Genomic DNA, 55378 nt, shown 5'->3' with positions numbered 1-55378 from the left:
AGGTCACGTGACCATCTCCAGCACTGACCAGCAGATAGTGGTCGGTATAGACCCAGGTGATCCCTCGGTCCCCACCCTGGCGTGGGCGGCGAACGAGGCCGACCGCAGAAACCTGACGCTGCGGCTGGTACTTGCGATCCCACCAGTGCATGACACCCAGCACGTGGACTCGACACCCCACCACCTCTCGCTGCAGGCACGAGGCCGAGACGCTCTGACCGCGGCCACGGAGACAGTCCTCCGCCTCACTCCACACGCGCATGTGGTGACGGAACTCGTCGACGGGCTGCCCGCAGTTGTGCTCTGCCGGCGAGCGACGGGCCCCACCCGCATGATCGTGGTCGGCTCGCGGCGGCTCGGTCACGCGGCGGAATTCCTCAGCACCCGGTCGGTGGCCGCGCCTCTCAGTGCGCAAGCACACTGCCCCGTGGTCGTGGTGAGAGCACCCGAGCACACAACGGAATGGCCGGCTCAGCTGATCGTCGGAGTAGACGGCAGTGCCTCGTCACGCGAGGCGGTGCAGTTCGCCTTTGAGGAGGCGGAACTGCGAGGAGCTGCCCTCCACGCGGTGTCGGTCTGGCTGCGGCCACCCGTCGCGTTCAGGGGAGGCGAGGCCGGACTCGAAGAGCGCAGTCGACTCCTTACCGAGGCGATTGCCGAGTGTTCCGCCGGACATCCGGGTGTGGAAGCGACCCAGGAGGTGCGTCGGGGGCATCCCGTGGAGGAACTTGCCCGCGCCTCCTCGACCGCGCTCGCAGTGGTCGTCGGAAGGCGTGGCCGTGGTGGCTACACAGGCATGCGCCTCGGGTCGGTGGTCCACGGGCTCCTGCACCGAGCCGAGTGCCCAGTGATCACCGTTCCCGGTGAAGCGTGACCGAGGGGTCCCGCGCCTCCGGCACCTGGGTGGGCGCAGCCATCTGAGGACGGGCAACTGAAGCACAAGTGCGCGCCCCGCCCGTCGCGGGCTTCGGCAGGCCTCACCGGTTGCCGAAGTCGAGGCGGATATCAACCACACCTTCCACGGCCCGAACGGCCCGGGCGAGGAGCGGGACCAGCGCCCGGTCCGCGAGAGCCCCGCCGAGGGTGACCACCCCGTCGGAGACCCGCACGTCGACGTCTGCCGCAGCCGGAAGTTCGGACAGTACGCCGCGCGCCTCGGCTGCGATGTCATCGTCGGAGCGCAGGAAGACTTTCAGCAGGTCGCCTCTGCTGATTACGCCTTGAAGCAGTCCACCACTGTCCACCACCGGCAGACGTTTCACGTGGCGCCGTGCCATGATCCGTGCCGCTTCAGCCACTGTCGCGTCCGCGTGCACGGTGACGGCAGGGGTCGACATCAGCTCCTCCGCGTATACAGCGTCCGCCTTGGCAGAATCCGCGAACGGGCGATCACTCGGCGCGGAGCCGCCGGTGGGACGGTTCCCCTCCTTGAGGAGAAGGTCCGCCTCCGAGACCACCCCGATGACACGCCCTTCGCCGGCGAGCACCGGTAGAGCGCTCACCTTCCACTGGTTCATGAGCTTGACGATGTCCTTGTACGTGGCTCTGCTGCCCACGGCAACCGCCGTGTGCGTCATCAAATCGCTCACGGTGTGAGGCGAGGTCGTCATCACAAACTCCCCTGGTAGGCCGGTCCGCACATCGTCCGGTCGAAGGTCAGGCACGGCGACTCCATTCCGGTTCCACTCTGCTCCACTCGGACTCCCACATGCTCGCGCGACGCCGGTTGCACACCACCCGTACGCCGATCCCGGCCAGTGCGCCTGCACCGAAGGTCACGGCGGCGCTGCTTCCGCCCACCAGCAGCGCTTCGGCCCATACATCGCGGTACTCGAGTGGGGCGGAGGTGACATTGCCTCGGCTGTCCAGCCAGAGCTTGGTTCGTTCGCCGCGCTCGGTCCCTGGTGCGACCGGCGCCTCTCCCGTGGCTTCACCGCCGGTGGCCGTCACCCAGCGGACCGGCACCGGGACGCGTTGGGAACGCCCAGACTCGTCCGCCCACGGCGACGACGTGGCGGCGTCGCGCAGGACCGTGGCGCGTACGAGATGCCGGTCTGCCCGCTGCTCCGCGACCACTGGCTGTTCACGGTCGAAGGCTGCCCATCCATGCGCGATGCCGATCGACGAAGCACACACGAGGGTCAGCGCCGCAACAAGAAGCCACAACCGGGCTTCCAGGATGTCGACCTTCCGGCGCAGAGGATGCGTACGCCACCGGCGGCTTCCTATTGCTGCGTGCATGGGGTCACAGCCCTTCAGGCCATGCTCTGATGGCGGTGAAACGGCCTCTGCGCGGCTTCCCGCGCGGGAAACTGGACAACGGGCTCCTCGACTCCGAGTCTCCGCACACTCTCGGAGACGTTGAAGGGCCGTCCGACGCACTCGGCAGGGCCGACTGGTCCTTGGCTGCTGCCCCAGACAAACATCCGGATCGCATCGCCATGGTCAGGCAGGGGCCGAATGTCCCCGAGGGCTACCCCTTTCGTCTCTCGGAAGCGGCCCACCGCGAACCGAGACTGGAATGGAGGTCGCAAGGGCAAGGCAGGTCAACCGGACAGCGGTCCTTTGCCCTTGCGTGGGGTGTGCGAACAGACGGACTGCAGCGGGATTGCGTTGCGTGGCCGTGCTCGGTGAAGGCCTGGGCTGTGGCTGCCAGCCGTTAGGCCGGCTGCCGTGGGATAGGGAGTGAGTAGTGTGCGTGCATTCGTTTATCACGGCCCCGGCACAGGACATTGGGACAGTGTCCAGGACCCGGTGATCGAGGAGCCTGCTGACGCACTCGTGCGGGTCGACGCGGCTACGGTCTGCGTAGGCGACCTGCACATGCTGCGAGGGGAGGACAGTGAAGTGCGGCCAGGTACGGTTCTGGGGCACGAAGCCGTCGGCGAGATCATGGAAGTCGGCCCGGAGGTGCACGAACTCGTTCCGGGAGATGAAGTGATCGTCTCCTCCATCTCCGCCTGCGGGCACTGTCGGCAATGCGGGGAAGGCGCCTACGGCCAGTGCACGCGGGGAGGTGGCTGGCTACTGGGCCACGAAATAAATGGTACGCAGGCAGATTATGTCCGTGTTCCGTTCGCGGACCACTCGACGCACAAACTGCCGTATGGCCTGGACGTGAATACAGCCGTCCTGTTCTCCGAAGTGCTACCTGCGGCTTTCGAACTCGGTTTGCGTAACGGTAAGGTGCGGCCCGGAGTTGTGGTTGCCGTGGTGGGTGCAGGGCCCGTCGGCTTGGCCGCTGTGAGTATTGCTGATATTTTCAGCCCTTCCCGTGTAATTTCGGTTGACCTGCTGCCTCGTCGCTTGGAGATGGCCACCGACTTGGGGGCTGACGCCGCTGAACTTCCGGGACGGCTGATAGCGGAGCTGTCGGAGGGTCCCGGAGCGGATGTGGTCATCGAAGCGGCGGGAACTCCGGAAAGTTTCACGCTGTGTACGAGATCGGTGCGATCAGGTGGCCACATCGCGAACGTCGGTATGCACAATTCGGCAGTCACCCTGCACCTTGAACAGCTGTGGCGCAAGAATGTCACCATCAGCACTGGTCAGGTCGACGCATCATCCACGCGTTGGCTTCTCGATACGCTAACTGCTCAGCATGTGCAGCGCCTCTCGCGGCTCATCACTCGGGAGCTGGGCTTCGCGCAGACGGAAGAAGCCTACAAGATTCTCGCTACCGCGGCCGAAACGGGAGAGTTGAGAACGGCTCTGCGGCGGCCTGGCTGATCGGCGCTCCCATGACCGTCGGCCCCGGCGGCGCTGGCCGGTGGCGAGCCCTTGGTTCGTTACGGTGCGTTACTTCCTGTCGTGGGTGGCGAATGATCGTCAAGGGAAGCTCTGTCGTGTCTGCGGGAGCGGGCTGCCGGTATTCAGTCACGAGGATCCGCTCTTCCCGCCCGACACGGGGAAGCTTCAGCTGTGGGGCGAACGTGGTGCAGCGAACGCTGCACCAGCACCCGGGCGAGCGGGATTGAGGGGGACGCAGCCGGATGGAAACGGGGGGCTATGTCCGTTGTTTCGGGATCGTCGCAGGTGAGAGGCGTCACTCTTATGGGTTCGAGTCCCACCCGCCCTATCGAGCATCCCCAGGCAGAATCGTTCTGACCTGGGGATACGTGTTTTCCGGGGGCGTTTCGCGTGTGGCGGTCGCCTCACGGGGGTGTGGCGAACGTGGGTCCTCGCGCATCGAAGATGAGCTCTGAAAGGCTTTGACCTGGGGTTTTGTAGCGACACCCCAGTGGGAGCGTCGTGGAGCGCTCCCACGGCTGCGGAAGTGCAGACTGCCGCGCTCCAGGTGGCGGGGTGCATGTGGATGCGGCGAGGCTCCTGCTGGGCAGGGAGTGGAACCCGCCGTCATCGACATCTTCTGACTTTCACTCGGGGTCCGTCCGGATCATGGGCGGCAACGCGAAAGTGCCTTCTGCGCTGGGGCGATGAACCTTGTCGAGGGGTTCTGTCGGTCCAGGTGGAAGGCACTATCTACGTGCAGGCTGTCGGGTCTCGCCAGGCTTCATGTCTCCGCCGACGGTGCGGGGGTGGTCGGGCATGCCGGGGCACGGCTACTGGCTGATCTCACCGATGCCACCGGACTGACCAGCGCGTACTCCACCGCGTTGAGACCTCTCCGGCCACGCGGTACTGGTCACGACCCGGGCAAGGATCGCTACCGACCTCGCGGTCATGCTCGCTGACGGCGGCGGAACGCTCGCGGATCTGGCCGTGCTGCGCGACCAGGGCGAGGTGTTCGGCCCGGTCGCCTCGACACCGACTACCTGGGGGCTGCTGGCCGCTGTCGACGAACGCGTACTGGACCGCCTGCGCCCAGCCCGCGCCCAGGCCCGGGAAGTGGCCTGGCTGCAAGCGTCTGAGACCCGCTGCGGCACACCGGCGGCGAAAGCCGGCGGACGGGAACTGCCGGCCTGGTCCTAGTGACCTGAGTCGGAGATTCGTCGGCAGTAGGCGGCGACTTTGTCGAGGATCTCGTCGGCGGTCTTCGTCCGGACGAACGGCCGTGGGTTGTCGTTCCAGTCGGCGAGCCATGCTCGGATGTCGCGTTCGAGGGCCTGGACGGAGCGGTGGACACCGCGCTTGAGCTTCTTCTGCGTGAGCTCGGCGAACCACCGCTCCACCAGGTTCAGCCAGGACGCACTCGTCGGTGTGAAGTGCAGGTGGAAGCGCGGATGCGCCAGCAGCCACTGCTTGACGGCGGGTGTCTTGTGGGTGACGTAGTTGTCCAGGATCAGGTGCACCTCGAGCTCGGCGGGCACCTCCCTGTCCAGTTTGGCCAGAAACTTCTTGAACTCCACGGCACGGTGCCTACGGTGCAGGGAGCCGATCACTTTGCCGGTGGCGACCTCCAGGGCGGCGAACAGGGTGGTGGTGCCGGCCCGGACGTAGTCGTGGCTGCGACGCTCGGGAACCCCGGGCATCATCGGCAGCACCGGCTGGTACCGGTCCAGAGCCTGGATCTGCGACTTCTCGTCCACGCAGAGCACCAGGGCCTTCTCCGGCGGATCGAGGTAGAGACCGACGACGTCGCGGGCCTTGTCGATGAACAACGGGTCGGTGGACAGCTTGAACGTCTGCGAGCGGTGCGGCGCGAGGGCGAAGGCCCGCCAGATCCGAGAGATCGCCGACTGCGACATGCCGGTGGCCGCCGCCATCGACCGGGTCGACCAGTGGGTGGCGTTCTTCGGCTTCTCCTCGAGTGTCTTGACGATGACACGCTCGACGTCCGCATCGGTGATCTTCCGGGGAACACTGGGCCGCGGCTCGTCGGACAGCCCGTCCAGACCGCGTTCGAGGAAGCGCCGCCGCCAGGTGCGGACCGTGTCCGGAGTGACCCGCAGTCGGCGGGACACCTCCATGATCGAGTGCCCCTCGGCGCACTCCAGCACAATCCGCGACCGCAAGGCCAGAGCCTGAGCCGTCGTGCGACGACGTACCCAGCCCTCCAGCGCGGCCCGTTGGGCATCGGTCAACGACAACGGCGGGATCTTCGGACCAGGACGACTCATGCCCAACCAACCACGAATCTCCGACTCAGGTCACTAGACACCCGTGTCCTTCATCTCAGGAGGAGCGTCTGTCACGGCTTGCTCAGCGCCCGAACGAGGGCTGCGGCATAGGCCGTGGTGCCGACGGTGCTTGGGTGGTAGCTCTCGCGGCTGATGCACCAACTGGAACCCAGGCACGGGAAGTCTCCCTCACCTTGCTGTCCGGTTACGAGCTTGTGGATTCCTTCAGGGGCGTCGCAAGCACGCCGCCCTTCAAAGTCCGGGTCAGGCGACTCGAAGACCACCCGCACGCCAGTCTGCCGCAGATCGGCCACCATCGCGGCCTGCTTGTCCGTCATGTAGCGGGCCATGGAGTTCAGGCGCATCATGCCTGCGCCGGCGGCTCGAGGTCTTGCTTCCGCACCTGAACGAACGGCAGCGGCGTCTCGCGCTGGCCACCGAGGCCCGACTCCATCCGATCGAGTCAGAAATCGACGACCCGGCCCTGCCCACCGAACTCACCGCATAGCCTCAGGCCGAGATCACCGAGCGGCCGTCGACACACCACTCCAGCGGACGTGACCCGGCCCGCCGGTCAGCGCCTTCCCATGGGGGCTGGCAAGGTGGCAGTTGAGCCAAGACAACGCAGGTCTACCGCACGGTCCTGGCATAGCCACCTGCGCTCATGCCGAACTCCCGCCGAAAGTGCCGGTTGAGCTGGCTCTGGTCACAGTAACCAAGCTCGGCGGCGGTCTCTGCCACGGATCGTCCCGCTGCCAGCATGGACTTGGCGCGTGCCAAGCGCAACAGGGTCCGGTAATGGTGCGGTGGAGCCCCGTACGCCTGCCGGAAACTCCTGATCAGGTGGCTTTTGCTGCAACCGGCGACTGCCGCGAGGTCGTCGAGCTTGATGTTGGAGTGCAGTTGGCTGTGGAGCATCTCCCGTACGTGACGAAGCGCTTGAGGACGAAGTGTCGGACTCGCTGCGCCGGGAGCATCCGCATGCCTGGCGAGCAGGACGGTGAGCAAGCGGATCAGCGACGATTCGAGATCCAACTCGTCCTCGCCGTGCGCCAAACCCTTGTGCAGCGCAGCAATGCCGTTGAAGAGGCTGCGGTCTGGATAGGTCACCTCATGAAAGCGCGGCCGGCCTGTGCCGACTGTCATGAGATCGGCGTCAATGAACATCAGTTGCACAATGGCCTGGCCGTCAGCGGCGGCTTTGTCCTGATCGAGGCAGCTCACGACCTCATGGGGCTCGATCACCGTCACCGCGCCAGGAACAGGGGGGGCCTGGGTTCGCCCGAGGTACTGAAAAGAGGGTGCAGAGCCGCCATGCGTGATCTTGACAGTGTACCCACCGTTCACAACGGTGGGGAAGTCACCATCGGCAGCGCGCACAACCAGGCTCTCGACTCCGAACCGTGCTCTTCTGTGACGCCCATCGATTGCGGACTCAGTCATGTCACTTTCGCCCTAGTTCAGTTTGTCCTGTTGATCTTACAGTTCCCGGCAAGACAAGTGCATCCGTCGAGCTAGGGAGGCATGACAGTCGATGGTTGAGCCAGTCGTCCTCCCCCTGCCGTCAGACCGCGGGACGAACACCTGACGAGATCTGTGCACCGCTGCGGAGATCACCGCCCACACCGACCCAGGTGCCGGGCGGCCGTTCCTGGCCCATCAGGCTCGCGGCCACGACCGCCAGTTCCATGCCTACCGCCAGTTACGACAGGCGCTATGTCAACACCGATCTCGAAAGGGCTCCGATGAGCAAGCCGTACAGCGACGCCGCCAACATCCCGGTCAACGCGTCGCAACCCGTCCTCACCTACCACCCGGTCACCCTCGACGTTCCCGGCCGGCCCGTGCCGCTGGAGGTCAAGGTGTCGATCCCCGCGACCGGCACCGACCTGCCGCTCATCCTCCTGTCCCACGGGCACGGGCTGGCGAACTTCCTGTCCTCCTACAACGGTTACGGGCCGCTGGCGAACTTCTTCGCCGCCCACGGGTTCGCGGTCATCCAGCCGACCCACCTGGACTCGACGGCCCTCGGTCTGCGTGACACCGATCTCAAGGACGCGCCCCTGTTCTGGCGTGACCGCGCCACCGACATGCACAACATCCTCAACCGCCTCGACGACATCGAGGCCGCCGTCCCTGGTCTTGCCGAACGGCGGATCGACAGGGACCGTGTCGGTGCCGTAGGACACTCCCTGGGCGGCAACACCGTCTCCCTCCTCCTCGGAGCCCAGATGTTGGACCCGGACGACGACCGGCCGAAGGACCTCTCCGACTCTCGTGTCAAGGCGGGAGTGCTCATCGGAGCTCCAGGCATCGGCAACGACGAGCACTTCGCCGAGTGGGCCAAGACGAACTACCCGGTGCTGTATTACACCGACTTCGAGCAGATGACAGGCACCGGCCTGATCATCGTGGGCGATCAGGACCTCAACCCCAATTTCTCCAATCGGCTCAGCTACCGTGCTGACGCTTACTCGGCCAGCCCCGGCGGCAACAAAACCATGGTGACCATGTACGGCGCTGGTCACATCTTCGGTGGCATATCCGGATACGACGCGGCAGAGACGGGCGACGAAAATCCCGAGCGCGTGGCGACTCTGCGGGCTCTCGTGTGGGCCTACTTGCGCAGCCAGCTCTACTCGGCCGACCCGTCCTGGAAGAACGCGGTGAACGCCCTGGAGAACGGTGAAGACCCGATGGCCAAGGTCGAAACGAGGTAGTTCCGCGAGGTGGGCGGCGGCGCGACGGCCGCCGCCCACCGCACTTCATCGCACCGAGACCTTCCACCCCGGCACGGATCGCGCAGGAGCAACCGCCATGTGGACCACGTCCGCTGCAACCGTCGGCGGAAGCGCCGCCGGTCTCACCGGCCTCACCTTCATCGTTGTCGCCTTCCGCTTCGACGTCGTCGCCACCTCCCAGGAATACCGCAACCGCGCCGCGCAAACCGTCTCCCTGTTCCTGACAACCACAGTCACCGCATCGCTGGTCACCCTGCCGTAACCGACCTGGGCGCTCGGGGTCGAACTGTTGGTCGCCGCAGCAGCAAGCGCAAGTCTGCTCTCGGTGCTCGGCCACGCAGCCCGCCGTGGCACGTCCCGGATCTGTCAAACGAGCGGCTCTGTCTCACATTCGGTGGTAACGGATTGTGCACGTTGAGCATGTCCATCTTGCGGAGAGTGCGGCCAGCGTCCTGACCTCGATGTTTCGAGGCGGACGGCATCATGCCGGGGCACCGGGCTTACCACGGCGAACCCTCACTACCGGAGACCAAGTGATCGGCCGAATTCTTGGGGGAGACCGGCCATGAGGCGCCGATCTGCGGTTTCGTGGCGGATACCCTGCCAGTCGCCGTCATGACTCACCGTCACCACCGAATGTGAGACAGAGCCGAACGTTTCAGTCCCCCCTGCGGCAGCACGCTCAGGTCATGTCCGCACCGGATCAGGCCGGTGAGGCCGGCATCGAAGCGTTTGAAGCCCTCAGAAGAGCTGCAGCCGCATACGGTGAGTGTGTTCGTGAACAGACTCACTGGGACAGCCCCTTCGCCGAGCTTGAGGAAGACAGCTCGGAGGAACTCGACGCCACATCGGAAGCAGAACAGGACAGGGATCTTCTCGTGGTGTCAGGCACTTGGACATTCGAGGTGACCGACCGGGACGCATGGAGCAGATTCGCGGCCGACCAATTGGAGTCCGCCACCCCCGCGCTGCGGCAGCTCAGCGGCGACCCTGCCGAGGCCGCCTCCGCGCTGTTGTCGTACGACGGCCTCTCGGCATGGCTCGGTGCTCACGGCGTCGCGCTGCTGGCCGACGACTGGACCGTCCGCGATACGGAGGAGGAGCTGCCTGAGGACGACCCGGAAGAATGATCGCCCTGCCCATACGTGACTGGCGGGCCTGACCCACCGGGACATCAAGCCGTCCAACATCATCGTCAGGTTCAACGGCAAAGCGACGGTCGTCGACTTCGGCATCACCAAGATCGGCGACGCCCGGCGGATACATCACCACCACCGGCGTCCTGATCGGCACCCCCGGCCTACATGGCGCCCGAGTGCTTCAGCGGCGCCTTCGACCACCGCTCCGAGTCGGCGATGCGCCGCACCGCGCCCGTCCGCGCCGCGGGCTCCTTGCGGGCCTCGACGGCCAGGCGGGTCGCGCGCTCGCGCAACTCGTCAGGGTACTTACGGGGAGCAGCCATGATCGGCATCCTTCCGGGTCTTCGATGTCTCCATCAAACCCGGGGCGATTCAAACACCTTGTCCGTCTGAACCGCGCAATGTGCATGTGGAGAGGGGCAGGGCGTCGATGTCCACCACGGCCTCCGCCGCCGACACCCTGTCCGGTCCTCACGGCCAAGGCACCGCCTGCCAGTAGATCGTGCACGGCACGACTACTCGACCTGCCCAACGACGCCCCGGACATGAACGTCCACCGCAGCGGCCTCGCCCGGTACGGCCTTCTCACCCATGGACCGACACCTACCGGAAACGGACTTGGCGACCGCTGAGACGTACGCTTCTCGCCGGCATCAGACGCGAACTGCCGCACGCGGATGGCCGCACACCAGACGAACCCGCCCCGGGTCCACCCGGACCACGTCAGCCAGGATTCCGGACCTTCGGAACAGAAGGCCCGGCCCCCCGCACCCCGGGGGTCCGCGAGGCGACAGGCGCCCTGGCCACGCTCGTGCCCGGTCCGGGCGCCACGGTGGTCCCGTCGCCGGACGTCGCAGGCTGTGCTGCTCGCAGCTTGTCCAGCCGGGTGATCAGCTCGGCCGTGCTCCTCGCGAGGGCCGCGGCCAGTTCCGTCGCCTCGTCGGCCTGGCCATGGGTCTGCTCGCCGGCGCAGAGCAACCGGGACTGCGTGAAGCCTGCGCGCAGCGCGTCGGTGAGAATCCGGTCGAACGCCTGGCCGTTCGTGGCCGCCGCCTTTTCGAGGGTGCCGAGGCTCACCATGCCCGGCATGTCGTGCCCCTCGTGGGGGCGGGTATCGGGGACGCCTGAGAGACGCAGCACCGCGCGAAGCCGGCGGAGGTCTTCGCGCAGTGTCGATCCGGTCTTCGCCGCCAGCTCGGCCAGGCCCGGGTCCGCCGTGCGGGAGGGAGCCAGATCGGTCAGGATGTGTGCGCGCTCGGCCATGGGGATCATCAACAGGATCCAAGCGGTGTCGGTAGCGTTGAAGGCCCGCTCCGGCGACGCGCCGGCCGTCGGCTGCGAGGTGCACCCGGCGGCCAGCAGCGCCACCACCATGGCGCATGCCGACCACAGGGTCAGAATGTGCCGGCGGAGTTGCACTTGGCCTTCTGGGTGATGCAGTCCTTCACGCGGTGCCCGAGAGCGGCGTTGTCCCAGGCGTTGAAGAAGTCGCCGTGGATGGACGATGCCATGCCCGAGGCCAGCCGGAAGCCCGCGGTGCTGCCGCTGGTCGGGTAGCTGACGACGAAGGAGAGGTTGGGGATGGCGACAGGGTAGGCGCCGCTGCACCTGCCGTCGTAGGTGGTCGCCACGTGCGACTTGTGGTCGGGACTGTCGAGGTTCTTGCCGTCCCAGCAGTCGGGGAAGACGAGTTGGTGGGTGAGATGCGCCTGCGGGGCGCAGCGCGGCCAGTTGCCGTCGGCGCTGCGGCCGATCTCACCGCCCTCGCCGGCGCACCAGTACTGGCCCGGCGAGCCCGCCGGGGTGGGCGTCTGGGTCTTGGCGTTGCCCGCGATCATGCGGAAACCCTGCGGGAAGGGCACGGTCGCCGAGGGGTCGGCGAGCCGGGAACCGTAGTACACGATCATGCTCTCGGCTTCGACGGCCTTGTCGCCTTCGTACAGGGTCGGGATCCAGTACGCCGAGAGGTCGTTGGCGGGGGTGCAACTGGTGGGTGTGTTGGTCAGCAGCGACTGGGTCGTGGAGAAAGCGTCGGTGCTCTTGTTGCCGAAGAAGCTGTGCATGTGGGACGCACCCGGCAGGCCCGGCAGGAGGATGGGGTCGTCCGGCTTGGAGTGGCTGTAGGAGCAGGTGGCGTTGAACTCCGGGACCCGGACGATTCCGGCGGGCACGGCGGCGGGTGCCATCGCACGGAACTGCGCCAACTGGGCGTTCCACTCGGCCTGGTCGACGGGGACCCATCCGGCCGCCGGGCTGTCGCCCGCGCCGACGAAGGAGAACCAGTTGATGTTGACGAAGTCACCGGCCGCCGTGCTGCGCAGCACGGCGAACACCGTCTGTGAACCGGTGGGATGGGTGGTGACATCGGTGGCCCGGGTCGCCCAGGTCTGCCAACCGCCGGTCGGGGAGACCGGTATGACGGCGAGCAGTGGTCCGGTCAGGCTGCCGGTCCGGAATTCCACCGTGCCCGAGCCGACGGCGGACGCGATCCGGGCCGAGACGGTCAGCCGGCCGGCCGCGCCGAGGTCCACGTCGTCGAAGCGCATCCAGTCGCCGTTGGCGAGGAACGCGGCGTTCTGCCCGCCCCCGATGTCCCCGGTCGCCTCCGACGCGACACCCGACTGGGCTGCGTAGGACTCGGCCTGGACCGTGACCGTCGCGGCCTGGGCCTGCTGGGCCGACACGGTCAAGCTCAGGGCGGCGGCCAGTACGACCGCCAAAGTGCTCACTAACAGTGTGTACAGATGGGCGGGATATCTGCGCATTTCACTTCCTTACGGGCGTCAGGGGTGACGGGTCTGCTCGCCGAAGTGCAGCGATGGGAGAGCGGGGGGCGGACAGCGGCGTTTGCCCGCAAGGGGATCCGGGTGTCTCGGACCACCGCCCACAGGGGGCGGGCGGAGCCGCCCGGGACCTTCGCGGTCACCGGGCGGCCAGGGGTTACTGGTAGACCCGCACGTGGTCGACGAGCATTCTGGCGGGGAAGGGGGTGCCGGCGTCTGTCGGGCCCGGCCAGTCACCTCCGACCGCCAGGTTGAGGATCAGGTAGTGAGGGTGGTCGAAGATCCACGGTCCGCGTGTCTGCTCCACCTGCTCCTTGTCGAGAGTCAGAACGGTCCGGCCGTCCAGGCTGTAGGTGATGCCCTTGCTGTTCCAGTCGGCGACCCAGGTGTGGAAGTCGTCGGAGAAGTCAGCGTTCCCGGGCAGTGTGTACGGTGCGCCGATTCCACCCCCGCCGTTGTAGGCGGGCGCGTGGACGGTCGAGTAAGCGGTCTTCACGTCCTTGCCGAGGATCTCCATGATGTCGATCTCGCCGTTGTACGGCCACGGCCGGCCCGTCAGGAAGTCGCCGCCCATCATCCAGAAGGCGGGCCACAGACCGTTGCCCTTGGGCACCTTGATGCGTGCTTCGACGCGACCGTAGGTGAACTGGAACGTCGCGCCGGTGTTCATCCGCGCCGAGGTGTACTGACACGTGGTGCTGCCGCTCAGCGGGTCACGGGGGCACGACGACCCGGCGGTGACCTCCTTGCGTGCTTCCATCACCAGGTGTCCCGCCCCGTCCAGTGCGGCGTTGCGGTGGTCGGTGTAGTTCTCCAGCTCGTTGTTCGGCCCGGTGCCCGGGTCGGCCCTCCATTTGGAGGAGTCGGGTCTGCTGCCCGCGGCGCCGTCGAAGTCGTCGCTCCACACGAGCCGCGGCGGGTTCGCGGGGTCACTCGGCAGCGGCGGAGCCTGTATCGGATCGCCGCCGGTGCCGTACACCTGGAACTCCCACAGCGAGTACCCGTAAGGGGTGGCGCGCTGCGTCCCGTACATGCGCACATAGCGGCCGGTGCCGGAGACGGCCAGCGTCTGCTTGAAGCCCGTGCCGGACGTCGTCGAATAGATCGCTGTCCAGTCGGTCCCATTCGACGAGACCTGGATCTGGAAGGACTTGGCGTAGGCGGGATCCCACTGCAGGACGACCTTGTCGATCTGCGCCGTCGCACCGAGATCGACGGAGATCCAGCCTGGATCGGTCCATCCCGTGGTGGAGCTCGTGGACCAGCGAGAGGCCGGATCCCGGTCGAAAGCCCTGGCCGGCGTGCAGTCCCAGCAGTTCTGGTCACTCTGGGAGGAGGAAGCCGCGCCCGGCCTGCCGTACGAGAGCAGCCTGGCGGCGTCACCGCCGGGACCGTCGGCGGTGCCGTACACCTGGAACTCCCACAGCGAGTACCCGTAAGGGGTGGCGCGCTGCGTCCCGTACATGCGCACATAGCGGCCGGTGCCGGAGACGGCCAGATTCTGGGTGCCGCCTGTTCCTGCGGCTGTCTGGTGGACGACGGTCCACTTCTGCGCGTCGCTCGATACCTCGATCCTGAACGCCGTGCCGTACGCGGCTTCCCAGTTGAGGACGATCCGGCTGATCCCTGCACTCGCCCCGAGGTCGATCTGAATCCACTGCGGGTCGGCGAAGCTGCTGGACCAGCGCGTCCCGGGGTCGCCGTCGACGGCGCTACGAGCGCTGAAGTTTCCCTCGGTACTCGAGGAGGCGGCGGGCTTGCCCTGGGAGAGCAGCACCTCCGCCGCCTGCGCGTGAGGGGTAGGGAGAGTGATGAAAGCGAGCAGTGCGGCCGCGAGGGCCAAAAATAAGCTGAAGCGACGCAGCGGCCCTTGCATGGGCGACTCCTCAAGTGGGGGAGGCCAGGGAGCGCTCCCTGAAAGGGAGGATGGAGGGGCTGGTAAAGGCTGTCAAGGCCTCTTTCACCTCGAAAAAACAGCGGCGTAACACCTACGACGCATGGGGGAGCGGTCTCTCATGGCCTACGCGTCGGGCCGGCAGCCACGGGGGTGGCGCTGAGTGAGAAGCCTTTCCGGGCACGCTCATGTCGCCCCGGCCTGCGGATACGCTGCTCGTATCGCCATGACGCAGAGCCGGAGGTCGCCCTGATGAGAAAACCCGCCCCGCGCACGAAACCGGGCGGCGGTACAGGGGACGGACAGGTATGAAACGCCCCACTCTCGATGTGGTGGCCGCCCGAGCGGGCGTGTCCAAATCGAGCGTCTCCCGGGTCATCAACGGCGAGACGACGGTCGCCCCGCAGATCCGAGACGTCGTCATGCGGGCCGTGAACGAATTGGGCTACGTGCCCAACGGAGCGGCACGCAATCTCGTCACCCGTCGCACAGACACCCTCGCCGTGGTGGTGTCCGACCCACCTCAAGGCGTCGTCTCCGACGATCCTCTCTTCTCCACCGTGGTCCGCGCCGTCAGCAGAGAGCTCGAGACGGCGCGCAAACGGCTCGTGCTCATGCTCGCGGAATCGGACCGGAGCCGGACCAGAGTGGTGCAGTACATCGCCGGTGGGCATGTGGACGGCGTGCTCCTGGTCGCCCTGCACGGCACGGATCCGCTGCCGGCCGCACTGGCCCGGCAGGGCCTGCCTGTCGTGTCCTTCAACCGCACCTCCGCACAGGACGTCCCGTACGTGGCGCTGGACAACGCCGGCGGAGCGGCGCTTGCCGTGCGTCATCTCCTGGAGCGCGGTCGGCGCCGGATCGCCACCATCACCGGGCCGCTCGAACTGTACGAGGCACGTGAGCGTCTCGACGGCTACCGTCAGGCGCTGCGTGACACCGGCCGTCGCTCCATCGTGGCCCTGGGCGACTTCACCAGAGCCTCCGGCGCCGAAGCCATGCGACAGCTCCTGGAGGACGATCCCGACCTCGATGCGGTGTTCGCAGCCAACGACCTGATGGCGATAGGAGCCCTGCGCACCCTCCATCAAGCGGGCCGACGTGTCCCCGAAGACGTGGCGGTCATCGGCTTCGACGACATAGAAGCCGCGTCCTACACCAGTCCCGCGCTCACCTCGGTGCGCAGCCCGATGGCCGACCAGGCGACCGCCGCGGTCCACCTGCTCCTCGGCCTGATCGACGGCGGCCCCACAGGGCCGGTGATCATGCCGAACGAACTCGTCGTGCGTGAGTCGACCTGATCTCCCGTCAGTACGCGTCACCCCGTGTGCGGAGCGCCGGCACCGCCGGTGTTCCGCTCCCGCCCGGGCTACTCAGCCGCCTCGGCGGGTTTTTGCCGAGGTGTCGGGAGCCGGGAGTGGCGGCCCCGACACGTCGCCCTCGCGGAACTCCTTCGGATACGGCTCGGGCACCGCAACATCCTTCCAGGCCGCCTCCCGGCAAGCCAGGCCGGGTGTCACTTATCCCTGCAGTGGTCCCGACCGTCACGAAGGATCGAGGCTAAGGGCTGTCCGGTTATGGATGGTCCTTTACTCAAGGCAGGGTGGATAGTATTTTCGCCGGCCACGCAAGTTGCCCGTGGGGCGGCCTGAAGATGACGCAGCCTTCTCCGCCGGTAAGTGACGAAGGTCCAGCGGGGCGAACTGTGATCGATTAGTGTAATTTTGTACTGTTGCGAATGATGTGGGTGCGTATCCCACGAAGCCGCTACGCGGTCCGTGAATCGGAGACTTCGCTCTCGCCGGCAATGTGGATAACGTAAAGTGAGGACCGCGTTTCCTGAAAAAAATTCAGGGAGGGCTCCTGGGGAGGGGGACTGCACAGATGCGCAGTGGAGCGAAGGTCGCCGTAGCCGGCGGGGTGTTCGTGCTGGCGGCCGGAGGGCTCGGCTACGGCGTGTACGAGGTGGTGTTGGGAGGGGGCGAGGCCGGGGGTACGGCAAACGCCGCCGCGGCTTCGGAAGTGAGGACCGGGCCGCCCGACGAGGGGGAGGTCCGGGAGACCGCCGAGGGCTTCCTGGAAGCGTGGGCGTCGGGTGACGCGCCGGGCGCCGCCCTGTTCACGAACAACGAGACCGCCGCCGAACCCCTGCTGGCCGGTTACGCGGCCGAGGCCCACGTCACGAAGGCGGTGATCACGCCGGGGGCCGCCGTCGGCGCGAAGGTGCCGTACACCGTGAAGGCGACCGTCTCCTACGACGGGAAGTCCAAGCCCTGGTCGTACTCCTCCGAGCTGACCGTGGTGCGCGGCCTGACGACCGGCAAGGCGCTCGTCGACTGGCATCCCGCGGTGATCCATCCGCAGCTGACCGAGGGCGCGGTACTGAGGACCGGCGAGTCCTCGACGGCGGCGATCGAGGCCGTCGACCACGACGGCAAGGTGCTCGACAAGGAGACGTACCCCTCGCTCGGGCCGATCCTGGACAGCCTGCGCGAGAAGTACGGCGACAGGGCGGGCGGTTCCCCGGGCATCGAGACCTGGATCGAACCGGCGGACGAACAGCTCCCGGACACCACGCTGCTGACGCTCGCCAAGGGGAAGCCCGGCAGGCTGGAGACCACACTCGACGCGCATGCCCAGGCGGCGGCGGAGAAGGCGGTCACGCAGTTCAGCGGGGCGTCGGTGGTCGCCGTGAAGCCGTCCACGGGGGCGATCCGCGCGGTGGCCAACAACCCGGCGACCGGCTTCAACGCGGCGATGCAGGGCACCCAGGCGCCCGGCTCCACACTGAAGATCATGACCGCGGCGATGCTCCTGGAGAAGGGCCTGGTCACGGCGGACAGCCCGGTCGAGTGCCCGAAGGAGGTCCGGTACTACGAGAGCACGTTCCACAACCTGGACTACTTCGAGCTCCCGCCCACCGACACGTTCACCACCAGCTTCGCCCGCTCCTGCAACACCGCTCTCATCAAGAAGATCGACGAGGTGGACGACGACTCCGCGCTCGCCGAGGAGGCCCGGGACGTCTTCGGGATCGGCCTGGACTGGAAGACGGGTGTCGTCTCGTACGACGGCAGTGTGCCGGAGGAGACCGGCGGAGTGGCTGCGGCCCAGTACATAGGCCAGGGAACCGTCCAGATGAACGTGCTCAACATCGCGTCCGTCACGGCGACCGCCCGCACCGGAACGTTCCGTCAGCCCGTGATCGTCCCGAAGTCCCTGGACGACCGTCAGCTCGCCACCGCCTCCCGCTCGCTGCCGCAGAACGTCACCCGGCAGCTGAACGACATGATGCGGGCCACCGCCTCCTGGGGCACCGGCAAGGCGGCCATGGCCTCGGTCGGCGGCGACAAGGGTGCCAAGACGGGCTCGGCCGAGGTCGACGGACAGGCCACGTCCAACAGCTGGTTCACCGGCTTCAGCGACGACCTCGCGGCAGCGGCGGTCGTCCAGTCCGGCGGCCACGGCGGCGACGCGGCCGGCCCGGTGGTGGCAGCGGTCCTGCGCGCCGGGGCGTAGGGGAGGCGGATCCGGTCGGGCCGGAGGCGGATCACGTCTCCCGCCCCGCCTGCCGCAGTGCCCTTTGACTGCTGCCGGTTGAACGTCGTTGGACGAGGTGTGAAAGCTCGTCATTCTTACCGCAGTGATGACGTCCGGAACGGCAGCTCGAGTCCATGGCCTGCGGAAGATCGTCAGCGTGATCCTCCACATCACTCGCACCGGCTTTCTGTGGGGCTCTGCTGCACGACTTCCCGCCGTGCACCAAAATGTCGCGCGAGCTGACGGGAGAATCTCACCATTCCGGCGAATCGAAACGGACATGCTCGTCACACGGGTATGAACATTGATCAGCTGCCCCTCTTGGACGGCTCCTTTCGGGAGATTTTTCCTCCCGTCTTCCCTGGGAAATGAACTGGATGCGCGGATTGGCTTCTTTGTTGCCCCTCCCTGGATTTCGGCTGTGCGGCGCACCGAGTCCTTTCGTCCCAGCCGTCCCGGGTGCATGCTTCGACCTGTGAGACACATTCAGGGCGGAATTCATTCCTCCGGATTGAACGTGGAGTGCGGTTTAAAAATGTATATTGAAATGCCGAAGATGTGATGCTAATTTGAACGTGCCGAGAGATTGACTCGATGAATGGACATCACATGCGAAGAGCTTTGGTCACCCTTGCTGCCCTCGTCGTGGGAACAGCCGGAATGGGGTTGGTCACGGCCCCTGCAGCGAGCGCGGCTGGATACGGGTGCGGTGGGTCACTGGTCGGTCAGTACAACATCAAGGACGGGGCCGGCAGCACCTGGGGGACCATCAACGTCTACTACTCCAGCGCGAACGGCGGAACCAACTGTGCTGTCAACGTGGCCAAGAGGTATGCGGGAACGCCTCACCTCCTTGAGGTGAACCTCTTCCAAGGGAACCGAAAGGCAGAGGACGAGGGGAAGTTCTCCCAGTACGCCGGCCCGGTCTCCCTGACCAGCACCAACGGAGACTGCATTACCGTTTCCGGATGGGTGACCAGCCCGTTGGGATCGACGGCCGTCGGCGACAAGTGGCAGGACATCCACTGTGGCTGACGGCACCCACTGAAAGCGTAGGGAGCCTTTCCGACCTGACGGCGCTGGTTGCGTGCTGGACGGAACGGCGGAACGGCGAAGCTCCTGGTAGACGGGTTCACGACCAAGATCCACCGTCCGCCAGGAGCTTCGTGCGCTTGTCCCCCCGTCGTCGATCGACCTGTCCGGTCCACTCTGCGGTACCTGACCGGACGACTCGCTGCACGGCGGGGGAGATCGGGACCCGGTGGCGGCGTCTGACCGTCGGCCGTCAGGCTCTCCTCGCCCTCGCCCATCTGCGGTGCATGGATGGCGGATGGCGATCAGTCATGGTCTGTGGACCCCACCGCCGCGCGGAGGTGGGCGACTGTGCTGGAAGGTGAAAACCTTCCTGTGCTCCTCGGGCGCAGTGCTTGCGCGAGACGGAAATGGAGCGGTGTGGCGAGCGCCTGACCGACCCCCCATGCGGGCGGGGGCGAGGGGGATGCAGCCGGATGGAGACGGATGACTATGTCCGTTGTCTCGGTATCGACTGTTTCGGTATCGACGCAGGTGAGAGGCATCACGCTTATGGGTTCGAGTCCCACCCGCCCTACCGGGCGTCCCCAGACAGAATCGTTCTGACCTGGGGAGACGCGTTCTCCAGGGGCGTTTTTGCGTGTGGTGTTCGCCGCACGGGGTGCGGTGAACGCCGGTCCCCGCACATCGAAGGCGAGCCCTGCATGGCTTTGACCTGGCCTTTTGTGGCAATGCCTCCCTGGGGGCGCCGTTGAGCGGTCCCACGGCCGTCGAGCATGATCCTCCGCCCCGCCCCCGCCCATCGGGAGCCACCGATCGCCAGCGACGGCGGCACACATGGTCAGAGCGGCGGAAGGGAAGCTGTCGGTGGCGGTCTGCCATGCCTGGGCGGCGCCGAAGCGGGCGAGTGCGCCCGGCGTTCCGGTGCGGCTGCTGGGGGTGGCGATCGCCGCGCAGCTCATGTCCGGGCGGCTTCGGCATTCACGCCATGCCCCGTCGACCAGGTCCAGGGCGGGCTCGGGTCATGTAGTTCGGCGGTGACATCGCAGAGTTACTTCTGGCCGTCGCCCTGGTGGCGACCTGGCTCCCGCCACCCGCCGGACCCGCAGCGCCGGCCGGGGCGCGGCCCGCGGTGCCGTAAGCCGCGCATCCCCTGTTGCTGCCGTCGATGAGTGGCAGCTCTACGCACAGGCCGACTGCCGCGCGGGCGCTGAGGCCCACCCGAGCCCGGGCACGGCAGGCCCACCGTGCGGCCGACGGGCCGGTTGCCGAGCAGGCTGATGCCTTCCGATGCACGGTGGCGCCTCTGTGCTACTCCTTGCCCCCGTCGAGCGCCGACAGGGCGGCGTCCAGTCGGCGGGTCGCTTCCTCGGCGACGGGCTTGAGGGCGTCCTGCCCGGTCAGGGTGACCATGGTGTCGGGGTCGAGGGCCTGGACTGCGATGCGCTCGCCCTCGGACCGGACGACGACGTTGCAGGGCAGCAGCAGGCCGATGGAGCGGTCCGCTTCGATCGCCCGGTGTGCCAGGGGCGGGTTGCACGCGCCGAGGATCAGGTAGTCCTCCATCTCGTGGCCCAGCTTCTCCTTCAAGGTGGCGCGCACGTCGATCTCGGTCAGGATCCCGAAGCCCTGTGCGGCCAGTGCCTCGCGCACGGCGGTCACAGTCGGTGCGAAGTCGCCGTCCACGTGCACGGTGCGGCTGTAGGTCATGGCCGTTTCTCCTTTTTCTCGTCTGACGCGCTGATCCGTCCGGTGTCCGGCGGGTGCTGGCCCGGGCAGGGCGGATCCCTCCTGCGAAATATACCCCCGGGGGTACTGATGCTACGGTGGAAACAGATACCCCCCGGGGTAATTTTCAGGCGAAAGGAGTATCCGCGTGTTCTTCGTTGACGCCATCGAGCTGGAAGGTCTCGGTAACCGCAGCTACCTGGCCGGTGGTGGGAGCGCCGCGGTCGCGGTGGACCCGCCGCGCGACGTCGACCAGGTCCTGGCGGCAGCCGCCCGGCGCGGTGTGCGGATCTCGCATGTGGTGGAGACCCACATTCACAACGACTACGTGACCGGCGGTCTCGAACTCGCCCGGATCGCCGGCGCCCGCTACCTCGTGCCGGCCGGTGCCGATGTCGCCTTCGCACGCGTCCCTGTGGCCGACGGAGACACCGTGGACATCGACCCCGGCAGCCAGGTGACGCTGGAGGCGCTCGCGACCCCTGGGCACACTCCGCACCACACCTCCTACGCCCTGTATGAGGCGGGGCGGCCGGTGGTCGTCTTCACCGGCGGGTCGTTGCTGATCGGCACGGTGGGACGGCCGGACCTGGTCGAGCCGCGGCTGACCGAGCAGCTGGCCCGCGCCCAGCACGCCTCCGCCCACCGACTGGCCTCCGACCTTCCCGACGAGACGGCGGTGCTCCCCACCCACGGCTTCGGCAGCTTCTGCTCCTCGGCCCGGTCGGAGGGGGAGGAGACCACGATCGGCAAGGAGAAGAGCGCGAACACCGCGCTCACCGTCGACGTGGACACCTTCGTCGCCGATCTGCTGGCCGGCCTGGAGGACGTGCCCGCCTACTACGCGCACATGGGCCCGGCCAACGCCGAGGGCCCCGCACCGCTCGACCTGACCCCGCCCGCACGCGCGGACGCCGACGAGATCGCCGCCCGCCTCGCGGCCGGCGAATGGGTCGTCGACCTGCGCAACCGGGTGGCTTTCGCCGAAGGGCACGTGGCCGGGTCGTTCAACTTCGAGGCCGACGGCAAGATCGCCACCTATCTCGCCTGGATGATCCCCTGGGGCAAGCCGGTCACCCTGCTCGCCGAATCCGCCGAGCAGCTCGCCGGCGCCCAGCGCGAACTGGTGCGGGTCGGCATCGACCGCCCGGCCGCCGCCGCCACCGGCACCCCCGCCGCCTGGCTGCCCGCCGGACAGATTCCGGCCTCCTTCCCTCGTTCGACCTTCGCCGAGCTCGCCGCCCATGGCAGCGGTGAGGTGGTGGTCCTGGACGTGCGCCGTGACTCCGAGCGCGCGAACGGCTGGATCGAGGGTTCGGTGCACATACCCATCCACGAGCTCCACGGCCGCCTCGATGAGGTACCGCCCGGGACGGTGTGGGTGCACTGCGCCGGCGGCATGCGGGCCGCGATCGCCGCGTCCCTGCTGGACGCCGCCGGCCGCGACGTCGTCGCCATAGACGACGGCTTCGACGCCGCCACCGACGCCGGCCTGCCGCTGACCACCGACTGACAGACCTCCCGCCCACCGCACGAGAAGGAGAGAGGAGAACTCGATGTTCCTCTTCCGCCGCAGCCGACCCCGCGTCAGCGTGGACCAGGCCCGCGACCGCACCACCGGCGACACCCCGGACGCGATCCTGCTCGACGTCCGCGAAAAGCCCGAATGGAACGCGGGCCACGCCCCCAGCGCCGTCCACATCCCCCTGTCGAGCCTCGTCGCTGGCGCCCACCTGCCCGCCGAAGCCTCCGACCGGCCGCTGGTGGTGATCTGCCGCAGCGGACACCGCTCCCAGCAGGCCGCGAAACTCCTCACCCAGCGCGGCCGACAGGCCGTCGACGTCAAGGGCGGCATGAACGCGTGGGCCGCCGCCGGCCACCCCGTCCTCGACGAACGCGGGAACAACGGCCGGATAGCGTGACCGCGATCGTTCTCGCCCTCATCGCCGGAGCCGTCGTCGGCCTCGCCCTCGGAGCCCTGGGCGGCGGCGGCAGCGTCCTGGCCGTACCCGCCCTGATCTACCTGCTCGGCTTCAGCCCATCCGCGGCCACCACCGCCAGCCTGATCATCGTGGCCGCCACCTCGGCCACCGCCCTGTACGCCCACGCACGCGACGGCCACGTCGCCTGGAGAGTCGGATCACTGTTCGCCGCCGCCGGCATCATCCCCGCCTACCTCGCGGGGGCAGCCGCCGGACGTGTGCCGGAAGTGGTGCTGACCGTCGCCTTCGCGGTGATCGCGGCCCTGGCGGCCGTACGGATGTTCCGCCCCTCCTCGCCGAAGCCGCCGGAGCGGATACGGCCCGGCAAGGCGGCCGGAGCAGGCGCCGGACTCGGCATGGTGACCGGATTCCTCGGCGTCGGCGGCGGCTTCCTCGCCGTCCCGGCCCTGGTGGGCGTCCTCGGCCTGACCATGCGCAGGGCGGTCGGCACCAGCCTGCTCGTCATCACCGTCAACTCACTCGCCGCCCTGGCCGCCCGCACCGGGACCGGTGGCGGTCTGGACTGGGCGCTGATCGGGCCGTTCACCGGAGCGGCGATCCTCGGCGCCTGGGACGGCAAACGCCTCAGCACCAAGGTCTCCGGCAACAGCCTCCAAAAGGCCTTCGCCGGGGTGCTCCTCACGGTGGCCGTGTTCATGCTGATCGACGTGCTCGCATGAGCGCCCCGGCCACCGCGACCGTCAGGCCAGGGACAGGAACAGCTTCTCCAGCCGGGCCCGCATCTGATCGCGGTCACCTGCCGCCTGCCCGCCCTCGGCCATGCAGTGCTGCAGGCCGGTGGCGATGATCGCGAACCCGGCCCGGTCCAGCGCACGGGAGACCGCGGCGAGCTGCGTGATCACATCCTCGCAGTCCCGGCCCTCCTCGATCATCTTGATGATCCCCGCGATCTGGCCCTGAGCCCGCCGCAGCCGATTGAGGACCGACTTCAGCTCGTCGGCCGCCATCTCCAGCTCCACCATCCACCTCCATAAATACCCCTAGGGGTATCATACCGGGTTCGGCAACCGCTCCCGGAACACCATCGGAAGGACCACCTGCACATGGCCGCCCCCACCACCCTCATCCCCGCCCAGGCCGCCGCCCGCCTCGACGACCACACCGTCATCGACGTGCGCACCCCTGGCGAATACGCCTCCGGCCACCTTCCCGGCGCCCACAACATCCCCCTGGGCCACCTCCACACCGCCCTGCCCGCCCTCAAAACAGCAGCGGCCCGCGGCACCCTCCTCATGGTCTGCGCCTCCGGCAACCGCTCCACCACCGCCTGTACCCGCCTCGCCGCAGCCGGCATCCCCGCCACCACCCTCACCGGCGGCACGACCGCCTGGGCCGGTGAAGGCCGCCCTCTCCGCCGCTCCGACAACGCCGGAGCGGTCTGGCCCATGGAACGCCAGGTCCGCCTCGCCGCCGGATCCCTCGTCGTCCTCGGCCTCGCCGCCGGCACCCGCTGGCGCCCCGCCCGCTGGCTGTCCGCGGCCATCGGCACCGGCCTGGTCCTCTCCGCCGCCACCAACACCTGCGGTATGGCTGCCGCCCTCGCCGAACTCCCCCACAACCGGCCCCGCACCACCGACCTCCACGCCACCCTGCAAGCCCTGCAGGACTGACAGGACTCCCGGCGGCGAAGGCCCACGAGCTCGTTACGCTGCCGGACCGGGGCCGACCGGGCGGGACTGACGCGCAGGCGGCGCGGACGCGCGCCTGCTCGCCGGGGTGGCCTCCGGCCCCGGTGGGTGGCCTTCTCTTCCGGCGTCCGGCGGCATGGGAGCCGTCGGCCTCTTCCGGGTAAGGGGGAACAGCCCTCGGGGTAAGAAGCGATCGGGTGGTCCGGGACGGCCGAAGGGGCCCTCCCGCGGCCTGCGCGCCCCGCCCGCGTCCGCCCCACCTGCCTCACCGCGCACACCGCCGGCGCCCTTCCCGCCGACCCGCTCCGCCCGGGCGCCGGCCTGACCGAAGCGGCGGAGTCGGTCACCGGACAGTTCGGCGTCCAGCCGACGCCACGGTGGTCAGGTCCGGCGGGTGGGCGCCGCGGCAGTGGGTGACACGGGGGCCCCGCCGGCTTCCGCCCGCCAGGCGTCGGCCAGTTCGGCGGGAAAGCGTCGGCCACTGCGGGTAAGTACGACGCCGGACGAGAGTTCGACCTCGTCGCCCGGGCGGAAGGGACGGTCGGTCTGCGGGGGCAGCTTCTCCCAGGGGCCGAAGGCACCCTGCTTGCCGGCGCGGCGCATGCGGGTCCCGTAGGTGCTGATGTCACGGACCAGGACTGCGCCGCTCCGGGCGGAGACAGCCACATGCCTGCGGCTGACCTGCTGGGCGATCTGCGGGGGCAGCAGGCTGTGCAGGGCGATTCCCACCTGTCCCGGCAGCCGGCCGACGTAGGCCTCGGAGCCCTCGTCGAGGGTGTACCGGGCCACGCAGGTGCCGTCGATGACGGCCTTGAGCTGGGTGGTGCCCAGACGCGGTCCCTCATCCACCAGAGGCGTGCCGTGAAGCTCGCAGGTGGGAACACCGCGCCGCATGCGGGGCAGCAGGATCCGTTCGCCCTTGCGGATGTCGTAGATGGTGCACCGGAGTTCCGGGCAGCGCCACGTCCGCATGATCACCTCCGCAAGCGGTGTCCGGGAGGGGCCGAGGAGACCCTGCTTCTTCAGCGCGGACAGTTCCATCCTGCGCGAGATCTCCGCCGCCGAGCGCACGCCCATATCCATCGCCACGAGGGCGACGGACCCGTCGGGGCGGGCTTCCGGTCTGAGGAACTGCCAGGTGTTGCCCTGGATCCACGGGTGCTCGAGGCGGTGGTCGACATACTGGTCGCCGGTGATGACCGGCAACGAGGTCATGCGGGCCAGTTCGAGGACGCGTTCATCGGCGTCGTCGACCTCCTCGGCCAGCCCGTCGGCCACCCAGCCGCGCAGCCGCCGGACCTCGGCCCGATCACCGAACTCGCGGTGGCCGCCCAGCAGGCTGGTGTCGGCGACCAGGTAGACGGAGACGTCAGGATCCCCTGTGAGCTCCATCAGGGCCCTCAGGACCAGACCTAGGCGGCGCAGGGACCGCGGGCCGCGCCCGCCGGCGGATGAGGTGTCGCGTACGACGTTGGAGAGTTCCACGAGATAGTCGGCCCGCTCCGCCGAAGCGGCCAGATGATGTTCCACGGACACCTCGCTGTCTGACGGCAGGGGTGTCACTTTAAGGGCGCCCGGCGGCATCCGCCATCAGGACGAACTCTCGCGACTCCACGGAACTCCCCGGACTCCGCCTCTTTTCCCGACTTCCCCGGATGCCTACCAGGGGTGCGGGCTCGTCGGTACGATCACCACAGTGACGGAGAGGGTCGAAAACCTTGAACAGCGCTGAGAACGTTGGCCAGTTGAGACCGCTGGGCCCCGAGGACCCGCGCGAGGTGGCCGGTTACCGCCTGCTCGCCGGGATCGGCGAGGGCGGCATGGGACGCGTCTACCTCTCCCGTACGCGCGGCAACCAGCCGGTCGCCCTGAAGGTGATCCGCCGTGAGTACGCTCAGGACGAGGAGTTCCGCCGCCGCTTCGAGCAGGAGGCGACCTCCGCCCGCAGGGTGCGGGGCTACTCCATCGTCCCCGTCGTCGACCACGACACCACCGGCCCGCAGCCGTGGCTGGCCACCACCTACGTCCCCGGCCTCGCCCTGGACCAGCTCCTCGCCGGGCACGGGACGCTCCCGCCGGCCACGGTGCTGCAGCTGACCGGCTGCGCGGCGGAGGCGCTGCACGCCGTGCACAGGGCCGGAGTGATCCACCGTGACATGAAGCCGAGCAACATCCTCATCGGCTCCGAAGGTCCCTGGATCATCGACTTCGGCATCGCCCGGGCCGCCGCCGCCACCCAGCTCACCCGCAGCGGAGGGCTCATCGGCACCCCTCAGTTCATGTCGCCGGAACACGCCGGCGGCCAAGACCTCACACCGGCGACCGACGTCTTCTCGCTCGGCCTGATTGCCGCCGTCGCCGCGACCGGCCGCCACCCTTACGGCGATGCCGGAGCCATCACCCTGGCCACCAAGATCGCCAACAGCGAGTCCCGGCCGCCGGACCTGACGGCATATCCAGAACCGCTGCGCGCCGTCCTGGAACGCACGCTGGCCGCCGACGCGACCGTCCGCCCCACACCCTCCGAACTGGCGGAACTGTGCCAGGAGCTGAGCGGGCGGCCGTTGCGTGACTTCACCGGCTGGCTGCCCGCGCCCGTCGCGGCGGACATCGCCCGCCGGGAGCAACTCGCCCGGCAGCAGACCGAGACCGGATCCGGACCGCATCCCGGGACCGTGGCGGGTGCCGAGACCGTGCCCCCACCGCCCGTGGCGGGAGCCGCGGCTGTGCCTCCCGGTGCCGCGGCGGCAGCCGACACCGCACCGTCGGCCGGCGTGGCACCGGGCGAATACACACCCGCCCATGCCTCCCGCCCCGGTGAGCAGCCGCACCACGGCCGGGCACAGCCGCCGCCCGGATCCCCTGCCCCGTACCCGCGGGGAACACCACCCCCCGCCGGCCCCCCGGCAGCCCCGTCGGCGACCCGGAGCCGTACCCCGCTGACGGCCGGCGCGGCCGTGCTGGCCCTGGCGGTGGCGGCGACGGCCGTCTGGGTCTTCACCCAGGGCGACGACACGGACAACGCCCGGGGCGGCGGACAACCTGCCTCGTCGCCGACCGCCGGTGCCCAGGCCCCCGGGGGCACCACGCCGGGCACCGGCGCGTCGCCCACCGGGAACGCGACGCCGAACGGCTACACGGAGATCTTCAAGGACAAGCCGCTCACCTTGCGCGCCCAGTTCACCTCCAACCGCATCTCCTACACCAACGTCGACCTGGACAAGCCGAAGACCGACCCGAACGCCCTCAGCGAGGGGAAGGGGAACGAGCTGCAGTACGAGGAGTTCGGCGGCACCTACACCCTGCGCTTTCTGACGGCCATGGGAAAGAGTGCGGGCACCACCCCCCAGGAGTGCGCCGAGGGCGCGGCGGCCGACGCGGTGCCCTCCGAGCTCGACGGCGACGCACAGGGCGAACAGCTGACCCCGGGCACGGTGCTGTGCACCGTCACCGACGAGGACAACCTCGCGATGCTCACCATCGAGGACGTCGTCGTCCGGAAGGACAACGCGGGTTTCGCGGCACGCGACTACGTCACCGAACTGACTCTCTGGAAGGCGCCCTGACCCGTCCGTCGCCGAAGGACTCCTTGTCGCGTCGTACCAACTCGTCCTCGGTGGTGAGGGGTGGCTGGTACGGCTGTGACCCAGGTCGATCTCGATGACGAGGCGCCGGCCGGGGCGATGCGGCTCATGGGCGTCCCGGCGGAGAAGGGGACGGCCGAGGTGGCTCTGCGGGACCACGTGGCGGGCGTCAAGCGGCCGGAGGCCGCGGAGGGGCCGCCCGCGCGGGCGGTGGACAAGCATGACCGACGCCCGCGCGGATGCCGTTTCCGGCAGCCGGCTCGGCACACTGCTCGAGCCGGCGGCGTGGAGGGCCGCCACGCATGTGAAGTCTCCCCCTGCCGCTGGAAGTCCGAGCGGACGTGCCGGGGGAGGGCGCCACGCAAGCGAGCGGAGGAGGCCACCCGCACCGACCGACTGGACGGTATGCAGCGGTGCCGTTCTCCACTATGCTCCTGGCCACCTCTCCGGCGCACGTCTCCGGGGATGACCGGTGTCCGATGACCACGGAGAACACATGGCTGTCGATCCCCAAGGTGCCGATCTCGCACAGTTCATGAACGAGGGCCCCGGGGGCCCCTTCGTCATGCTCAATCTGCTGCGCTTCGCCCCCGGCGGTCGCGCGCTGTACGACGAGTACTCGCGGCGGGCCGGTGTCTTCCTGGCGCGGTACGGAGGGGAACTGCTCTACGCCGGTGACGGCAGCACCCCTCTTGTCGCCGGGCAAGGGCAGTCCTGGGATGCGGTACTGCTCGTCCGCTACCCGGGGCGTGAGGCGTTCAGCCGGATGGTGGCCGATCCTGAGTATCAGGAGATCACGGGGCTGCGATCCCGCGCTCTGGCCGAGGCAGTGCTTCAGCCGACCGAGCCCTGGGGCACGGGCGGCACGCCTCGAACGGCTCGGTGAATGACAGGAGTTGCCGGATCGGCGTCTCCGGTGGGCGTGACGGGTGCAGTGGTGGCACTTCAGGCAGCGGCTCGACGGGGACACGGAGTGTGTCGGTGCCGACCGGCTTGCCGGCACGGCCGGAGCCGGGTCCCTCAGGCGTTTCGGACCGCCGTAGCGCGAGGGCGGCGAACGGGCCCGCGCCCGGTGCGCACGAACACGCAAGGGGGCACGGGCCCGTAGGGGCCTGGCGCTGTCAGCCGGTCAGACTGCGGTCTTCACCTGCTCCGGGTCTTCCCCGCCTTCGGGGGAGCCGCCCGCCTTCCGGTCTCGCACGTACTCCAGGAAGGTGTCGAGTTCGCGCTTGACGACCGGGGCGAGGAGGTAGAGGCCGATGATGTTGATGACGGCGAGTGTGAAGAGGACCGCGTCGGCCAGGTCGATCAGGGTCTGCAGGGTCAGCAGCGATCCCGCGACGGCGAACACGGTGTAGAGGATCTTGAAGGTCAGCTCGCTCGCCCGGCTGCGGCCGAACAGGTACGTCCATGACTTGAGACCGTAGTAGCCCCAGGTCAGCACCGTGGAGATGGCGAAGAGCAGCACCGCGACGGTGAGGATGTACGGGAACCAGGGCAGGACCGTCTCGAAGGCGTCGGAGGTGATGGTGACGCCGCCGATGTCCTCGCCGGCGCGCGCTTCCGCCCAGCTGGCCGGGTTGGCGATGACGATGGTCAGGGCGGTCATCGTGCAGATGACGACGGTGTCGATGAACGGTTCCAGCAGCGCGACCAGACCCTCGCTGGCGGGGTGCTTGGTCTTCACCGCGGAGTGGGCGATCGGGGAGGAGCCGAGACCGGCCTCGTTGGAGAAGGCGGCCCGCTTGAAGCCGATGATCAGCGCACCGAGCACACCGCCGGCGACACCCTCCGGGTTGAACGCGCCTTCGATGATGGTGGTCACGGCGTCCGGGACGGCGGTGACGTTGACCAGGATGACGATCAGGCACGCGACGATGTAGATGCCGGCCATGGCAGGGACCAGCCTGCTGGTGACGTTGGCGATGGAGCGGATGCCGCCGAGAAGCACGATGCCGACGAGCGCGGCGATCAGGATGCCGAAGAACAGGGCGCCGGCGGAGGAGCCCAGCGCGCCGTCCTCGCCGCCGGTGACCGAGACCAACTGCGCGTAGGACTGGTTGACCTGGAAGAGGTTGCCGCCGAAGAGGCCGAAGAACAGGATCATGAAGGACGCGAGGACGGCGAGGACCTTGCCGAGAGTCTTGCCGTTCTTGCCGAAGCGTTCGGCGAGGCCCTTGGGGAGGTAGTGCATCGGGCCGCCGGAGACGGTGCCGTCGGCGTGCACCTCGCGGTACTTCACGCCGAGAGTGACCTCGACGAACTTGGTGGCCATGCCCAGAAGGCCGCACAGGACCATCCAGAAGGTGGCACCCGGCCCGCCGATGGAGACGGCGACGGCCACACCGGCGATGTTGCCGAGGCCGACCGTGCCGGAGACGGCGGCGGTCAGCGCCTGGAAGTGGTTGACCTCACCGGCCGAGCCCTTGGCGTCGTACTTGCCCCTGACCACGTCCACGGCGAGTCTGAACTTGCGGAACTGGATGAACCCGAACCAGCCGGTGAAGACCAGACCGGCGACGACGAGCCAGGCGACGATGAGGGGCAGGTCGGTCCCACCCACGGGAACGGCGTAGAAGACCACCTCCCCCAGCCACTTGGCTATGGGCTCGAAGAAGCCGCTGACGGCTTCATCGACGGACTGGGTGACGGAGTCGAGTGACAAGGTGACTACCTCGGTGGCACGGGGACGGCAAGCAGGAGTTGTCGCCGGATGAGTGATCTCTGAGCGAACGTCGTTGTCCGATATGCAGCCCTTGGTGTGCGGCGCCGCGTGGCGCCGTCATCACTTCGGGGCCCGGTGCGGGTAGGGGCCGGTCCTCCGCGGCGCGGTTGTCGGTGGACTCACCTGCGGAGTTGCGATTTTGTACCACGTCTTTACCGAGCCTGGAGTGACGTATCTCACGTCACTGCCGGTGATCGCGGAAAGTCCCAGCCAGCGAGACAGGACCGTTATGTGACCGCAGGGATGTGTGTCGTACGCACGTACCTACCGGGCCGACGCGGGGCGAACGGTCCCACGGCCGTCGAGGGGGATTCCGCACCCCACCTGACCGCCACCGCATCGACCCGGCACGGCCCCTTCGCACGTGGTCCGCCCGAGTGGCGGGCGCCGGCCATGGAGACCCCGAACCCCTTCGCCGGCCGATCACCGGCCGGCGAACCACCGGCAGGAAAGCCGGAACGGTTCGAACAGCCATGCTGAACCACAGGGGCAGGAGCGGGTCCTGGCTGCTGAGGACGAGCACCTGCGTCTGATTTCCGTCCGATGGTCCATGTGCCGGGCGAGAGCCGGGGCATCACGGCAGTGACGGTACCGAGGAGACGCAGGGCAGGAGCGCCCTGCCGGCAACGTGGCAGATGTGCAGTGTTTGAAAAGGCCCGGACGGTAAAGACGGTGCTTTGACACAGGCTTTATACGACGAGGCAGGAGACGCATCATGGGCATAATCGCCTGGATCATCATCGGGTTGCTCGCCGGCGTCATCGCCAAGGCACTCCTTCCGGGCAAGGACCCCGGCGGCATCATCATCACGATGCTCATCGGCATCGCGGGAGGCCTTCTCGGTGGCTGGCTCGGCAAGGTCATCTTCAAAGTCGACTCCATCGACGGCTTCTTCGACCTCTCCACCTGGATCGCCGCCATCGCCGGCTCCGTCATCCTCCTCGTCCTGTACCGGGTCATCACCGGCAATCGACACTCCCGTCGGGCCTGACACCCGGTTCCACGCGGACCGCACTCGCTGAAACGGCTCCCCCTCCGCTCGAGGGGGAGCCGTTTCGCCGTCACCGTGGAAGACGCCGGCAGAACGGGATCCTGCTCCGTCATGCGGCCCGGGAGGGAGCGGCCGGCTCCTCATGTCCGGCGCGCGGCAGAGCCGGCTCCGAAGGGCGGTTGCCGGTGCCGCGGGGTGGGAGGGCGGATGTCTTTGCCTGCCGGCCGTGTGTCTTCGCGCAGCGGCAGTCCGCGGCACCCCGGTCACGTGCCCGTCGCTGTTCTCGCGGGCCCGTCGCGTCCCGGCACCGCCACCCCTGCCGAGGGTGACAAGCCTCCTGTTCCGCGCGGGTGGCCGTGAGCGTGATGCGCGCGCAGGTGCCCGAACCAGGAATCGGGCGGCACCTACGGCGTCCCCAGGAGCACCACCGGACCCCGCGGGGAGGGCGAGCGTGTCCACCACAAGCGGGTGGCGCGGAGCATCGATCCGGCAGGAGTGCGGCTGCTTCGCAGGCACCGCACCGTCATCCCGGGCCCGGCCGTGGTGAAGGCCCCGGACCTGATCGGCCGCGAGGCCACCGCGGCCGAACCGGAGACGAAGCACGCCGGCGGCATCACCGCTACGGCATCGGCGAACTCCCCATGGTGCCGGCCGACGGGCGCACCTCCACCCTCGGCCTGAACGAGCCGCCCCGGCCCGGATCGGAGGCAGGTGCGGGCCGACGAGCAGGTTGCCGCCGGCGGGGAACAAGCGAGGAGGCCGACGCGGAACGGGTGGTGATCGGTCTGGCCATCGGCGTACCCGGCAGGTCGATCCACGCGGTGACGGCGTGGCGCGCCGCCGCGCGCCCTGGGTGTGTGCGGGCTCAGACCTGCTGGTCGCCGCTGTGACGGCCGAGGCCGAGGCCGAAGCGGTCGGGGACGGCCGGCATCAGGCTCCTGCCGTCGGCCGGCCGGTCCGGGCCGAAGACGTAGCCGGGGAAGTCCAGGTCCTTCTGCACCGCCCGGGTCCCGTCGTGGTCCTCCGGCGGAAGGACGCGCACCGGGTCGCCGACGGCGATCCGGCCGAACGGCACCACCGAGCCGGCGGGCAGCACGGTGCGCAGATGCACGATGCCGTCGATCCGCACCTCGGAGCGGGTGCCGATCCGCGCTCCGTTGAAGACACGGCTGCCGGTGGCCAGGAAGACCTCGTCCTCGGCCCGGGACGGGTTCGCGCCGGGGCGGAGCGTGTCGGGACGACGTGGGTGGCGGACGAGAAGGCGTCGGCGACGTCCTCCAGGGGCAGTTCGCCGAGCCGGCCACCGAGGTGCCCGAGGGCGGCAAGGTGGTGGAGGAGGCCGGCGGTGAAGGGATCCCGGCGCCGGCCGTGTCGGCGAGGGCGACGGGCGGGTCCGGGACGGTGACGCGCAAGCCGCCGAGGGGAGTGAGGGCGCCGCGTCCTTCTGCCGTGGCGACGCGACGTCACCACCGGACGCGGAGCAGAGCCGGACGCCTCGCGGTCCCGGTCACGCCCATGACCCTCTGGAAGATGAGCAACGCGGTCGAGTGACTACCCCGACGGACCGGCGGCACAGGCGGTGCAGGCCGGCCCGGCGCTGCCGTCCTGTACGTGAAGGGGCGCCCCAGCAGCGGCCGGGGCGCCCGCCGACGGCCGTGGAGTGCCCGGCCGCCGAAGACGGTGGTGTCAGACTCCGACGCCGTAGTCGGCGGCGATTCCGGAGAGTCCCGAGGCATAGCCCTGGCCGACGGCGCGGAACTTCCACTCCTCGCCGTGCCGGTAGAGCTCGCCGAAGACCATGGCGGTCTCGGTCGCGGCGTCCTCGGACAGGTCGTAGCGGGCCAGTTCGGCGCCGCCGGCCTGGTTGACGACGCGGATGAAGGCGTTGCGTACCTGGCCGAAGCTGTGGCCGCGGTTCTCGGCCTCGTGGATGGACACGGGGAAGACGATCTTCGCCACGTCTGCGGGCACAGCGGTGAGGTCGACCTTGAGGGACTCGTCGTCGCCCTCGCCCTCTCCGGTGAGGTTGTCCCCGGTGTGCTCGACCGACCCTTCGGGGCTCTTGAGATTGTTGTAGAAGATGAAGTGCTGATCGGACAGCACCTTTCCGTTGCCGTCCACCATCAGCGCGCTGGCGTCGAGGTCGTAATCGGTTCCGGTGGTGCTGCGCGCGTCCCAGCCGAGACCGACGAGGACGGCGGTCAGGCCGGGGGCCTCCTTGCTGAGCGAGACGTTGCCGCCCTTGGCCAGACTGACACCCATGCTGCTGTTCCCTTCGCGCGTTTTCGCGCCGGCCCACGGCTGAGGGCCGGGCGTGCGTTCCAGTCCTGAAATCTACATCACTGTAGAAATTGGAGCGGGTTCCCGGGCAGGGCGTACCGGGCGGGTCGAGGCGGTCACGGCAGTGGCCGGAAGCCTCGTGTGCGGTGCTAAGGGTGATCAGCCGTACAGGCCCTCATGGGTCCGGTCCGATGGTCGAGGTGGTCAGCCCTGGTGGGGTGTCCGGCCTCCTCCCGGGGGTCCCTGGCGCCGGCCGGTCCACCGACGTCGCGGCCTGCTGCCCGAACCCGCCGGGATGTGAGACGGCGGAGGCTGCGGCACGGGGCAGGGGCCGGTGCCGTGCCGAGTCGCCGCCTTGCCGGGCCCTGCCTCTGCCGTTACGGGCCTGGCCGTCCGTCTTCACGGCCGCCTGGACGGCCGCAGCCGGTGCGCCGGGCCTCGGCACCGCCCTCGGCGGAATCCGCGGCCGCGTCGCCCCTCCTCCTGGAGGCAGCCAGTCCGCTGCGGCGGCAGACAGGCACCCGCGGCACGGGCCCGGGCCGTTCCGGGGGTGCGAAGACGCCCCGCCGGTGCCGGTCCGGAGTGTGACGCGCGCTTCCGTGAGGCAACTGAGGGCTCCGAAGGGGAAGGAGCGGTCCGGACCGTGAGAAGTGCGGTCCGGACACCTGATTCACCTACAACGACGCAGCAGCCGCCGGACGAGGTGAGGGGACCTCAGCCCTCCTCCCCCTCTTCATCGTCTCCTTCGAAGAAGTCGCCGACCTCGTCGACGACTTCGGCCGCCACCATTCCGCCGACGACTCCGACCGCCAGGCCCGCCGCGCCGGCGGCGATGACGGTGCCCGTCCCGGGCCCGGACCGGTGGCCGCCGTCGTGGTGATGCTCGCCGTGGCCATGGAGGTCCTCCTTGTGCGCGCTTCCCCCGTACGCGCCGCCGTGGCCGTGCGAACCGTGCGAAGCGCGGTCGTCGACGAGTTGGCGAACCCAGCCGTCGACCTCGAGGTTCCAGTCGTGCTGCTCGACGCCGTGGTGGCTGACGGTGAAGCGTGTGAGCACGTCATGGCCGCCCGGGAAGAAGCCGCCTCGCTTGTCCGCTTCCAGCACGACTTCCATCCCTTCGGAACGGGCCAGAAAGCTCACCTCGATCTCGCTCATGACGTGCGCGTACCGCGCAGGCGGAGAAAGCTCGATCTCTTGGTAGAAGGGCAGTTGCTGGCCGGTGCCGCCGATCCTGCCGTACTCCAGATCCGCGCTCCTGAAACCGAATCCGAGCTGCCCCAGGGACTCCAGGATCGCCTCCTGGACCGGCAGCGGACGCACCGCGAGCGGGTCGAGGTCGCCCTTGTCCCTGGCCCCGGCCACCGCCAGCTCGGTGCGCAACCCCAGCACGATGCCCAGCGGCTGGCCGTGCAGCTCGGTGACCGGGGTCTCCCACGGCAGCGTCACCGAGAACGGGACGCTGTGCTGCTCACCCTCGGCGAGACGGAAACCCCCGCCCACGGAGAACCGGCCGAAGGTGAGGGTGCCTTCGCTCTCGCCGTCGTCGTGCTCCGCCTCCACCCTGGCCACCAGCTCCAGGGAGATCTGCTCGATGTCGAAGTCGGCACCGCCTCCCGAGAGGTGGACCCGCCCCGTGAGATCCCCACCCGGCAGTACCGCACCGGGGTCCAGCACCGTGTCCACCGTAGGACCGCCCACGCCGAGCGAACCGAGCAGCCGTTTGAACACCATCGTGGCGCTCACTCCTTCATGTACATGTGGTTCGTGAGATGACGGACCGCTGCGGACCGGAGGCGCCCGGCCCGCAGCGGTCCGTGGATCGTGCCTACGCGGCCGACGTGTCCAGCGCCGCCAGGGCCTGCGCCCAGCGGACGTACTTCAGTTCGGCGAGATCGGCGACGGTCCTGACGCCGAACGCCTCGTTCAACAGCTCGCCGTCCCGGTCGGAGACCCCCTTCAGGGCCCCGACCGGGGCTGCGAGAATCTCCGGCAGGCTCTTGTCGGCCCAGGCCTTGTCCAGGACCTTGTCCAGGTCGATCGAAGCCATGTGAGTCCTCCTGTGATCTCTGTGAGGTGAGGTGAGAGGCGGTCGCGGCGCGTCCCGCGAGGCGCGGGCGGGGGGCGCCGCCCCGGCCGGCCCGAGGTGGCCGGACGGTGCGCGTGGTGAAGGAGTACGTCGTCCGGTGGCACGCGAACCGGCGGCCCAGGGCCACGCGACCCTCGGCGTGCGGACTGCCCGCAGGATGCGGACCGGCCGCCGTCGAGGGGATCCGGCCTCGCCCACCGCCCATCGTGCCGCGCCCCCTCCTCGCGCTTGTGCAGCCCACCGCGGACGGACCGGGAACATCCGGGCCGCCCCTCGCGTTTTCTACACGCTTGTAGAAGCATAGGGGTGAAGCGGCCCCTCCGGGCGGCAATCCGCCGGCCTGGAGGGGATCGGCCGAAAAGAGCCCCAGACGGCCCGGCGGGTCGCCCGGCAGGCGGACTTTACCGATCCTTTACCATTGGTCTGTGGATACTGTTCCACCCGAACCGCACTGGACCCGCCCGGTCCACCGAGCCAAGAAGGAGAAGCAGACCCGCAATGGGTGAACCTCCCAGTACGTGCCGTGCCGCAGCCCACCCGCTGTCTTCCAGCCAGGGACGGGAGGAGGCACGGTGACCGAAGTACTCCTGCTCCTCCTGGCCCTCGCGCTCACTCTGGCCTGTGCTGTGTTCGTCGCGGCCGAATTCTCCCTGACCACCATCGAACGCGGCGAGCTCGAACAAGCCGCAGAAGCCGGTGAGCGCGGTGCGGCGAGCGCGCTGAAAGCCGCCAAGCGGCTGACCTTCCAGCTCTCCGGCGCACAGCTGGGCATCACGGTCACCTCGCTGGTCATCGGCATGCTCGCCGAACCTTCCCTGGCCGCACTCCTGCGCGGACCACTCGAAGCTGTCGGTCTGCCCGGCGGAGCGGTGTCCACCGTCGCGACCCTCCTGGGCGTCACGGTGGCCACGGTGGTGCTGATGGTCATCGGTGAGCTCGTCCCGAAGAACTGGGCGATCTCCAGCCCGCTCGCCGTGGCGAAGGTCGTGGCCGGCCCGCAGCGAGGCTTCACGGCCGTCTTCGCACCGCTGATCCGCCACCTGAACAACACCGCGAACCGTGCTGTCCGGCGCTTCGGACTGGAACCGCAGGAAGAACTGGCCTCGGCCCGCAGCCCGGAGGAGCTGGTGGCTCTCGCCCGGCATTCCGCGCGGGAAGGAGCGATGGAGCAGGACTCGGTCGAACTGTTCGTCCGGACCCTGCACCTCGGTGAACTGACAGCGGAGAACGTCATGACGCCGCGCGTGGACGTCCAGGCCCTCGAGGCCCACGCCACCGCCACCGACGCCGCGAACCTCACGCTGGCCACCGGCCTGTCCAGGTTCCCGGTCTACCGCGACAGCCTGGACGAGGTCATCGGCACCGTCCACGTCCGCGATGTCCTCGCCCTTGACGAGGACGAGCGGGACCACACATCCGTGACCGCTCTGGCCACCGACCCGCTGCTGGTCCCCGACTCGCTGCCCGTGGACCGTCTTCTCCAGCGGCTGCGGGAGAGCCGGACCATGGCCGTGGTGATCGACGAGTACGGAGGCACCGCGGGAGTCGCCACGGTGGAAGACATCGTCGAGGAGGTCATCGGCGAGGTCCGCGACGAGCACGACCCCCACGAACAGCCCGACCTGATCCGCTTGGAGCCGTCGCCCGACGGCCGCCCGGTGTGGGAGGCCGACGGCAGCATCCGTCTCGACCAGCTCGAATCGATCGGCCTCAGCGCCACGGAGGGGCCGTACGAGACGCTGGCAGGGCTGATCGCGACCCGGCTGGAGCGCATCCCGCTCCTGACGGACCGCGTCGAGGCCGACGGCTGGCAGTTCGCCGTCCTTCGTGTCGAGCACCACCGCGCAGACCGTGTCCGTCTCACCGCCCCCGTCCCGCAGAGCACGGAGGAAACCCGATGACCACGGTCCAACTGCTGATCGGCGCGCTGACACTGCTCACCAACGCGTTCTTCGTCGGAGCCGAATTCGCCCTCATCTCCGTGCGGCGCAGCCAGATCGAACCGGCGGCGCTCAAGGGCAACCTGCGGGCGAAGTCCACCCTGTGGGGCTTGCAGCACCTCTCGGCCGTCATGGCCACCGCGCAGCTCGGCATCACGATCTCCTCGCTGGTGCTCGGCGCGGTCGCCGAACCGGCCATCGCCCACCTGCTGGAGCCTCCGTTCGAAGCGATCGGTGTGCCCGAGGGGCTGGTCCATCCGATCGCCTTCGTGATCGCCCTGACGGCGGCGACGTATCTGCACATGCTGATCGGCGAGATGATCCCCAAGAACATCGCGCTCGCGGCCCCGGCTCCGACGGCGTTGCTGCTGGGCCCGCCGCTGGTGGCACTCACGCGCGCACTGCGTCCGGTCATCTTCGGCATCAACGCGTTCGCCAACACCGTCCTTCGCCTGCTGAAGGTGGAGCCCAAGGGCGAAGTCGCCTCCGTTTTCACCGACGACGAACTCGTCCGCCTGGTCAAGGACTCCAGTGAGGCCGGGCTCCTCGCACCCGCGGACGGTGAGCGCCTCCAGGACGCGCTGGAACTGGGCACCCGCCCCGTCGGCGAGGTGATGGTGCCGCTGAAGGACGCCGTCACCGTGGGCCACGACATCACCCCACGGCAATTGGAACGGGCTGCCGCAGCCAGCGGCTTCTCCCGGCTGCCGGTGACCGGCCCCGCCGACGAGGTGCTGGGTTATCTGCACATCAAGGACGCTCTCGGCGTCGCGGAACGCTCCCGGCCCTTCCGGCGCAGCTCACTGCACCCGATCATCCGGGTCGAGATCGACACCCCGCTGGACGACACCATGACGGCGATGCGAGCTGCCGGGACCCATCTGGCCGCCGTCGCCGGTGACAAGGGCACCGTCATCGGGTTCGTCACCATGGAGGACGTCCTGGAAGAGCTGGTCGGCCCCGCCCCCGCCTGACCCCGCAGGGGCGGCGCGCCGGGCCCGGCCCGATGGCTCGGGGCCGGGCCCGGCGCTCACGGCAGTCGGCAGGTGGACAGCCATGCGCTGCCTCCTGCGCCCGGCCTCCTTCGAGGCGCCGACCTCGGCCTGTTGTTCGTGGCGGCGGACGTCGGACCCGGCGCGGTCAGGACCGCGTGGCCCGGACCGGGCGCCGTGTTCGCCCGGACAGGCGGGCCCGCCTGTCCGGCCTGGAGGGGACCGGTGGCCGGCCCCTTCCGGGGGCGCCTGATTCCACGACGTGACGCCCTGTGCCATGGCTCCGCCCGCACCTGGCCTCCGCTCCCCGGGCACGAGTCCGCGCGACAGGTGCCCGCCGCACCACGGCGGAATCGGTGGGAACTGTCCTCGGAGCGCGAGCGCGTCGGCAAGGCCGTGGTGCCCACCAGGCGAACACGGCTGCGCGGCCACGCGATCCCTCCCACGGCTTCCGCGAGGAACGGGCACCGGCCCCTCCGGCGGTGCCGGTGCCCGGAGATCCGGCCGCCGGGTGCCACCGGACCGCCATGGATCACGTTCCTCGTCGAGCGGCTCGTCGGCGGGCTCAGTCGCCGACGGCGCAGGCGTCCCCGTCGAGCATGAACCGCGGCGGTGACGACACGTCACCGGTGTGATCGACGAGATAGCCGAGGGTGATGCTCGCCCCCGGGGCGATCGTGGCGTTGTGCGCGGCGTTGACCGCCTCGATCGTGTTGCCCAACTGGGTCAGGTCCGTGTTCCAGTCGGAGACGACGGTCTGTCCGGGAGCCAGCGGGAATTCGAGCGTCCAGCCGTCCACCGGCGTACTGCCCGTGTTGGTGACGGTGAGGTCGACCGTCGCGCCCGTACCCCAGGCCCTCACCTCGCGGTCCACGCGGCAGGTGGGCTCCTCCCGCGCGAACGACACCCGGTGCAAGCCGCCGGGCAGGTCGTTGACCACGTAGAACTCCCCGTCGGCGGTCGCGCCGACGGACGTCACCTGGGTGGGCATCTCACCGATCTCGGCCTGCTCGTAGCCGCCCTCGCCGTCGGCCCGCAGCGCCCAGACCGTGGACGAGCAGTAGTCGGTGGCGATGTACGTTCCGCCGACCAGGTCCGCGTACTTCTGGCCCCGGTAGACGTGACCGCCGATGACCGAGCAGCCGCCTGTGTACGGGGAGTACGTGAAGACCGGTGCGGTGTACGCCTCACCGGGCACGCAGTCGCCGCCGTCGAACTTCTCCGGGCCCTCGTAACAGGACCAGCCGAGGTTCAGCCCTCCCCGCCCCGGCTCGAGATGGTTGATCTCCTCCCACCGGCCCTGGCCGACGTCGCCGATCCACATCGAGCCGTCGGCACGGTCGAAGGAGAAGCGCCACGGATTGCGCAGCCCGTACAGCCATATCTCCTCACGGGCGCCGGGGGTGCCCACGAAGGGGTTGTCACCCGGAACGCAGTAGGCGAGCGGGGCGCAGCTGCGGCTCACGTCGATGCGCATGATCTTGCCGAGCAGGGTGTCCAGCCGCTGCGCGGAGCGGAAGGGGTCCGCGGAGCCGCCGCCGTCGCCGATGCTCCAGTACAGCTTGCCGTCCGGACCGAACGCGAGCTGGCCGCCGTTGTGGTTGCTGTACTCGGCGTGCTCCTGCGAGAGCAGGACCTCCAGACGGGACTCGTCGAGCCGGTAGCGGGCGAGGGTGACGGAGCCGGCGGGCAGGGCCGTGTACGCCAGATAGAGGTCCTGGCTGGTGGCGAAGTCGGGCGGGACGGCGATGCCGAGCAGGCCACGCTCGTTACCCGACTCGTCCACGGAGGACCTGATGTCTACGACAGGGGTGGAGGCCAGGCCGGTGTCCGGCTGGTAGACGCGGACGGTGCCGGACTTCTCGGTGATGAACAACCGGCCCGTGCCGTCGTCGGGGGCGACGAGCGCGGTGGGCCGCTTCAGACCGGATGCCACCTGGGTGGTGGTCGCGCTGAGCGAGGGAAGGGGGACGAGCGGGGTGGCTTCCGCCGCTCCCGTCCGGGACGGCACGGCATCAGCGGCGGTGGCGGGGAGGGAGAGGGGGGCGGTCAGCAGGAGGGCCAGCAGAAGTGGCCCTGCCCAGCGGCGTCTCGACATGTATCGGCTCCAGGAAAGGGGGCGCATTGCACAGGTCCTTGCACAGCGGTGGTGCTTGTACGTGGCGGTTCCATGGAGAACGAACGAGGCCAGGCTGCGGCATCAGCAGCAACATGGGAGCGCTCCCGCACCAGGCTGCGCGTCGTGGAACGGGGCGGCAACGCGTGATTGCGCCACCTTCTCGCCGTATGGCGCAAAAGCGATGCGCGCACGGCGCGGAGCGGCTCGTGGCACCGGCGGCGGTCCCCGGTGCGGGTGTCAGCTGAAGGCGCGCCTGTAGCTGTGCGGGCTGACACCGGTCGTCTTCCTGAAGCGGTCACGGAAGGCGGTCGGTGAGCCGAACCCGACCTGGGCGCCGATGCGTTCCACCGTGTGGTGGGTGGTCTCCAGGAGGTGCTGGGCCTGGCGGATGCGGGCGCGGTGCAGCCACTGGAGGGGCGTCGTGCCCGTCTGTTCGCGGAACCGGCGGATCAGCGTCCGGGTGCTGGTCCCGGCGTGGGCCGCGATGTCGGCGAGGGTGAGGTCGCCGGCGAGATTGTCCTGGAGCCAGGCGAGGAGAGGTTCCAGGCTGCTGCCCCGAGGGGTGGGCGCGTAGTCGTGAACGATGAACTGCGCCTGGCCGCCCTCGCGTTCCAGCGGCATCACCGACAGCCGGGCCGCGTCGGCGGCGACGGCGGAGCCGTAGTCCTTGCGGATCATGTGCAGGCAGAGGTCCAGGCCGGCGGCCGCCCCCGCCGACGTGAGGATGTGGCCGTTGTCGACGTACAGGACGGCGGGATCGACCTCGACGGCCGGGTAGGCGGCGGCCAGCAGGTCGGCCGCGACCCAGTGCGTGGTGGCCCGCAACCCGTCCAGCAACCCCGTGGCGGCCAGGGGGAAGGTGCCCGAGCAGATGGAGGCGATGCGCGTGCCGTCCTCGGCGGCGGCCCGCAGCGCGTCACGGACGGCGGGATCGAGCGGGGCGGCGGGGTCGGCCGTGCCGGGCACGATGACCGTGTCCGCGCCTCCGAGCCCGTCGAGCCCCCAGGGCGTGCGCAGGGTGAAGGAACCCGCGTCGGTCTCCTGGCGCGCGGCGCACACACGGACCTGATACCCGGGACGGCCGTCCGGCAGGCGGGCACGGGTGAAGACCTCGATCGGGGTGGAGAGATCGAACGGGATCACCTGGTCGAGCGCCAGGACCGCGACGGTATGCATGGCATAAACGTACCCCTCCACCGAACGGCGGTCATGGGTCCAGGGGCGGACGGAGCTCTCTTTCTCCAGATCGGACGGGTACGCCGAGGCTTGTCACTTTTCCGTCGGTACCTGGCACTCGTGCCTATGGGAGGCGGCTGCGCGGCCGGTTAGCGTCGGAAGTGAACCCGGCGCGGACCGGGCCGTCCGGATCCTGAGGACCTTCCCCATGCACGCCCAGATCGTCTTGTTCGACGGGTTCGACCCCCTCGACGTCATCGCTCCGTACGAAGTGCTCCACGCCGGCGGTGCCGCCTCCGGTGGACTGGTGAGCGTGGAGCTCGTCTCCGCCGAGGGGCCGCGCGAGGTGGTCAGCGGCACCGGGGCCCTGGCGCTTCGCGCCACAGCCGGTCTGGACCCCGCACGGGCCGGTCTGGTCCTCGTCCCCGGGGCCTCGGGGCGCGTCGGTGAACCCGGTGAGGTCCCGGACCACGACTTCGGCGCCGGGCAGAGGCGGCAGGACGAGTACATCCCGGTGCTGCTGGGCCGCACCCTGACCACCGAGCTGCCCACGCTGCTGAAGGCGGCGACGGACAACCCCGACGTGACCGTCGGCGCGGTGTGCGGCGGTTCGCTGGTCCTGGCCATGGCCGGTCTTCTGGAGGGCCGGCACGCCACCACCCACCACATGGGCATGGACATGCTCGACGCCACCGGTGTCCACGCGGTGCGTGCGCGTGTCGTGGACGACGGTGACGTCGTCACCGGAGCCGGCGTCACCTCCGGACTCGACCTGGCCCTTCATCTCCTGGAGCGCGAGGTGGGCCCGCGGATCGCCCACGCCGTCGAGGAATTCTTCGCCCACGAGCGGCGCGGCATCGTCTGGCGTGACCGGGGGCCGGCGGCCACCACCTTCTGACACACGTCCACGCCCCGCTCCGTACGCCCGACCCCCACCATCGAAGGAAGAGCGCACATGCACGTCGAAGGCACCTGGGACCTGTCCGTGTCCACACCCGTCGGCACGATCAAGGCCGTCGTCGAACTCCGCCGCGAGGGCGGCCTGCTGTCCGGGGCCGCCCACGGGGCGGGGGAGGAGGTGCCGCTCCGCGACGTCGCCCTCGACGGTGACCGTCTCAGCTGGAAGCAGGCCGTCACCAGGCCCCTGCGCCTGAACCTGGCCTTCGCCGTGACGGTCGCCGGCGACACCCTGGCCGGCACGTCGAGGGCCGGGCGTCTGCCCGCCTCCGAGGTCACCGGCCGGCGTCGCGCCGTCCCGGCGGCCGTGGAGCACTGACCATGACGAAGTTCTTCCTCTCCCTGCACGTCCTGGCCGTGGTCCTGGCCATCGGTCCGGTCACCGTCGCCGCCAGCATGTTCCCCCGGACCCTCCGCGCGGCCCCCGGCGAACCCGGGGGGGGCGAGGGCGGGGGTGAGGCGCTGACGACGCTGAGGATGCTGCACCGCATCTGCCGCGTCTACGGGACCGTCGGCATCGCTGTGCCCGTGTTCGGGCTCGCCACTGGAAGCAGCCTGGGAGTCCTCGGCAGCCCCTGGCTGATCACCTCGGTCGCTCTGACCGCCGCGGCCGCCGGTCTGCTGGTCCTGCGGATCCTCCCCGCCCAGGGCGCAGCCCTCGTCGCCGTACAGACGCCCGGCGCCGGCGCCGGACCCCGGGCCTCCGCCCGCCTGGCCATGTCGACCGGTGTGTTCAACCTGCTCTGGGCCACGGTCACCGTCCTGATGATCATCCGTCCCGGTTCCACGACAGGAGCGTGACCGTGCCCCCGCGCCCCCTGCGTATCGCCGCACACGCCGAACTCGTCTCGCTCGCCGTCCTGCTGGCCAACATGGCCACCGCCCACCTCGGCCCCGTCTCGTCCCTGATGGGCCCCGCCCACGGTTGCGCCTACCTGTTCGTCGTCATCGCGACCTGGCGTCTCGAACAGGCCACGACCGCCATGAGGGCCGTCGCGGTCGTGCCCGGCATCGGCGGCCTCCTGGCCCTTCGCGTGCTCAGCCGGCGGCCGGGGCCGAAGACCGCTGCCGCACCCGCCCCCTGAGGGGCCGTCACCCTCCCCTGCGACCGAAACGGCCAAACAAGGTGTATCCCACACCCGCCATCGAGTCGGCGTACGTCCAGCCCGGGAGTTCACCGTGGAAGCGCTTCACCCCTTCGAGGCCGCCGGACGTGCCGTCGGCCCGGCAGGAGCCCTCGGTTTCCGCGGCCATGCCGGGCCCATCCCGGCCGGCGTGCGGTTCCTGCCCGGTGTGCCCCGGGTGCGAGGAGGGCGGCAGTTCACGGCGGAGCCCCCCGACGGGTCACATCCCCCTCGGAGCCGGACGGGGTGCTCCCGTACGGCCCCGGCCTCCGGATCCCGCAGTTCGTCGAAGACCGCGGCGGCTCTCGGCGGTTCCCTGATCATCTCGGCGACGCCGGCCGCCGCGGCGACCACGGCCCCGTCCCGCATCGGCCGCATGGTCACGCAGACGACCGACGGCTTCGACGTCCTTCTCACGAACAAGTGCAACGGCACCCGTTCGGTGAAGGCCGTCGTCTCACTCGCCCCGGACAGTTCGTGTCACGTGATGTCCAAGGGCACCAATGTGCTGTACATCTACCACGGGGTCCTCGGGAACTACGACCGTACGGTCAACTGCTGACGCACCGTCGCCGGCCGCTCGCGCGGGGCCCGTCCCGATCCCGGAGGGGCCCCGCGCCGTGCCGCGGGTCAGCCGCCCGGCCGGGCGGGGCCGACCACCGAGCGGGCGACCCCGAGCTCCACCAGGTCCTGGGGGCGCAGCCGGAGCTGGTCGGCCGTGGACCGCACCTCGCCCGGGCCGCGCTTCAGAATGGCCGCCGCCGCCTCCGGGGCGATCACCGAGAAGTAGCTGTCCGCGGTGACATGGGTGTGGTCCGGTGATGCGAGGGCCAGCGCGCCGCCGGAGCCGCCCTCGCCGATCACGAGCGTCGTCACGGGCACGCGGGCACCGGCGACCGCCGCGAAGGCGTCCGCGACGGCGGCACCCGCACCCGCGCGCTCCGCCTCCGCGTCGTTGGCCGCACCGGGCGTGTCGATCAGGGTCAGCACGGGCAGGCCGAGCCGGTCCGCGAGCCGGATCACCCGGGCCGCCGTGCGGTAGCCCGCCGGCCGGGTCGCGGTGCCGCACTGGGCGGCGTACGCCACGGGGCGCCCGGCGTGCAGCCCCACCCCGCAGAGCAGCCCCGGGTCCCGGCCGCCGCACCGGTCGCCGCTCAACGGCAGCCGGTCCTCGAAGTACGCGTCCAGATAGGCCTCGGCCCGTGGCCGCGCCGCGGCCCGGGCCTGCTCCACCGCGTCCCAGCCGGTCGCCGGCAGCCCCGCCGCCGACAGGGCGTCCGGCACCGGGGCGGCCCGCGCCGGGCCCCGGGCCGTCAGCGCGGCCAGCCATCGGCCCAGCGTCCCGGGCAGGCCGTCCGGTGTGACGACCGCGTCGATCTGGCCCGCCGCCAGCTGCCCCTCGGCGGTGTACGCGTAGGGATCGGCGTCGGCGGGCCGCACCCGGGAGCCCGCGAACCCGATCTGCGCCCCCGGCAGCGCCAGCACCACATCGGCGCCCGCCCCCACGGTCGCCCAGCCGCCGCCGGTCGCCGGGTCCCGCAGAACCGCGATCTGAGGGAGTCCTTCGGCCCTCAGCCGGGAGGACGCGCGGGCGACCCGCTGGAGCTGTATCAGCGCGACCATCCCCTCCTGCATCCGGCTGCCCCCGGTGGCGACGAGGGACACGAGCGGCAGCCGCCGCTCGCCGGCCAGCGCGTACGCGGCCTCCAGACGGTCTCCGGCGCTCGCACCCAGCGAGCCGCCCAGGAAGCCGAACTCGAACGAGACCAGGACGCACTCCCGGCCGCCGACGACGGCGGTCCCGTGGAGGACGGACTCCTCCTCGCCGGTCCGTGCCGTGGCGCGCGCCCTGGACTCGGCGTAACCGCTCCAGCCGAGCGGCCCGTCCCCGGGGGCGGGCCGCTCGGCCGGACGGTGTTCCGTGAAGCTGCCGGTGACGGAGGCGATCGCCTCCCGCGCCGACACGCGGTCGCACGGGGAGTCAGGCACCGAGTGACCTCTTCATGATCTTTCCCAGCTCGTTGCGGGGCAGCGCGTCCAGGTAACGGACGACGCGCGGTCGCTTGTGCGGTGCCAGCAGACCCGCCACGTGGTCCGTCAGCTCCGGTGCGCCGGGAGGAGACCCGGGGCCGGCCGGCACCACCCAGGCGACGATCCGCTCGCCGAGGTCCGGGTCGGGCTCGCCGGTGACCGCGGCCTCACGCACGCCGGGATGCTCCAGCAGGGCGTTCTCGATCTCCCCCGCGCCGATCTTGTAACCGCCGCTCTTGATGAGATCGGTGGCCTTGCGCCCGACGATCCGCACGTAGCCGTCGGGGTCGATCGTGGCCATGTCGCCCGTGCGGAAGAAGCCGTCCTCGGTGAAGGCGGCGGCCGTGGCGTCCGGCCGGTTCAGGTAGCCCGTGAAGAGGTTCGGCCCGCGCACCTGGATCTCGCCGATGGCCGTGGTGTCCTGAAGCAGGGCGCCGTCCTCCTCGACGAGTCTGAGCTCCACGCCCGGCAGCGGCGGGCCGACCGTCCCGGCGCGCGGCGCGCCGTCGGCCCGTACACCCGTGTTCATCAGGGTCTCCGTCATCCCGTACCGCTCGATGACCCTGCGGCCGGTGGCCGCGGCGATCCGCTCGTGGTCGTGGACCGGCAGCGCCGCCGATCCGGAGACCAGCAGCCGGGCACCCGCCAGGGCCCGTGCGAGGTCCCCGGGCCCGGCCGGGCCGTCCAGCGCGCCGGCCAGCCGGTGGTACATCGTGGGCACGCCGAACAGCATCGTTCCCCCGGACAGCAGTTCCCGGGCCACCCCCTCGGCCGAGAACCGGCCGAGGTGACGCACGGAGCCGCCCCGGCGCAGCGGGCCGAGGACGCCCAGGACCAGCCCGTGCACATGGAACAGCGGCAGGGCATGCACGAGGACGTCCTCACCGGTCCATCGCCAGGCGTCCGCCAGCGCGTCCAGCGACGCGGCGACCGCCCGGCGGGGCAGGACGGCACCCTTGGGCGGGCCCGTCGTGCCGGAGGTGTAGACGACCAGGGCGGGGGACTCCTCGGAGGGCTCGGGGAGCCCGGCGGCCGGGGAGGGGGCCGCCGCGGCCGGGTCGGCGTCGAGCCGCCGCAGGCCGCCGAGCGCGGACGGCAGTACGTCGCCGGCCCCGGCCAGTACCACCGAGGGCGCGCTGTCGGCGACGATGTGCGCGAGTTCCCGTTCACCGGTCTTCGGGTTGAGCGGCACGGCGGGCACTCCCGCCCGGAGGGCCGCCACGACGGCGACCACCGTCTCCGGGGTGGACGTGGCCCAGACGGCGACGCGCCCCGCCCTCGCGATCCGGGTGGCGAGGGCGGCGGAGGCATCGGCCAACCGGGCGTACGTCAGGACGTGTTCGCCGAACCGGACGGCCTCGGGGGAGTCCGTCCGGCCGGACGCTCCGCGCAGCGCGGGCAGGAGAGAGGTCACACGGTGCAGCCTAGGGGGTGCCTGCGGAGGCCGTCCGGCTCCGGCGCCGGCCGTCGCGGCGGGAGGCCGCCCGGCTCCCGTGCCGGCCGTCGTGGGGCAGGCCTGGACCTGTCCCAGCCGCCGGGGCGCAGGCACGGGTCCCGCGGTCTCAACCGCCGCGACGGACGGTCCGCATCCGGCCGTACGCGTACACGGCGCCCGCCAGCGCCAGGTCGGACAGCAGCATGAAGCCGATCGAGTACGAGTCCTTCGCGCTGTAGATCGCGCCCATGACCAGCGGCGGCACGAATCCGCCGAGCCCGCCCATCGCGCCGACGATGCCGGTCACACTCCCCACCTCGGCCTGCGGTGTCACCTGCGAGACCAGGGCGAAGACGCTTCCGCTCGCGGTGCCGAGGCCGGCCGCCATGCACAGCAGCGCGGCCGTGCCCAGCGGGTCCAGCACCGGGTCGAAGGCCTGGACGATGGCCGTCAGGGCTACCAGCAGCAGGGCCCCGGCCGTGACCACGGCGGGGTGGACCCGGTCCGAGAGCCAGCCGCCGACCGGTCGGAAGACGACCGTGACCAGCGCGAACCCCGCCGCCTTGGTGCCCGCCTCGGTCGGCGACATCTCGTACCACGTCTTCAGATACGTCGGCAGGTAGACGCCGAACGCGACGATGCCTCCGAAGCCGATCGCGTACAGCGCGGACAGCTCCCAGGTCACCCGCAGCCGGCCGGCCCCGCCCAGCCGGCGGGCCAGGGAGTCCGCCGGGACCTTGCGTTCGGGATGGTCGGTGACGAGGACCGCCGCGAGCAGCGAGTAGACCAGGAGTGCGCCGGCGACGATCCAGAACGGCAGGTTCTCGCTGTGCTCGGCGATCCTCGGCGTGAAGTAGGCGGACAGCGCGACGCCTCCCATGCCCATTCCGAACACCCCGAGCGCGAGGCCCCGTCCCGCGGGCGGGAACCACGAGTTGACCAGTGGGATCCCGATCGCGAACGTCGTGCCGCCCAGCCCGAGCAGGAAGCCGACGGCCAGCATCGCCCCGTAGGAGTCCTTCGCCGGGACGAGCAGCAGCACCGGGACGATCGTCAGGGCCGAGACGGCGGGGAACATCAGCCTGGCGCCGTACTTGTCGGTCAGGGCACCCGCCGGGATCCGCCCGAGCGAGCCGACCAGGACGGGAACCGCGACCAGCAGGGACTGCTGGAAGGAGCTCAGACCGAGGCGCTCCTTGAATTCACCCGACAGCGGGGAGATCAGGTTCCACGCCCAGAAGGTGAGCGTGAACCCGATCGTGGCCATGACCAGGTTCCGGTAGGCGGCAGTGGATCGTGTCCGGTCCGGGGCGGGGGCCTGCTCGACAGTCGTGTCCACACCGTAAGTCAAGAGCGCGGCGGCGGGCGGGGCACGGCAGGCTGAGCCATCCGGGTAAGGGCGTCGCACGGCAGACGCCCCATGGGCGGGGGCCTCTCCCGGGTCCCGGTGGGGGGCCGCTCGCCCGTCATTTCCCGCCCCGGGCTGCGACAATCGGCGGTATGGACCGGCTGGACAGAGAGATTCTCGGCATCCTCCAGGAGGACGCCCGGATCTCGTACCGCGATCTGGGTGCGCGCGTGGGGCTCAGCGCCAACGCGGCGGGCGACCGCGTGCGCCGTATGCGCCGCGACGGGGTGATCCGGGGCTTCACGGTGATCGTCGACCCGGCCGCCGACACCCGTTCGGGCCTCGTCGTCTTCATCGATGTGTCGCTGCGTCTCGACACGACGAACGAGGAGTTCGAACGCTCGGTGCTCACCCTGCCCGGCATCACCGAGGTGGTGCACGTGACGGGCGGTCACGACTACCTCGTACGCGCCACGGCGGCCGACCCCGGCTCCCTGGACACGCTGCTGCGCCGGCTGAAGAAGGACGCGGGCGTCGCCCACTCCAACACCCGCATCGCGCTCAGAGCGGCGCCTGCCAGATGAACGTCGGCGACCGGGTGCCGTCCGCGGTGCGCCCGTCGTCCGCGACCACGAGCCGCACCGCCGCTCGCCCGTCGGGCAGCCGCGCCGCCGCGTCCACCTCCACCTCGACGGCCGAGACCCCGGTCCGCCGGTGCACGGCGGCCAGCGCCCCGCGCAGCACATCGAGCAGTTCGCCGTCCACGGACTCCGTCACCAGGGCGTCCACCGCACCGGTGAACCGGACCGACGGCTGGAAACCGAGCGTCGACGCCGCGCCGCCCGTCTCGCGCAGGACCCGCCCCCGGAAGGTCGTGGGGACTTCGGCCGGCGGCTGCTGGAGCGCGAAGATCGCGGTCCTGACCTCCTGGACGGTGGAGTCCAGCTCGTCGACCGCCTTGGCGAGCAGTTCGGCGGTCCCGGTGTCGCCGGCCGGGTCCTTGCGACGGGTCGACTCCAGCATCATCTCCGTCGCGAACAACCGCTGCACGACGAGGTCGTGCAGGTCGCGGGCGATGCGGTCACGGTCCTCGTAGACCGCCAGCTGTTCCCGGTAGTGCTGGGCGTCGGCCATCACCAGGGCCAGCGCGGCCTGGGAGGCGAACTGGGAGGCGAGCAGCCGGTCCATCGCCGTGTACGGGGCCTCGCCGCGCCGCCGGGGGAGAGCCAGGGTACCGATGAGTCTGCCCCCGCTCTGCAGGGGCAGCATCATGCTGGGGCCGAAACGGGACCGGACCGGAGTCGTCATCCGCTCGTCCGCCGCGGAGTCCTCGATGAAGACCTCCTCGCCGCTCAGCAGCTGGGCGAGGACAGGGGAGCCCGGTTCGATGGCCGTGCCGACGAGGCCGGCCGGATCGTCCGGGGTGGAGGCGGCGACGATCTCCATCCCGCCGCCCGGCGTCGGCTGGAGGATGACCCCGGCCGCCGCCCCGGCCAGCACCCTGGCCCGCTCGGCGACGGTCGTCAGGGCGTCCGCCGTACCCGCGCCGGTCAGCAGGGCCCGGGTGACGGCGGCCGCCCCCTCGATCCAGTGCTCACGCTGCCTCGCCGCCTCGTACAGATGGGCGCCGCCGATCGCGGCGGCTGCCTGGGAGGCGAACAGCCGCAGCAGCGCCAGCTCGGTGTCCGTGAAGCGCCCCGGCTCCCGGGCGGCGAGGCAGAGGCTGCCGAGCACCTCGGTGTGCACCCGTACGGGCGCCCCGAGGAAGGAACGCACCGGGAGGTGCGCGGGCGGCGCGGCACAGGGGTGCGGGCCCGCCGCCAGATCGTCCACGCGCACCGCCCGCACGTCGTCCACGAGGGTTCCGAGGGCTCCCGTGCGCCCGTCGAGGAGGGGGCCCGCCGCGTGGCGTTCGCTGTCGGTCAGGCCGGTGGTGAACAGGTCGGTGACACGGCGGTCCTCCCCGTGGAGGGCCAGGGCGCCGTAGCGTGCCCCGGCCAGCGCCGTGGCGGTGTCCACGATGTGCTGGAGGGCGGCCCGCAGGTCGGGTTCCGTACCGGACACCGGCGAGCCCTGCGGCCCTCAGCGTGCGATCGGGGCGAGGACCAGCGGCTGGACCGTGCCGTCCAGCATCGCGCCGAGCCCCAGCACGGAACACACGTCGGGCCGCTCGGCGATGTGCACCGGGACGCCCGTCGCCTCGCGCAGCATCTGGTCGAACCCCGGCAGCAGGGCGCTGCCGCCGACCATCATGATCCCGGCCTCCGCGATGTCGGCCACCAGGTCGGGCGGGCAGTCGCGCAGCACCTTGCCCAGCCCGTCGAGCACCGCGATGAGCGGGGTGTGGATCGCCAGGCGCACGGCGGCGGTGTCGACCTGCACCGAACGGGCCAGGCCGGTGACCACGTCACGGCCGTGGATCTCGGTCACCGCCGGGCCGTTGAGCGTGAGGCCGTTGCCCCGGAGGGCCAGTTGCAGGGGGCGCACGGACTGGCTGGGAAGCATCAGTTCGTGGTGCTGGCGCAGGTGCTGGATGACCGCGTTGTCGATGGCCTCGCCGCCGATCGGAATGCGTACGGCCGTCACGATCGAGCCGAGCGAGAGCACGGCGATCTGGGTGGTGGCCGCCCCGCACACCATGATCATGGTGGCGGTCGGCTGCTCGACCGGCAGCCCGCAGCCGATGGCCGCGGCGATCAGGGTGTCGACCAGCTGCACCCGCCGGGCCCCGAGTCCGATGAGGGTCTCGACGGCCGCCCGCTGGGCCAGCGGGTCGGCGTCGTGCGGGATGCAGGCGGCCGCGCGCAGCCGGGGCTTGCGGCGCAGCTGTCGGCGGAGCTTCTCGCCGAGCAGATGGCGCAGCATGCGCTGGGCCATGTCGATGTCGACGACGGTTCCGCCGGAGACCGGCCGGACCACCCGGATGTACGCCGGCGTACGGCCGGTCATCTGCTCGGCGAGCGCCCCGACGGCGATGAGCGAGCCGGTGCGTGTGTTCACGGCGGCGACACTGGGCTCGTCGACGACGAGACCCGCCCCCTTGACGTACACCCGGGTCCTCGCGGCTCCGAGGTCGACGGCGACGTGGCAGCGGCGCAACTGTTCGAGACTGACGGTCACGGCAGGTTCTCCCGGGAGCGCTGGCGGTGGCACCGGCGGCAGCCGGCTGTCCTGGCATCGTCGCGCCGGTGCGGGGGCGGCGCGCGCTGGGTGAGCCGTAGGGGGGACCCGGAGCTGACGGGGCGACAGGTCTCTCAGGCGCCGCCGGGCAGCAGCCGCTGGAACAGCCCCCAGGTGAACTCGGCGACGTGGGGCCGCCCGTCGGCCGGGTCGGTGAAGGCGAGCGCCCACCGCGCCGGTGCACTGCCCTCCATGGGGCGCGCCGGTGCGAAGGCCCCGGCCACCTCGTCCACGGTGCAGGACCACGGGCGCAGGCCGGCGGCCGTACGCAGCTCGGGGCCCGCCGTGCCGGGGGCGCGGACCAGCCATTCGTTCCACACGGCCCCGCCGGGGCCCGCCGTCACCTCGAACCGCAGGCCGGGCCAGAGCGGCAGCGGCCACAGCAGCACGTCGCACTCCAGGCCGCCGGTCCTGCGGCGTACGGACGACTCGGGCTCGCCCAGGACCGAGCGGTAGCGGCGCAGCGCGCCCCGGCCGCGCGGGGCACGCAGCACCGCCTGCCAGCGACGGTTCGCCTCCCGCATCCCGGCGAGGGAGGCGCCCGGTTCATGACGGGCGTCCTCGACGAGGCCCGGCTGGTGGTCGGCCATCCGGCGCAGCAGGACGAGCCGGAACTGGAGTGGCCCGAGCGGGGCGGAAGCGGTCATGCGCCCCATCCTGCCGGGCGCCGCAGCGCCGGGCCGTCCGCCCGGACTCCTTGATTCCGCACATAATCCTCACCTGTGCGGCTTCCGGCGTCGTTCCCCGCGCGTCTAGTCTGCGGACGCCATGGATTACTGCCACCCGTGCCGTCGGCACCTCAACGGGGCGTTGGCCTGCGCGGGTTGCGGGACCCCCGCCGACGCGCTGGTCCCCTATGCCGTCGCTGACCTCTCCGGCCGCGGGGTGGAGCCCGTCGGCGAGACCCTGGTGTCCTCCGGGTCCGCCGGTCACCGCGGCCGCGCCCGGGGCACCGCCCGGCGCCGCCCGGGGCACCGGCGGCGCGGCCGCGCGCTGCTGCTGACGGTGGCGGGTGCGGTGCTGGCCCTGGGGGCGCTGAGCCTGGCCGAGCTGGCCATCGAACCGGGGGGTGACAGCGGTGCCTCGAAGTACGTGAGTGAGGCCACGCCCACCACCACCACCGGGCCCGGACCGTCCGCCCCGTCGAGCACGGAGCCGGACGTCCCCGGCCCGGTGGAGGCTCCCACGGTCGTCCCGGACACCGGTTCCCCCTCCGCGACGGCCACGGCCGGCCCCGCCCGCACCACGGCGCCCGAGGTGCTCCCGTCCGCCTCCGTCCCCGTGGACGCCGCACCGACGTCCTCCGCGCCCCCCGCGGAGCCGGGCGGGACCGAGGCGCCGGCGGAGCCTTCGGAGTCCGGGGCGCCGACCGCGTCACCGACGTCGCCGGAGCCCACGGACGATCCCACCCCGGCCCCCACCCCGTCGCCCTCCGAGACCTGTGACTGGTGGGACTGGCTCTGCTTCTGACCGCCTAGGCGGTCAGCCGGGCGTCGTCGTCGCCGAGCATCCGGCGCAACAGGTCGCGCAGCACCGTCCGCTCCGACTCCGACAGCTCGGCGAGGGGCTCCCGGGCGAAGTCCAGTGCGTCCCGCAGCTGCCGGGCCGTCCGGAGGCCCTCCTCGGTCGGGGCGGCGAGCTTGACCCTCCGGTCGGCCGGGTCCGGGCGGCGTTCCACCAGGCCGCGGAGCTCCAGCCGGTCGACTATGCCGGTGATGTTGGACGGTTCGCATTTCAGTTTCCGGGCAACCTTGCGCATGGGCATCGGCTCCAGCGAGAGCAGCCCGAGCACCCTTGCCTGCGCACCGGTCAGCGCGTGTGTGGCGGCGGCCCGGTCGTACTCCTCGTGGTAGCGCGCCACGACCCCGCCGATGAGCTCGATGACGTCGAGGGTGAGCGGGTCCGTGCGCGAGGTGGCCATGACACCCAGGATACCGAATTACTTGACAAGGTGAAATATCTGGACGCATGGTTGTTTCATGTCCTGAAGCATTTCGCTTCCTCCGTACGACATCGAGGAGAACCCGAGCCCATGTCTGCACTTCCCACCTCCAGCCGCGAATGGCACCTCGTCGCCCGACCGCACGGCTGGCCCGAGGCGTCGGATTTCGCGCTGCGCGAGGCGCCGGTGACCGCTCCCGGTGAGGGCCGCGTCCTCGTCCGCAACCTCCACTTCTCGGTCGACCCCTACATGCGCGGCCGGATGAACGACGTGAAGTCGTACACCCCGCCCTTCAAGCTCGACCACCCCATGGACGGCGGCGCGGTCGGCGAGATCATCGCGTCGAACGCCGAGGGCTTCGCCGTCGGCGACCACGTCCTGCACGGCCTCGGCTGGCGTGAGTACGCCGATGTCCCGGCCAAGCACGCGGTCAAGGTCGACGGTTCGATCGCCCCGCTCTCCGCCTACCTCGGCGTGCTCGGCATGCCCGGGCTCACTGCCTACGCCGGCCTCTTCGAGGTCGCCTCCTTCAAGGAGGGCGACGCCGTCTTCGTCTCCGGCGCGGCCGGCGCGGTCGGCAGCCAGGTCGGCCAGATGGCGAAGATCAAGGGCGCCTCCCGCGTCATCGGCTCGGCCGGCTCCGACGAGAAGGTCAAGCTCCTCGTCGAGGAGTACGGCTTCGACGCGGCCTTCAACTACAAGAACGGCCCGGTCAAGGACCAGCTCCGTGAGGCGGCCCCGGACGGCATCGACGTCTACTTCGACAACGTCGGCGGTGAGCACCTGGAGGCCGCGATCTCCTCGTTCAACCTCCACGGCCGCGCCACGATCTGCGGAATGATCGCCCAGTACAACGCGACGGAGCCCACCCCGGCCCCGCGCAACCTCGCACTCGTCATCGGCAAGCGGCTCCGTCTCCAGGGCATCCTGGTCGGCGATCACGCCGCGCTCCAGCCGCAG

Annotated in this window: 55 protein-coding genes and 1 pseudogene (2 of these 56 cut by a window edge); 29 read left to right on the top strand and 27 right to left on the bottom strand. The window is 70.2% G+C overall.

The genetic code is table 11. The features are described 5' to 3' along the window. Window positions 1-11, top strand: partial view of a universal stress protein gene (locus ACF1FZ_RS23980; protein ID WP_391775440.1) — the end only. The gene continues 886 nt to the left of window position 1, outside the view; 11 of the gene's 897 nt are visible here — the last part of the coding sequence; its start codon lies off the left edge, out of view; its stop codon occupies window positions 9-11. Continuing rightward, window positions 8-874 carry a universal stress protein gene (locus ACF1FZ_RS23975; RefSeq protein ID WP_391775439.1) on the top strand — a complete coding sequence of 289 codons (867 nt, stop codon included), beginning with the start codon at window positions 8-10 and terminating at the stop codon, window positions 872-874. Before ACF1FZ_RS23980 ends, ACF1FZ_RS23975 begins: the two co-directional genes overlap by 4 nt. A gap of 103 nt (window positions 875-977) precedes the next feature. Here the strand turns inward: ACF1FZ_RS23975 and ACF1FZ_RS23970 are convergent, their stop codons facing one another. Both ACF1FZ_RS23970 and ACF1FZ_RS23965 read right to left on the bottom strand, forming a co-directional pair. Then, window positions 978-1610: a CBS domain-containing protein gene (locus ACF1FZ_RS23970; RefSeq protein WP_391775438.1), complete on the bottom strand. Its 633-nt coding sequence runs from the start codon at window positions 1608-1610 to the stop codon at window positions 978-980. Between the two features lie 46 nt (window positions 1611-1656). Beyond that, on the bottom strand, window positions 1657-2241 hold the full coding sequence (locus ACF1FZ_RS23965; RefSeq protein WP_391775437.1) for a hypothetical protein: 585 nt from the start codon (window positions 2239-2241) through the stop codon (window positions 1657-1659). A 453-nt stretch (window positions 2242-2694) separates the two neighbouring features. Here ACF1FZ_RS23965 and ACF1FZ_RS23960 point away from each other — a divergent pair, with 453 nt between their 5' ends. Continuing rightward, the gene (locus ACF1FZ_RS23960; RefSeq protein WP_391775436.1) at window positions 2695-3729 is read left to right on the top strand and encodes an alcohol dehydrogenase catalytic domain-containing protein; all 1035 of its coding nucleotides are present in this window, start codon (window positions 2695-2697) and stop codon (window positions 3727-3729) included. Between the two features lie 954 nt (window positions 3730-4683). Then, window positions 4684-4932: a hypothetical protein gene (locus ACF1FZ_RS23955; RefSeq protein ID WP_391775435.1), complete on the top strand. Its 249-nt coding sequence runs from the start codon at window positions 4684-4686 to the stop codon at window positions 4930-4932. Here the strand turns inward: ACF1FZ_RS23955 and ACF1FZ_RS23950 are convergent. The 3 genes from ACF1FZ_RS23950 to ACF1FZ_RS23940 all read right to left on the bottom strand — a co-directional run bounded on the left by ACF1FZ_RS23950 (window position 4929) and on the right by ACF1FZ_RS23940 (window position 7271). Beyond that, window positions 4929-6020, bottom strand: coding sequence for an IS630 family transposase (locus ACF1FZ_RS23950; RefSeq protein WP_391775434.1), 1092 nt, complete (start codon window positions 6018-6020; stop codon window positions 4929-4931). The two genes, ACF1FZ_RS23955 and ACF1FZ_RS23950, sit on opposite strands and share 4 nt — an antisense overlap. Window positions 6021-6091: 71 nt before the next feature. Next, window positions 6092-6358, bottom strand: coding sequence for a hypothetical protein (locus tag ACF1FZ_RS23945; RefSeq protein WP_391775433.1), 267 nt, complete (start codon window positions 6356-6358; stop codon window positions 6092-6094). A 292-nt stretch (window positions 6359-6650) separates the two neighbouring features. Next, entirely contained in the window at window positions 6651-7271 is a 621-nt protein-coding gene (locus tag ACF1FZ_RS23940; protein ID WP_391775432.1) for a helix-turn-helix transcriptional regulator, read from the bottom strand. Window positions 7272-7765: 494 nt separating this feature from the next. On the opposite strand from ACF1FZ_RS23940, the gene ACF1FZ_RS23935 reads away from it, so the two are divergent. The 3 genes from ACF1FZ_RS23935 to ACF1FZ_RS23925 all read left to right on the top strand — a co-directional run bounded on the left by ACF1FZ_RS23935 (window position 7766) and on the right by ACF1FZ_RS23925 (window position 9891). Beyond that, entirely contained in the window at window positions 7766-8740 is a 975-nt protein-coding gene (locus ACF1FZ_RS23935) for an alpha/beta hydrolase family protein (protein ID WP_391775482.1), read from the top strand. Window positions 8741-8837: 97 nt separating this feature from the next. After that, entirely contained in the window at window positions 8838-9023 is a 186-nt protein-coding gene (locus ACF1FZ_RS23930) for a hypothetical protein (RefSeq protein WP_391775431.1), read from the top strand. 427 nt (window positions 9024-9450) lie between these two features. Continuing rightward, window positions 9451-9891: a hypothetical protein gene (locus tag ACF1FZ_RS23925; protein WP_391775430.1), complete on the top strand. Its 441-nt coding sequence runs from the start codon at window positions 9451-9453 to the stop codon at window positions 9889-9891. Window positions 9892-10061: 170 nt separating this feature from the next. Here the strand turns inward: ACF1FZ_RS23925 and ACF1FZ_RS23920 are convergent, their stop codons facing one another. The 4 genes from ACF1FZ_RS23920 to ACF1FZ_RS23905 form a co-directional block, all read right to left on the bottom strand. Next, a complete protein-coding gene (locus ACF1FZ_RS23920) occupies window positions 10062-10223 on the bottom strand; it encodes a hypothetical protein (RefSeq protein WP_391775429.1) in 162 nt (53 codons plus the stop codon). Between the two features lie 400 nt (window positions 10224-10623). Beyond that, window positions 10624-11319 carry a DUF305 domain-containing protein gene (locus tag ACF1FZ_RS23915; RefSeq protein WP_391775428.1) on the bottom strand — a complete coding sequence of 232 codons (696 nt, stop codon included), beginning with the start codon at window positions 11317-11319 and terminating at the stop codon, window positions 10624-10626. Beyond that, entirely contained in the window at window positions 11295-12629 is a 1335-nt protein-coding gene (locus ACF1FZ_RS23910; RefSeq protein ID WP_391775427.1) for a DUF1996 domain-containing protein, read from the bottom strand. Before ACF1FZ_RS23910 ends, ACF1FZ_RS23915 begins: the two co-directional genes overlap by 25 nt. A gap of 211 nt (window positions 12630-12840) precedes the next feature. Then, window positions 12841-14559 carry a discoidin domain-containing protein gene (locus ACF1FZ_RS23905; protein ID WP_391775426.1) on the bottom strand — a complete coding sequence of 573 codons (1719 nt, stop codon included), beginning with the start codon at window positions 14557-14559 and terminating at the stop codon, window positions 12841-12843. A 326-nt stretch (window positions 14560-14885) separates the two neighbouring features. Between ACF1FZ_RS23905 and ACF1FZ_RS23900 the strand changes: the two genes are divergently transcribed. The 4 genes and pseudogenes from ACF1FZ_RS23900 to ACF1FZ_RS23885 all read left to right on the top strand — a co-directional run. Next, window positions 14886-15878: a LacI family DNA-binding transcriptional regulator gene (locus ACF1FZ_RS23900; protein WP_391775425.1), complete on the top strand. Its 993-nt coding sequence runs from the start codon at window positions 14886-14888 to the stop codon at window positions 15876-15878. Window positions 15879-16461: 583 nt separating this feature from the next. Further along, window positions 16462-18096, top strand: coding sequence for a penicillin-binding transpeptidase domain-containing protein (locus tag ACF1FZ_RS23895; RefSeq protein ID WP_391775424.1), 1635 nt, complete (start codon window positions 16462-16464; stop codon window positions 18094-18096). A gap of 615 nt (window positions 18097-18711) precedes the next feature. After that, on the top strand, window positions 18712-19152 hold the full coding sequence (locus ACF1FZ_RS23890) for a hypothetical protein (RefSeq protein WP_391775423.1): 441 nt from the start codon (window positions 18712-18714) through the stop codon (window positions 19150-19152). A 154-nt stretch (window positions 19153-19306) separates the two neighbouring features. Further along, window positions 19307-19436 (top strand): annotated as a pseudogene (locus tag ACF1FZ_RS23885) (IS5/IS1182 family transposase); the annotation flags it as partial. 1024 nt (window positions 19437-20460) lie between these two features. Here the strand turns inward: ACF1FZ_RS23885 and ACF1FZ_RS23880 are convergent. Continuing rightward, window positions 20461-20859 (bottom strand): DUF302 domain-containing protein, encoded by a 399-nt coding sequence (locus ACF1FZ_RS23880; protein WP_391775422.1) that lies wholly within the window; start codon window positions 20857-20859, stop codon window positions 20461-20463. A 166-nt stretch (window positions 20860-21025) separates the two neighbouring features. On the opposite strand from ACF1FZ_RS23880, the gene ACF1FZ_RS23875 reads away from it, so the two are divergent. Genes ACF1FZ_RS23875 through ACF1FZ_RS23865 form a run of 3 tightly spaced genes read left to right on the top strand, consistent with a single transcriptional unit; the run spans window position 21026 to window position 23539 of the window. After that, the gene (locus ACF1FZ_RS23875) at window positions 21026-22390 is read left to right on the top strand and encodes a rhodanese-like domain-containing protein (protein ID WP_391775421.1); all 1365 of its coding nucleotides are present in this window, start codon (window positions 21026-21028) and stop codon (window positions 22388-22390) included. Window positions 22391-22433: 43 nt separating this feature from the next. Next, window positions 22434-22799 carry a rhodanese-like domain-containing protein gene (locus ACF1FZ_RS23870; RefSeq protein WP_391775420.1) on the top strand — a complete coding sequence of 122 codons (366 nt, stop codon included), beginning with the start codon at window positions 22434-22436 and terminating at the stop codon, window positions 22797-22799. Beyond that, window positions 22796-23539, top strand: coding sequence for a sulfite exporter TauE/SafE family protein (locus tag ACF1FZ_RS23865; protein WP_391775419.1), 744 nt, complete (start codon window positions 22796-22798; stop codon window positions 23537-23539). The genes ACF1FZ_RS23870 and ACF1FZ_RS23865 overlap by 4 nt, the downstream gene beginning before the upstream one ends. Window positions 23540-23560: 21 nt before the next feature. Here ACF1FZ_RS23865 and ACF1FZ_RS23860 read toward each other — a convergent pair whose 3' ends face one another. Next, a complete protein-coding gene (locus ACF1FZ_RS23860; RefSeq protein WP_190167802.1) occupies window positions 23561-23839 on the bottom strand; it encodes a metal-sensitive transcriptional regulator in 279 nt (92 codons plus the stop codon). A gap of 84 nt (window positions 23840-23923) precedes the next feature. Between ACF1FZ_RS23860 and ACF1FZ_RS23855 the strand changes: the two genes are divergently transcribed. Continuing rightward, a complete protein-coding gene (locus tag ACF1FZ_RS23855) occupies window positions 23924-24490 on the top strand; it encodes a rhodanese-like domain-containing protein (RefSeq protein ID WP_391775418.1) in 567 nt (188 codons plus the stop codon). Window positions 24491-24889: 399 nt separating this feature from the next. Here the strand turns inward: ACF1FZ_RS23855 and ACF1FZ_RS23850 are convergent, their stop codons facing one another. Beyond that, the gene (locus ACF1FZ_RS23850) at window positions 24890-26038 is read right to left on the bottom strand and encodes an FHA domain-containing protein (RefSeq protein ID WP_391775417.1); all 1149 of its coding nucleotides are present in this window, start codon (window positions 26036-26038) and stop codon (window positions 24890-24892) included. Window positions 26039-26286: 248 nt separating this feature from the next. On the opposite strand from ACF1FZ_RS23850, the gene ACF1FZ_RS23845 reads away from it, so the two are divergent. Together ACF1FZ_RS23845 and ACF1FZ_RS23840 are read left to right on the top strand one after the other, a co-directional pair. After that, window positions 26287-28074, top strand: coding sequence for a serine/threonine-protein kinase (locus ACF1FZ_RS23845; protein WP_391775481.1), 1788 nt, complete (start codon window positions 26287-26289; stop codon window positions 28072-28074). 514 nt (window positions 28075-28588) lie between these two features. After that, the gene (locus ACF1FZ_RS23840) at window positions 28589-28978 is read left to right on the top strand and encodes a DUF1330 domain-containing protein (protein ID WP_391775416.1); all 390 of its coding nucleotides are present in this window, start codon (window positions 28589-28591) and stop codon (window positions 28976-28978) included. A 243-nt stretch (window positions 28979-29221) separates the two neighbouring features. On the opposite strand, the gene ACF1FZ_RS23835 is transcribed toward ACF1FZ_RS23840, so the two are convergent. Beyond that, window positions 29222-30757: an alanine/glycine:cation symporter family protein gene (locus ACF1FZ_RS23835; protein ID WP_391775415.1), complete on the bottom strand. Its 1536-nt coding sequence runs from the start codon at window positions 30755-30757 to the stop codon at window positions 29222-29224. Window positions 30758-31532: 775 nt separating this feature from the next. On the opposite strand from ACF1FZ_RS23835, the gene ACF1FZ_RS23830 reads away from it, so the two are divergent. Beyond that, window positions 31533-31808: a GlsB/YeaQ/YmgE family stress response membrane protein gene (locus ACF1FZ_RS23830; RefSeq protein ID WP_391775414.1), complete on the top strand. Its 276-nt coding sequence runs from the start codon at window positions 31533-31535 to the stop codon at window positions 31806-31808. A gap of 865 nt (window positions 31809-32673) precedes the next feature. Here the strand turns inward: ACF1FZ_RS23830 and ACF1FZ_RS23825 are convergent. Then, entirely contained in the window at window positions 32674-32937 is a 264-nt protein-coding gene (locus tag ACF1FZ_RS23825) for a hypothetical protein (RefSeq protein ID WP_391775413.1), read from the bottom strand. 113 nt (window positions 32938-33050) lie between these two features. On the opposite strand from ACF1FZ_RS23825, the gene ACF1FZ_RS23820 reads away from it, so the two are divergent. Then, on the top strand, window positions 33051-33359 hold the full coding sequence (locus ACF1FZ_RS23820; protein ID WP_391775412.1) for a hypothetical protein: 309 nt from the start codon (window positions 33051-33053) through the stop codon (window positions 33357-33359). Between the two features lie 135 nt (window positions 33360-33494). Here the strand turns inward: ACF1FZ_RS23820 and ACF1FZ_RS23815 are convergent, their stop codons facing one another. From ACF1FZ_RS23815 to ACF1FZ_RS23805, 3 genes are all read right to left on the bottom strand, one after another. Beyond that, window positions 33495-34070, bottom strand: a complete 576-nt coding sequence (locus ACF1FZ_RS23815) for a TerD family protein (RefSeq protein ID WP_391775411.1) — start codon at window positions 34068-34070, stop codon at window positions 33495-33497. 732 nt (window positions 34071-34802) lie between these two features. Next, the gene (locus tag ACF1FZ_RS23810) at window positions 34803-35819 is read right to left on the bottom strand and encodes a sporulation protein (RefSeq protein WP_391775410.1); all 1017 of its coding nucleotides are present in this window, start codon (window positions 35817-35819) and stop codon (window positions 34803-34805) included. A gap of 94 nt (window positions 35820-35913) precedes the next feature. Further along, window positions 35914-36135 (bottom strand): hypothetical protein, encoded by a 222-nt coding sequence (locus ACF1FZ_RS23805; protein ID WP_391775409.1) that lies wholly within the window; start codon window positions 36133-36135, stop codon window positions 35914-35916. A gap of 611 nt (window positions 36136-36746) precedes the next feature. On the opposite strand from ACF1FZ_RS23805, the gene ACF1FZ_RS23800 reads away from it, so the two are divergent. After that, window positions 36747-38075, top strand: coding sequence for a hemolysin family protein (locus tag ACF1FZ_RS23800; protein WP_391775408.1), 1329 nt, complete (start codon window positions 36747-36749; stop codon window positions 38073-38075). Next, a complete protein-coding gene (locus ACF1FZ_RS23795) occupies window positions 38072-39088 on the top strand; it encodes a hemolysin family protein (protein WP_391775407.1) in 1017 nt (338 codons plus the stop codon). The genes ACF1FZ_RS23800 and ACF1FZ_RS23795 overlap by 4 nt, the downstream gene beginning before the upstream one ends. A gap of 583 nt (window positions 39089-39671) precedes the next feature. On the opposite strand, the gene ACF1FZ_RS23790 is transcribed toward ACF1FZ_RS23795, so the two are convergent. Both ACF1FZ_RS23790 and ACF1FZ_RS23785 read right to left on the bottom strand, forming a co-directional pair. Beyond that, window positions 39672-41204, bottom strand: a complete 1533-nt coding sequence (locus ACF1FZ_RS23790) for a PQQ-dependent sugar dehydrogenase (protein WP_391775406.1) — start codon at window positions 41202-41204, stop codon at window positions 39672-39674. Between the two features lie 258 nt (window positions 41205-41462). Then, window positions 41463-42401, bottom strand: coding sequence for a GlxA family transcriptional regulator (locus ACF1FZ_RS23785; RefSeq protein WP_391775405.1), 939 nt, complete (start codon window positions 42399-42401; stop codon window positions 41463-41465). A 208-nt stretch (window positions 42402-42609) separates the two neighbouring features. Here ACF1FZ_RS23785 and ACF1FZ_RS23780 point away from each other — a divergent pair, with 208 nt between their 5' ends. From ACF1FZ_RS23780 to ACF1FZ_RS23765, 4 genes are read left to right on the top strand one after another with little or no spacing between them, the layout of a single operon-like run. Further along, complete coding sequence (locus ACF1FZ_RS23780) at window positions 42610-43299, top strand: DJ-1/PfpI family protein (protein ID WP_391775404.1); 690 nt, start codon at window positions 42610-42612, stop codon at window positions 43297-43299. A 57-nt stretch (window positions 43300-43356) separates the two neighbouring features. Then, a complete protein-coding gene (locus ACF1FZ_RS23775) occupies window positions 43357-43677 on the top strand; it encodes a hypothetical protein (protein WP_391775403.1) in 321 nt (106 codons plus the stop codon). A gap of 2 nt (window positions 43678-43679) precedes the next feature. Next, on the top strand, window positions 43680-44159 hold the full coding sequence (locus ACF1FZ_RS23770) for a hypothetical protein (protein ID WP_391775402.1): 480 nt from the start codon (window positions 43680-43682) through the stop codon (window positions 44157-44159). A gap of 2 nt (window positions 44160-44161) precedes the next feature. Then, window positions 44162-44443 (top strand): DUF3817 domain-containing protein, encoded by a 282-nt coding sequence (locus tag ACF1FZ_RS23765; RefSeq protein WP_391775401.1) that lies wholly within the window; start codon window positions 44162-44164, stop codon window positions 44441-44443. A 7-nt stretch (window positions 44444-44450) separates the two neighbouring features. Here ACF1FZ_RS23765 and ACF1FZ_RS23760 read toward each other — a convergent pair whose 3' ends face one another. After that, complete coding sequence (locus ACF1FZ_RS23760; RefSeq protein WP_391775400.1) at window positions 44451-44612, bottom strand: hypothetical protein; 162 nt, start codon at window positions 44610-44612, stop codon at window positions 44451-44453. A gap of 246 nt (window positions 44613-44858) precedes the next feature. On the opposite strand from ACF1FZ_RS23760, the gene ACF1FZ_RS23755 reads away from it, so the two are divergent. Beyond that, the gene (locus tag ACF1FZ_RS23755) at window positions 44859-45044 is read left to right on the top strand and encodes a hypothetical protein (RefSeq protein WP_391775399.1); all 186 of its coding nucleotides are present in this window, start codon (window positions 44859-44861) and stop codon (window positions 45042-45044) included. Between the two features lie 68 nt (window positions 45045-45112). On the opposite strand, the gene ACF1FZ_RS23750 is transcribed toward ACF1FZ_RS23755, so the two are convergent. The 3 genes from ACF1FZ_RS23750 to ACF1FZ_RS23740 all read right to left on the bottom strand — a co-directional run bounded on the left by ACF1FZ_RS23750 (window position 45113) and on the right by ACF1FZ_RS23740 (window position 49287). Then, window positions 45113-46471, bottom strand: a complete 1359-nt coding sequence (locus tag ACF1FZ_RS23750; protein ID WP_391775398.1) for a carboxyl transferase domain-containing protein — start codon at window positions 46469-46471, stop codon at window positions 45113-45115. Then, the gene (locus tag ACF1FZ_RS23745; protein WP_391775397.1) at window positions 46464-47927 is read right to left on the bottom strand and encodes an acyl-CoA synthetase; all 1464 of its coding nucleotides are present in this window, start codon (window positions 47925-47927) and stop codon (window positions 46464-46466) included. Before ACF1FZ_RS23745 ends, ACF1FZ_RS23750 begins: the two co-directional genes overlap by 8 nt. Window positions 47928-48075: 148 nt before the next feature. Next, entirely contained in the window at window positions 48076-49287 is a 1212-nt protein-coding gene (locus ACF1FZ_RS23740; protein WP_391775396.1) for a nitrate/nitrite transporter, read from the bottom strand. A gap of 161 nt (window positions 49288-49448) precedes the next feature. On the opposite strand from ACF1FZ_RS23740, the gene ACF1FZ_RS23735 reads away from it, so the two are divergent. Further along, a complete protein-coding gene (locus tag ACF1FZ_RS23735) occupies window positions 49449-49880 on the top strand; it encodes an Lrp/AsnC family transcriptional regulator (protein WP_391775395.1) in 432 nt (143 codons plus the stop codon). Here ACF1FZ_RS23735 and ACF1FZ_RS23730 read toward each other — a convergent pair. From ACF1FZ_RS23730 to ACF1FZ_RS23720, 3 genes are all read right to left on the bottom strand, one after another. After that, complete coding sequence (locus tag ACF1FZ_RS23730) at window positions 49858-51360, bottom strand: GAF domain-containing protein (protein ID WP_391775394.1); 1503 nt, start codon at window positions 51358-51360, stop codon at window positions 49858-49860. The genes ACF1FZ_RS23735 and ACF1FZ_RS23730 overlap by 23 nt on opposite strands. An 18-nt stretch (window positions 51361-51378) precedes the next feature. Then, window positions 51379-52416 carry a rod shape-determining protein gene (locus ACF1FZ_RS23725; protein ID WP_391775393.1) on the bottom strand — a complete coding sequence of 346 codons (1038 nt, stop codon included), beginning with the start codon at window positions 52414-52416 and terminating at the stop codon, window positions 51379-51381. Window positions 52417-52550: 134 nt separating this feature from the next. Further along, on the bottom strand, window positions 52551-53123 hold the full coding sequence (locus ACF1FZ_RS23720; protein ID WP_391775392.1) for a hypothetical protein: 573 nt from the start codon (window positions 53121-53123) through the stop codon (window positions 52551-52553). Window positions 53124-53244: 121 nt separating this feature from the next. Here ACF1FZ_RS23720 and ACF1FZ_RS23715 point away from each other — a divergent pair, with 121 nt between their 5' ends. Beyond that, window positions 53245-53946: a hypothetical protein gene (locus ACF1FZ_RS23715; RefSeq protein ID WP_391775391.1), complete on the top strand. Its 702-nt coding sequence runs from the start codon at window positions 53245-53247 to the stop codon at window positions 53944-53946. 4 nt (window positions 53947-53950) lie between these two features. Here the strand turns inward: ACF1FZ_RS23715 and ACF1FZ_RS23710 are convergent, their stop codons facing one another. Further along, a complete protein-coding gene (locus tag ACF1FZ_RS23710) occupies window positions 53951-54397 on the bottom strand; it encodes a MarR family winged helix-turn-helix transcriptional regulator (RefSeq protein ID WP_391775390.1) in 447 nt (148 codons plus the stop codon). A gap of 111 nt (window positions 54398-54508) precedes the next feature. Here ACF1FZ_RS23710 and ACF1FZ_RS23705 point away from each other — a divergent pair, with 111 nt between their 5' ends. After that, window positions 54509-55378, top strand: partial view of an NADP-dependent oxidoreductase gene (locus ACF1FZ_RS23705; RefSeq protein ID WP_391775389.1) — the 5' portion only. It continues 150 nt past the right edge of the window; only the first 870 of its 1020 coding nucleotides appear in the window; its start codon is at window positions 54509-54511; its stop codon lies off the right edge, out of view.

The organism is Streptomyces sp. NPDC014623 (assembly GCF_043088245.1).
Lineage (GTDB): Bacteria > Actinomycetota > Actinomycetes > Streptomycetales > Streptomycetaceae > Streptomyces.
The sequence above is the reverse complement of the archived record's forward strand: the minus strand, read 5'-3'. Positions and strand labels throughout refer to the sequence as shown.

Coding starts and splice junctions, on each gene's coding strand:
- ACF1FZ_RS23770 (WP_391775402.1), top strand. CDS start 43,680: ATGACGAAGTTCTTCCTCTCCCTGCACGTCCTGGCCGTGGTCCTGGCC.
- ACF1FZ_RS23795 (WP_391775407.1), top strand. CDS start 38,072: ATGACCACGGTCCAACTGCTGATCGGCGCGCTGACACTGCTCACCAAC.
- ACF1FZ_RS23970 (WP_391775438.1), bottom strand. CDS start 1,610: ATGACGACCTCGCCTCACACCGTGAGCGATTTGATGACGCACACGGCG.
- ACF1FZ_RS23950 (WP_391775434.1), bottom strand. CDS start 6,020: ATGAGTCGTCCTGGTCCGAAGATCCCGCCGTTGTCGTTGACCGATGCC.
- ACF1FZ_RS23905 (WP_391775426.1), bottom strand. CDS start 14,559: ATGCAAGGGCCGCTGCGTCGCTTCAGCTTATTTTTGGCCCTCGCGGCC.
- ACF1FZ_RS23790 (WP_391775406.1), bottom strand. CDS start 41,204: ATGTCGAGACGCCGCTGGGCAGGGCCACTTCTGCTGGCCCTCCTGCTG.
- ACF1FZ_RS23830 (WP_391775414.1), top strand. CDS start 31,533: ATGGGCATAATCGCCTGGATCATCATCGGGTTGCTCGCCGGCGTCATC.
- ACF1FZ_RS23890 (WP_391775423.1), top strand. CDS start 18,712: ATGAATGGACATCACATGCGAAGAGCTTTGGTCACCCTTGCTGCCCTC.
- ACF1FZ_RS23805 (WP_391775409.1), bottom strand. CDS start 36,135: ATGGCTTCGATCGACCTGGACAAGGTCCTGGACAAGGCCTGGGCCGAC.
- ACF1FZ_RS23935 (WP_391775482.1), top strand. CDS start 7,766: ATGAGCAAGCCGTACAGCGACGCCGCCAACATCCCGGTCAACGCGTCG.
- ACF1FZ_RS23710 (WP_391775390.1), bottom strand. CDS start 54,397: ATGGCCACCTCGCGCACGGACCCGCTCACCCTCGACGTCATCGAGCTC.
- ACF1FZ_RS23755 (WP_391775399.1), top strand. CDS start 44,859: ATGGTCACGCAGACGACCGACGGCTTCGACGTCCTTCTCACGAACAAG.
- ACF1FZ_RS23900 (WP_391775425.1), top strand. CDS start 14,886: ATGAAACGCCCCACTCTCGATGTGGTGGCCGCCCGAGCGGGCGTGTCC.
- ACF1FZ_RS23760 (WP_391775400.1), bottom strand. CDS start 44,612: ATGGCCGCGGAAACCGAGGGCTCCTGCCGGGCCGACGGCACGTCCGGC.
- ACF1FZ_RS23775 (WP_391775403.1), top strand. CDS start 43,357: ATGCACGTCGAAGGCACCTGGGACCTGTCCGTGTCCACACCCGTCGGC.
- ACF1FZ_RS23895 (WP_391775424.1), top strand. CDS start 16,462: ATGCGCAGTGGAGCGAAGGTCGCCGTAGCCGGCGGGGTGTTCGTGCTG.
- ACF1FZ_RS23720 (WP_391775392.1), bottom strand. CDS start 53,123: ATGACCGCTTCCGCCCCGCTCGGGCCACTCCAGTTCCGGCTCGTCCTG.
- ACF1FZ_RS23930 (WP_391775431.1), top strand. CDS start 8,838: ATGTGGACCACGTCCGCTGCAACCGTCGGCGGAAGCGCCGCCGGTCTC.
- ACF1FZ_RS23955 (WP_391775435.1), top strand. CDS start 4,684: ATGCTCGCTGACGGCGGCGGAACGCTCGCGGATCTGGCCGTGCTGCGC.
- ACF1FZ_RS23880 (WP_391775422.1), bottom strand. CDS start 20,859: ATGACCTACAGCCGCACCGTGCACGTGGACGGCGACTTCGCACCGACT.
- ACF1FZ_RS23810 (WP_391775410.1), bottom strand. CDS start 35,819: ATGGTGTTCAAACGGCTGCTCGGTTCGCTCGGCGTGGGCGGTCCTACG.
- ACF1FZ_RS23715 (WP_391775391.1), top strand. CDS start 53,245: ATGGATTACTGCCACCCGTGCCGTCGGCACCTCAACGGGGCGTTGGCC.
- ACF1FZ_RS23815 (WP_391775411.1), bottom strand. CDS start 34,070: ATGGGTGTCAGTCTGGCCAAGGGCGGCAACGTCTCGCTCAGCAAGGAG.
- ACF1FZ_RS23945 (WP_391775433.1), bottom strand. CDS start 6,358: ATGACGGACAAGCAGGCCGCGATGGTGGCCGATCTGCGGCAGACTGGC.
- ACF1FZ_RS23855 (WP_391775418.1), top strand. CDS start 23,924: ATGGCCGCCCCCACCACCCTCATCCCCGCCCAGGCCGCCGCCCGCCTC.
- ACF1FZ_RS23780 (WP_391775404.1), top strand. CDS start 42,610: ATGCACGCCCAGATCGTCTTGTTCGACGGGTTCGACCCCCTCGACGTC.
- ACF1FZ_RS23920 (WP_391775429.1), bottom strand. CDS start 10,223: ATGGCTGCTCCCCGTAAGTACCCTGACGAGTTGCGCGAGCGCGCGACC.
- ACF1FZ_RS23840 (WP_391775416.1), top strand. CDS start 28,589: ATGGCTGTCGATCCCCAAGGTGCCGATCTCGCACAGTTCATGAACGAG.
- ACF1FZ_RS23965 (WP_391775437.1), bottom strand. CDS start 2,241: ATGCACGCAGCAATAGGAAGCCGCCGGTGGCGTACGCATCCTCTGCGC.
- ACF1FZ_RS23925 (WP_391775430.1), top strand. CDS start 9,451: ATGTCCGCACCGGATCAGGCCGGTGAGGCCGGCATCGAAGCGTTTGAA.
- ACF1FZ_RS23735 (WP_391775395.1), top strand. CDS start 49,449: ATGGACCGGCTGGACAGAGAGATTCTCGGCATCCTCCAGGAGGACGCC.
- ACF1FZ_RS23785 (WP_391775405.1), bottom strand. CDS start 42,401: ATGCATACCGTCGCGGTCCTGGCGCTCGACCAGGTGATCCCGTTCGAT.
- ACF1FZ_RS23870 (WP_391775420.1), top strand. CDS start 22,434: ATGTTCCTCTTCCGCCGCAGCCGACCCCGCGTCAGCGTGGACCAGGCC.